This is a genomic window from Pseudoxanthobacter sp. M-2 (assembly GCF_046156265.1).
In the GTDB taxonomy this organism is placed as follows: Bacteria; Pseudomonadota; Alphaproteobacteria; order Rhizobiales; family Segnochrobactraceae; genus CAMDHY01.
Window position 1 is genome coordinate 169,043 of the sequence record NZ_JAWDIR010000033.1, and the last position, 55,548, is coordinate 224,590.

51 protein-coding genes (2 of these 51 only partly in view) are annotated in these 55,548 nt (G+C 71.5%); 14 read left to right on the top strand and 37 right to left on the bottom strand.

Annotated elements, in window-relative coordinates; all coding sequences use genetic code 11:
• The 3 genes from RUR49_RS15860 to ftsE form a co-directional block, all read right to left on the bottom strand.
• On the bottom strand, window positions 1-362 hold the 5' portion of the coding sequence (locus tag RUR49_RS15860; RefSeq protein ID WP_409147359.1) for a YdcF family protein. It extends 322 nt beyond the left edge of the window; the window shows 362 of its 684 coding nt (coding positions 1-362); the start codon lies at window positions 360-362; the stop codon falls past the left edge of the window.
• Between the two features lie 111 nt (window positions 363-473).
• Window positions 474-1,469, bottom strand: coding sequence for a cell division protein FtsX (locus RUR49_RS15865; protein WP_409147360.1), 996 nt, complete (start codon window positions 1,467-1,469; stop codon window positions 474-476).
• Entirely contained in the window at window positions 1,466-2,125 is a 660-nt protein-coding gene (gene ftsE, locus RUR49_RS15870) for a cell division ATP-binding protein FtsE (RefSeq protein WP_409147361.1), read from the bottom strand. The genes RUR49_RS15865 and ftsE overlap by 4 nt, the downstream gene beginning before the upstream one ends.
• A gap of 265 nt (window positions 2,126-2,390) precedes the next feature.
• Here ftsE and RUR49_RS15875 point away from each other — a divergent pair, with 265 nt between their 5' ends.
• Window positions 2,391-2,774 (top strand): response regulator, encoded by a 384-nt coding sequence (locus tag RUR49_RS15875; RefSeq protein WP_409147362.1) that lies wholly within the window; start codon window positions 2,391-2,393, stop codon window positions 2,772-2,774.
• Window positions 2,775-2,863: 89 nt separating this feature from the next.
• On the opposite strand, the gene RUR49_RS15880 is transcribed toward RUR49_RS15875, so the two are convergent.
• From RUR49_RS15880 to argH, 4 genes are all read right to left on the bottom strand, one after another.
• Window positions 2,864-5,506 carry a TIGR02302 family protein gene (locus RUR49_RS15880; protein WP_409147363.1) on the bottom strand — a complete coding sequence of 881 codons (2,643 nt, stop codon included), beginning with the start codon at window positions 5,504-5,506 and terminating at the stop codon, window positions 2,864-2,866.
• Window positions 5,507-5,656: 150 nt separating this feature from the next.
• The gene (lysA, locus tag RUR49_RS15885; RefSeq protein WP_409147364.1) at window positions 5,657-6,937 is read right to left on the bottom strand and encodes a diaminopimelate decarboxylase; all 1,281 of its coding nucleotides are present in this window, start codon (window positions 6,935-6,937) and stop codon (window positions 5,657-5,659) included.
• A gap of 27 nt (window positions 6,938-6,964) precedes the next feature.
• Entirely contained in the window at window positions 6,965-7,186 is a 222-nt protein-coding gene (locus tag RUR49_RS15890) for a lipoprotein (RefSeq protein WP_409147365.1), read from the bottom strand.
• Between the two features lie 74 nt (window positions 7,187-7,260).
• A complete protein-coding gene (argH, locus tag RUR49_RS15895) occupies window positions 7,261-8,694 on the bottom strand; it encodes an argininosuccinate lyase (RefSeq protein ID WP_409147366.1) in 1,434 nt (477 codons plus the stop codon).
• Between the two features lie 62 nt (window positions 8,695-8,756).
• Here argH and tlpA point away from each other — a divergent pair, with 62 nt between their 5' ends.
• Window positions 8,757-9,539, top strand: a complete 783-nt coding sequence (gene tlpA / locus RUR49_RS15900; protein WP_409147367.1) for a thiol:disulfide interchange protein TlpA — start codon at window positions 8,757-8,759, stop codon at window positions 9,537-9,539.
• Window positions 9,540-9,557: 18 nt separating this feature from the next.
• Here tlpA and RUR49_RS15905 read toward each other — a convergent pair whose 3' ends face one another.
• The 10 genes from RUR49_RS15905 to RUR49_RS15950 form a co-directional block, all read right to left on the bottom strand.
• A complete protein-coding gene (locus tag RUR49_RS15905) occupies window positions 9,558-10,535 on the bottom strand; it encodes a sulfotransferase family protein (RefSeq protein ID WP_409147368.1) in 978 nt (325 codons plus the stop codon).
• Window positions 10,532-11,413, bottom strand: coding sequence for a 3-hydroxybutyryl-CoA dehydrogenase (locus RUR49_RS15910; RefSeq protein ID WP_409147369.1), 882 nt, complete (start codon window positions 11,411-11,413; stop codon window positions 10,532-10,534). The genes RUR49_RS15905 and RUR49_RS15910 overlap by 4 nt, the downstream gene beginning before the upstream one ends.
• Before the next feature lie 141 nt (window positions 11,414-11,554).
• Window positions 11,555-12,502 (bottom strand): electron transfer flavoprotein subunit alpha/FixB family protein, encoded by a 948-nt coding sequence (locus RUR49_RS15915; protein WP_409147370.1) that lies wholly within the window; start codon window positions 12,500-12,502, stop codon window positions 11,555-11,557.
• A complete protein-coding gene (locus tag RUR49_RS15920; RefSeq protein WP_409147371.1) occupies window positions 12,502-13,251 on the bottom strand; it encodes an electron transfer flavoprotein subunit beta/FixA family protein in 750 nt (249 codons plus the stop codon). Before RUR49_RS15920 ends, RUR49_RS15915 begins: the two co-directional genes overlap by 1 nt.
• A 176-nt stretch (window positions 13,252-13,427) precedes the next feature.
• Window positions 13,428-14,120, bottom strand: a complete 693-nt coding sequence (locus tag RUR49_RS15925; protein ID WP_409147372.1) for a rhomboid family intramembrane serine protease — start codon at window positions 14,118-14,120, stop codon at window positions 13,428-13,430.
• A gap of 28 nt (window positions 14,121-14,148) precedes the next feature.
• Window positions 14,149-14,724, bottom strand: a complete 576-nt coding sequence (locus RUR49_RS15930; protein ID WP_409147373.1) for a cob(I)yrinic acid a,c-diamide adenosyltransferase — start codon at window positions 14,722-14,724, stop codon at window positions 14,149-14,151.
• Between the two features lie 26 nt (window positions 14,725-14,750).
• Window positions 14,751-14,942: a twin transmembrane helix small protein gene (locus RUR49_RS15935; RefSeq protein ID WP_409147374.1), complete on the bottom strand. Its 192-nt coding sequence runs from the start codon at window positions 14,940-14,942 to the stop codon at window positions 14,751-14,753.
• 141 nt (window positions 14,943-15,083) lie between these two features.
• Window positions 15,084-17,027, bottom strand: a complete 1,944-nt coding sequence (locus tag RUR49_RS15940) for a GSCFA domain-containing protein (protein WP_409147375.1) — start codon at window positions 17,025-17,027, stop codon at window positions 15,084-15,086.
• Window positions 17,028-17,204: 177 nt separating this feature from the next.
• The gene (locus RUR49_RS15945) at window positions 17,205-17,843 is read right to left on the bottom strand and encodes a sulfotransferase domain-containing protein (RefSeq protein ID WP_409147376.1); all 639 of its coding nucleotides are present in this window, start codon (window positions 17,841-17,843) and stop codon (window positions 17,205-17,207) included.
• A 527-nt stretch (window positions 17,844-18,370) separates the two neighbouring features.
• Complete coding sequence (locus RUR49_RS15950; protein WP_409147377.1) at window positions 18,371-19,636, bottom strand: ubiquinone biosynthesis hydroxylase; 1,266 nt, start codon at window positions 19,634-19,636, stop codon at window positions 18,371-18,373.
• Between the two features lie 186 nt (window positions 19,637-19,822).
• On the opposite strand from RUR49_RS15950, the gene tesB reads away from it, so the two are divergent.
• From tesB to RUR49_RS15985, 7 genes are all read left to right on the top strand, one after another.
• Window positions 19,823-20,683 (top strand): acyl-CoA thioesterase II, encoded by an 861-nt coding sequence (tesB, locus tag RUR49_RS15955; RefSeq protein WP_409147378.1) that lies wholly within the window; start codon window positions 19,823-19,825, stop codon window positions 20,681-20,683.
• A gap of 221 nt (window positions 20,684-20,904) precedes the next feature.
• A complete protein-coding gene (locus tag RUR49_RS15960) occupies window positions 20,905-21,243 on the top strand; it encodes a P-II family nitrogen regulator (protein ID WP_409147379.1) in 339 nt (112 codons plus the stop codon).
• A gap of 2 nt (window positions 21,244-21,245) precedes the next feature.
• A complete protein-coding gene (locus RUR49_RS15965) occupies window positions 21,246-21,446 on the top strand; it encodes a hypothetical protein (RefSeq protein WP_409147380.1) in 201 nt (66 codons plus the stop codon).
• 310 nt (window positions 21,447-21,756) lie between these two features.
• A complete protein-coding gene (locus tag RUR49_RS15970; protein ID WP_409147381.1) occupies window positions 21,757-22,095 on the top strand; it encodes a P-II family nitrogen regulator in 339 nt (112 codons plus the stop codon).
• A gap of 46 nt (window positions 22,096-22,141) precedes the next feature.
• A complete protein-coding gene (locus tag RUR49_RS15975; RefSeq protein ID WP_409147382.1) occupies window positions 22,142-23,524 on the top strand; it encodes an ammonium transporter in 1,383 nt (460 codons plus the stop codon).
• A 176-nt stretch (window positions 23,525-23,700) separates the two neighbouring features.
• Complete coding sequence (locus tag RUR49_RS15980; RefSeq protein ID WP_409147383.1) at window positions 23,701-24,738, top strand: HlyD family secretion protein; 1,038 nt, start codon at window positions 23,701-23,703, stop codon at window positions 24,736-24,738.
• A complete protein-coding gene (locus RUR49_RS15985; protein WP_409147384.1) occupies window positions 24,735-25,745 on the top strand; it encodes an FUSC family protein in 1,011 nt (336 codons plus the stop codon). The genes RUR49_RS15980 and RUR49_RS15985 overlap by 4 nt, the downstream gene beginning before the upstream one ends.
• A gap of 30 nt (window positions 25,746-25,775) precedes the next feature.
• Here RUR49_RS15985 and RUR49_RS15990 read toward each other — a convergent pair whose 3' ends face one another.
• From RUR49_RS15990 to RUR49_RS16005, 4 genes are all read right to left on the bottom strand, one after another.
• Entirely contained in the window at window positions 25,776-26,651 is an 876-nt protein-coding gene (locus tag RUR49_RS15990; protein WP_409147385.1) for a tellurite resistance TerB family protein, read from the bottom strand.
• A gap of 108 nt (window positions 26,652-26,759) precedes the next feature.
• Complete coding sequence (locus RUR49_RS15995; RefSeq protein WP_409147682.1) at window positions 26,760-28,130, bottom strand: ATP-binding protein; 1,371 nt, start codon at window positions 28,128-28,130, stop codon at window positions 26,760-26,762.
• A 41-nt stretch (window positions 28,131-28,171) separates the two neighbouring features.
• On the bottom strand, window positions 28,172-28,882 hold the full coding sequence (locus RUR49_RS16000) for a response regulator (protein ID WP_409147386.1): 711 nt from the start codon (window positions 28,880-28,882) through the stop codon (window positions 28,172-28,174).
• A complete protein-coding gene (locus tag RUR49_RS16005; RefSeq protein ID WP_409147387.1) occupies window positions 28,879-29,415 on the bottom strand; it encodes a MarR family winged helix-turn-helix transcriptional regulator in 537 nt (178 codons plus the stop codon). Before RUR49_RS16005 ends, RUR49_RS16000 begins: the two co-directional genes overlap by 4 nt.
• A 243-nt stretch (window positions 29,416-29,658) precedes the next feature.
• On the opposite strand from RUR49_RS16005, the gene RUR49_RS16010 reads away from it, so the two are divergent.
• The gene (locus tag RUR49_RS16010; protein WP_409147388.1) at window positions 29,659-30,552 is read left to right on the top strand and encodes a branched-chain amino acid aminotransferase; all 894 of its coding nucleotides are present in this window, start codon (window positions 29,659-29,661) and stop codon (window positions 30,550-30,552) included.
• Between the two features lie 281 nt (window positions 30,553-30,833).
• Entirely contained in the window at window positions 30,834-31,031 is a 198-nt protein-coding gene (locus tag RUR49_RS16015; protein WP_409147389.1) for a hypothetical protein, read from the top strand.
• A gap of 183 nt (window positions 31,032-31,214) precedes the next feature.
• Here RUR49_RS16015 and RUR49_RS16020 read toward each other — a convergent pair whose 3' ends face one another.
• From RUR49_RS16020 to RUR49_RS16045, 6 genes are all read right to left on the bottom strand, one after another.
• Complete coding sequence (locus RUR49_RS16020; RefSeq protein WP_409147390.1) at window positions 31,215-31,892, bottom strand: TerC family protein; 678 nt, start codon at window positions 31,890-31,892, stop codon at window positions 31,215-31,217.
• 273 nt (window positions 31,893-32,165) lie between these two features.
• Window positions 32,166-33,683, bottom strand: coding sequence for a tripartite tricarboxylate transporter permease (locus tag RUR49_RS16025; RefSeq protein WP_409147391.1), 1,518 nt, complete (start codon window positions 33,681-33,683; stop codon window positions 32,166-32,168).
• Window positions 33,684-33,716: 33 nt separating this feature from the next.
• A complete protein-coding gene (locus RUR49_RS16030) occupies window positions 33,717-34,202 on the bottom strand; it encodes a tripartite tricarboxylate transporter TctB family protein (RefSeq protein ID WP_409147392.1) in 486 nt (161 codons plus the stop codon).
• Window positions 34,199-35,149 carry a Bug family tripartite tricarboxylate transporter substrate binding protein gene (locus tag RUR49_RS16035; protein ID WP_409147683.1) on the bottom strand — a complete coding sequence of 317 codons (951 nt, stop codon included), beginning with the start codon at window positions 35,147-35,149 and terminating at the stop codon, window positions 34,199-34,201. Before RUR49_RS16035 ends, RUR49_RS16030 begins: the two co-directional genes overlap by 4 nt.
• A 459-nt stretch (window positions 35,150-35,608) precedes the next feature.
• Complete coding sequence (locus RUR49_RS16040) at window positions 35,609-38,107, bottom strand: extracellular solute-binding protein (RefSeq protein WP_409147393.1); 2,499 nt, start codon at window positions 38,105-38,107, stop codon at window positions 35,609-35,611.
• Window positions 38,094-38,795 carry a response regulator transcription factor gene (locus RUR49_RS16045; RefSeq protein WP_409147394.1) on the bottom strand — a complete coding sequence of 234 codons (702 nt, stop codon included), beginning with the start codon at window positions 38,793-38,795 and terminating at the stop codon, window positions 38,094-38,096. The genes RUR49_RS16040 and RUR49_RS16045 overlap by 14 nt, the downstream gene beginning before the upstream one ends.
• A gap of 266 nt (window positions 38,796-39,061) precedes the next feature.
• On the opposite strand from RUR49_RS16045, the gene RUR49_RS16050 reads away from it, so the two are divergent.
• Window positions 39,062-40,849, top strand: a complete 1,788-nt coding sequence (locus tag RUR49_RS16050) for an ABC transporter ATP-binding protein (RefSeq protein WP_409147395.1) — start codon at window positions 39,062-39,064, stop codon at window positions 40,847-40,849.
• Between the two features lie 35 nt (window positions 40,850-40,884).
• Here RUR49_RS16050 and RUR49_RS16055 read toward each other — a convergent pair whose 3' ends face one another.
• Window positions 40,885-41,664, bottom strand: coding sequence for a fused DSP-PTPase phosphatase/NAD kinase-like protein (locus RUR49_RS16055; protein WP_409147396.1), 780 nt, complete (start codon window positions 41,662-41,664; stop codon window positions 40,885-40,887).
• Window positions 41,665-41,875: 211 nt separating this feature from the next.
• On the opposite strand from RUR49_RS16055, the gene RUR49_RS16060 reads away from it, so the two are divergent.
• The gene (locus tag RUR49_RS16060; RefSeq protein WP_409147684.1) at window positions 41,876-42,799 is read left to right on the top strand and encodes a formylglycine-generating enzyme family protein; all 924 of its coding nucleotides are present in this window, start codon (window positions 41,876-41,878) and stop codon (window positions 42,797-42,799) included.
• A gap of 403 nt (window positions 42,800-43,202) precedes the next feature.
• Here the strand turns inward: RUR49_RS16060 and RUR49_RS16065 are convergent, their stop codons facing one another.
• The 7 genes from RUR49_RS16065 to mnmE form a co-directional block, all read right to left on the bottom strand.
• Window positions 43,203-43,994 carry an SDR family NAD(P)-dependent oxidoreductase gene (locus tag RUR49_RS16065; RefSeq protein ID WP_409147397.1) on the bottom strand — a complete coding sequence of 264 codons (792 nt, stop codon included), beginning with the start codon at window positions 43,992-43,994 and terminating at the stop codon, window positions 43,203-43,205.
• Window positions 43,995-44,165: 171 nt separating this feature from the next.
• A complete protein-coding gene (locus tag RUR49_RS16070; protein WP_409147398.1) occupies window positions 44,166-44,837 on the bottom strand; it encodes an MBL fold metallo-hydrolase in 672 nt (223 codons plus the stop codon).
• Window positions 44,834-45,718: a ParB/RepB/Spo0J family partition protein gene (locus tag RUR49_RS16075; RefSeq protein ID WP_409147399.1), complete on the bottom strand. Its 885-nt coding sequence runs from the start codon at window positions 45,716-45,718 to the stop codon at window positions 44,834-44,836. Before RUR49_RS16075 ends, RUR49_RS16070 begins: the two co-directional genes overlap by 4 nt.
• A 14-nt stretch (window positions 45,719-45,732) precedes the next feature.
• Window positions 45,733-46,563: a ParA family protein gene (locus tag RUR49_RS16080; protein WP_409147400.1), complete on the bottom strand. Its 831-nt coding sequence runs from the start codon at window positions 46,561-46,563 to the stop codon at window positions 45,733-45,735.
• A 29-nt stretch (window positions 46,564-46,592) separates the two neighbouring features.
• Window positions 46,593-47,249 carry a 16S rRNA (guanine(527)-N(7))-methyltransferase RsmG gene (rsmG, locus tag RUR49_RS16085; RefSeq protein WP_409147401.1) on the bottom strand — a complete coding sequence of 219 codons (657 nt, stop codon included), beginning with the start codon at window positions 47,247-47,249 and terminating at the stop codon, window positions 46,593-46,595.
• The gene (gene mnmG / locus RUR49_RS16090; RefSeq protein WP_409147402.1) at window positions 47,239-49,152 is read right to left on the bottom strand and encodes a tRNA uridine-5-carboxymethylaminomethyl(34) synthesis enzyme MnmG; all 1,914 of its coding nucleotides are present in this window, start codon (window positions 49,150-49,152) and stop codon (window positions 47,239-47,241) included. The genes rsmG and mnmG overlap by 11 nt, the downstream gene beginning before the upstream one ends.
• 199 nt (window positions 49,153-49,351) lie before the next feature.
• Window positions 49,352-50,674: a tRNA uridine-5-carboxymethylaminomethyl(34) synthesis GTPase MnmE gene (mnmE, locus tag RUR49_RS16095; RefSeq protein ID WP_409147403.1), complete on the bottom strand. Its 1,323-nt coding sequence runs from the start codon at window positions 50,672-50,674 to the stop codon at window positions 49,352-49,354.
• 113 nt (window positions 50,675-50,787) lie between these two features.
• Between mnmE and RUR49_RS16100 the strand changes: the two genes are divergently transcribed.
• Window positions 50,788-52,821 carry a thioredoxin domain-containing protein gene (locus RUR49_RS16100; protein WP_409147404.1) on the top strand — a complete coding sequence of 678 codons (2,034 nt, stop codon included), beginning with the start codon at window positions 50,788-50,790 and terminating at the stop codon, window positions 52,819-52,821.
• A gap of 486 nt (window positions 52,822-53,307) precedes the next feature.
• Here RUR49_RS16100 and rho read toward each other — a convergent pair whose 3' ends face one another.
• Complete coding sequence (gene rho, locus RUR49_RS16105; protein WP_409147405.1) at window positions 53,308-54,573, bottom strand: transcription termination factor Rho; 1,266 nt, start codon at window positions 54,571-54,573, stop codon at window positions 53,308-53,310.
• Between the two features lie 252 nt (window positions 54,574-54,825).
• On the bottom strand, window positions 54,826-55,548 hold the 3' portion of the coding sequence (gene pstS, locus RUR49_RS16110; protein ID WP_409147406.1) for a phosphate ABC transporter substrate-binding protein PstS. The gene runs 339 nt beyond the window's last position; 723 of the gene's 1,062 nt are visible here — the last part of the coding sequence; its start codon lies beyond the right edge, outside the window; the stop codon is at window positions 54,826-54,828.

Below are 55,548 nucleotides of genomic sequence, written 5' to 3' on the forward strand. Positions count from 1 at the left end.
CGCCCGAAATCGACGCAGCAGCCGTTGAAGGCGGCGAGCGAGGGCTTGTCCTTCGCCACCGCCGCTTCGCTCACCTGCGGATTGACGCCGGAGATCAGCATCCGCGAGCCGCGTCCGGCGGCCAGCAGCGCGATGCCGTTCGGGATGCGCTCGGCGCCACCGGTGAGCACGACGATGCCGTCGGCGCGGGCATCCGTGGGGGGTGCGGCGGTGGTCACCGTCCAGACGAAATGGGCGAAGTCGCCGCCGACGAGGACCACGGCGAGCCCGGCCACAGCGAGCATGGCACGCGGCACGCGGCCCCACGAGCGCACGCCCCGGACCGGCCGGTCGGCCGGAGGGGTGTCGCGTCGAGCGGGCACGTCTGGTGTCGTATCGGGCCAGCCGGTCACGGACATGACATCAAGCTAGCGCGGAAATGCGTCTGCGGCGAGGCACTTCCTGCGGCCCGGAGGCCCGGGTGGCGGGCCCGCTCAGGCGAGCGTCGCGAGGTGGCGCTGCACCGCCAGCCGCGACGTCGCGGTGGTGAGAACCGTCACCACCAGCACGATGGCGGCGACGCCGAGATAGCCGGTGAGGCTGATCGCGGTGGTGCCGAAGAGGTCGGCCGTCGGGTCGGTGCCCTCGACGCTGCCGGCGAGGCTGAGCAGCCCGAAGGTCGCCGCCGCTGCGACGGCCCCGGCGAGCGCGCCCTTCAGCCCGACAACGAGGAAGTGGCGGCCGAACTCGGCGGCGATGAAGCGGTCCTCGGCGCCGACGAAGTGCAGCACCTCGATCACCTGGCGGTTGGAGGCGATCGCCGCGCGGGTGGCGAAGACGACGGAAAGCGCCATCGCGGCCAGCACCAACGCGAGAATGGCGAGACCGCCCAGCACCGCCGTGGTGGCGAGGCCGGCGAGCCGGGCCGCCCAGGCGGTGTGGTCGTCGACGCTCGCGCCGGGGACGGCGGCGGCGAGGTCGGTCGCGAGCTTGGCGAGATCCGCCCGCTCGGCGTCGATGATCTCGACGGAGACGAGGCGGGGCACCGGCAGCGCCTCGAGGTCGACGCCGGTGCCGAGCCACGGCTCGACCAGGCCGCGCGTCTCCTCGGTCGTCAGGGCGTGCACCGTGCCGACCCCCGGCATGGCGCGCGCGAGCTCCACCGCCCGCTCCGTGGCCGCGGCAAGGTCGACGCCGTCGCGAGGGCGGACCTGGATGGTGACCTCGCGGGCGATGTCGGACTGCCAGGATGCGGCGGCGTCGGCGACCACCGAGACGGCGCCGACGGTGAGGCTGGCGAGATAGCCCATGATCGCGATGACGAGCACGAGCGCGCGGCTCGCCACTGCGCCCGGCGGCACGATCGGCGTCTGGCCGGCGTGGGCGCGCCGGTCGCTCCACGGCAGGAAGCGGGCGAGGCCCGGCGGAACGGCCGGGCGGCGGCCGGCCGCCGGCGTGCCGGCGCGGGCGAGAGGATCCGGTGCCGTCACCGCGTGATCTCGAGGCGGCCGTCGGTGATGACGAGCCGGCGGGCGTCGACCTGATCCATCAGGGCGATGTCGTGGGTGGCGATGATGACGGCGGTGCCGAGGCGGTTGAGCTCGATGAACAGGCGCAAGAGCCGGCGAGCGAGCGGCGGGTCGACGTTGCCGGTCGGCTCGTCGGCGAGCAGCATCTCCGGCTGGGTGATGAGGGCGCGGGCGATCGCCACGCGCTGCTTCTCGCCGCCCGACAGCACCGGCGGGAAGGCGTCGAGCCGCTCGCCGAGCCCGACCCAGCGCAGGAGCTCCTTGACATCGTGGCGGTAGTCGCTCTCGTCGCGCCCGAGCACGCGCAGCGGCAGCGCGACGTTCTCGTAGGTGGTCAGGTGGTCGAGCAGGCGGAAGTCCTGGAAGACGACGCCGATGCGCCGCCGCAGCGTCGGCAGCTCCGTCTTCGAGACCGTGGCGGTGTCGCGGCCGAAGACGCGGATCAGCCCCCGCGTCGGCCGCAGCGACAGGAACAGGAGGCGAATCAGCGAGGTCTTTCCGGCGCCGGACGGGCCGGTGAGGAACTGGAACGACCGTGCCGGGATGTGGAAGGAAAGGTCGCGCAGGACCTCCGGCCCCATGCCGTAGCGCAGTCCGACGTTCTCGAAGCGGATCACGCGGTGAGGACTCCCAGCGCGGGGACGGAAGGGGCAGTCACCGGCCGGTCGCCGGGGCCGCGCGCGTCGGCACCCGGCCATGACGGGCAATTGCGGCGAAAGCGGTGATCGCAGATTAACCGCGCCTTCCGCAACCCGGGAGCCCAAGGACCCGCAACCCTTCGTCTTTTCCGCTCGTTAACCGGCGGCGGCGGATGGTCCTCGTGTCGCCGCACGGGGGTCGGGTCCGGAAAGGGCTCGCACCGCGGGACGGGAGCAGTCTCTGATGGCACGCATCCTTCTGGCGGAGGACGACGAGGCGGTCCGGCGGTTCGTGCGCCGGGCGCTCGAACTCGACGGCCACGACATCGTCGAGACGGCCGACGGCTCGACGGCGCTCGAGGTGCTGGCCGGCTCGCGGGAGCCGTTCGACCTGCTCCTCAGCGACATCACCATGCCGGAGCTCGACGGCATCGCGCTCGCCCACGCCGCCCACGCTGCGAAGCCCGAACTGCCGATCGTGCTGATGACCGGCTATGCCGAGCGCCGCGAGGTGGCGGCCGGTCTCGCCTCGGTGGTGCGCGTCGTCGTGGCGAAGCCCTTCAGCCTCGTCGAGCTGCGCCGCCAGGTCGGCCGGGTGCTGGCGAGCTGCGGCAAGATCGCCGCCTGAGCAACAGCCACGCGGACGGGAGCTCCCGAGGGATGGGGAGCCCCGGCAGAGATTTGCCACGGGAGTGATGCGGCTCCGGCCGCCGCCGCTCAGTTGCGCGGCAGCAGACGATCCAGATAGTCGAGCTCGAGCTGCGGGCGGGTCGGGTCGCCGAGGCGGCGGCGCAGCTCGTCGAGGATGCGCCGGGCTCGCTGCACGTCGATCTCGTCGGGCACGCGCACGCTCGTGCCGAGGTCCGGCCCTTCGGTGCGCCGCATGCGGCCGAGCGGATCCTCGTTCATCGCCGACGGCGTCTGGCCGCCGGGGCCGGGACCCGGCTGGCCCTCGCCCATCATCTGCTCGGCCATCTGCTGGGCACCGCGGCGCAGCGCGTCGAGGGCGTCGCCCTGCGGGCCGATGGCGTTGCCGGCCTCGCCCTGGCCGAGAGCGTCACGCGCCCGGCCCATCGCCTCGCCGGCCTGGCCGAGCGAGCCGTTGCCCTGGCCTTGCCCCTGGCCTTGTCCCTGGCCCTGCGCCTGACCCTGGCCCTGTCCGGGCGACTGGCCCTCGCCCTGCTGGCCGTCCTGCCCCTGCTGGCCCTGGCCCTGCTGCTGGCCGTCACCCGGCTGCTGCCCCTGCTGCCCCATCTGGTCGAGCAGGCGCTGCAGCTGCTCGGCGAGCTGGCCCTGGCCTTCCTGCAGGCGACGCATCGCCTCGGCCATCTCCTCCGGCGTCATCGGCTGCTGCTGGCCGGGCTGCTGGCCGCGCTCGAGACCGTAGGTCTCGTCCATCAGTCGCTGCTGTTCCTGGATCATCCGGCCGAGCTCGTCGAGCGGACCCTCGCCCTGCTGGCCCTCGCCGGGCTGCATCGGGCGGGCCGCCTGCAGGTTCTCCAGCATCTGCTGGAGCTGCGAGAGCAACTGCTGCGCCGCCTCGGTGGAGCCCTGGCGCGCCAGCTCCTCGATGCGGTCGAGCATGCGGTCGAGGTCCTGCGGACGCAGCATCTGCGCGTTCGGGTTCATCGGCTGCGCCGCCTGCGGGTTCTGGCGCATCTGCTCGGCGAGCGAGGCGAGGAAGTTCTCCATCGCCCGGCGCAGGTCCTCGGTGAGCTTGGCGATCTCCTCCTCCGACGCGCCGTTCTCCAGCGCCCGCCGGAGCGCCTCCTGGGCGTCGCGCAGCTCACGGGCAGCGAGCGACAGGTCGCCGTCCTCGATGGCGAGCGCGAGGCTCCAGAGTTCGTCCAGAACCGCAGTCAGCTGCTCGTCGCTCTCGGCACGCACCAGGTGGCCGTAGGCGAGGCGCATGCCGACATAGGACGACGCGCTGTCGAACAGCCCTTCCGGTGAGATCATCAGCGCATCGAGCGCATCGATCACCCGCGTCTGCGCCTGCACGTCGAGGGCGAGGAAGCGGCGCTGCTCGACGACGGCGCGGGCGAGCGGCTTGCGGAAGGCGCGCTGCGGCAGCGTCACCGCGATCGTCTCGCTGCGGCCCTCCTGGCCGGCCTCGTCGCGCACCACCAGCGTGACGTCGACCTCGGCACCCGCCCACGGGTGGCTGGTGAGGTCCTGCATCGTCTTCGTCGAGCCCGAGCGGGCCCGGTGCGAGGGCAGCGCCAGGGCCGCCTGCGGCGCCTCGACGAGCGGCCGCACGCCGGCGGTGGTGGAATCCTTCGGCACGAACTCGGCGCGGCCGTCGACGACGCCGTAGTCGTCGCCGATCTCGTAGGTGAACTCGAGCGCGCCGCTCGCCTGGACCTTCGGCTCGCCCACCCAGGCGACCGTCGGCGGCCGGTCGGGCTCGACGGCGAAGGCCCAGCGCGCGAGCTCGGTATCGCCCCGCTGCACCGTCACGCCGCCGTCGGCATCGAGCGGCACGCGGTACTCGCGCACCGCCTGCGGGCCGGGGGTCGGAACGGTCCGGGTGGCGTCGGCACCGGCGGGCGCAGCGATCTCGACGGGGGTCGGACCCTCCGGCCCGTCGGCGATCACCACGGCGTCCTCGGCGCCGTGCAGGCGGACGACGACCTCGCTGCCCGCCGGCATGCGCAGCGGCGCGTTCGAGGCGACGCGGCCCTCGCCGGTCAGGAAGACCGGCGCGCGGCCGGTATAGGGCGGCGGCGACACCCAGGCGTCGAGGCGCATCGGCGGCTCGGCCGCGGGTACGCTCAGCGGCGCGAAGGCGGCGCCCATGCGGCCGAGATAGTCGCCGGCGCCGGCGAACAGGCCGACGAACAGCAGCGCGCCGACGACGGCGCGCGCCGCCCACGGGTCGCGGCGGAACAGCGCCGGGCGGGGCGTGCCCGCCTTCAGGCCAGTGAGCGCCGCCTCCATGCGGGCGCGGTGGGCGCGCCACAGCGCCGCCGTTGCGGGATCGTCGCCGGCGCTCGCCAGACCGTCTTCGACGGCGGTGAGCGGACGGTGGTCGGTGCCGGACACGGTCTCGATGCGGCGCACCGCCTCGTCGCGCCGCGGCGAGCGCACGCGCGCCAGCGCCACGAGCGGCACGAGCAGCATCGCGGCGAGCACGGCGAGCAGGCCGACGCGGAGCCAGCCCGGGACGACGGTCCAGACACCGAGGAAGGAGAGCGCCGCGAACAGCGCCACCACGCCAGCGACGCCGGCGACCGGCGGCCACAGACGCTCCCACCACAAGGCGAGGCCGGCGCGGCGGACGAGCCCATCGATGCGCCCGCCGGGCGCGGAAGCGGCCCTGGTCGGCGACGCGGAGCGGCGGAACGCGCGGTCGATCATCGTCAGGCAATCCCACGAAGGCCGCGTGGAGGTCCACGCGGCTGCCGTCCCCCATGCAACCCTGCAGCCAATATGCCGCGATTTTGGGGCACGACCACCCCTGCGACGATCGGTGTGTCGCAAGCGCCTCGCCGGAGCGCTCCGGGGCCGTCAGTCGGCGGGGGTCTGCAGCCAGTCGGGGACGTGGTCGAGGCCGATCAGCTCGTCGTAGGTCGGCCGCGGCCGCACCACGGCGAAGCGGTCGCCGTCGACCAGGACTTCGGGCACCAGCAGGCGGGTGTTGTAGGTGCCGGCCTGCACCGCCCCATAGGCGCCGGCGGAGAAGACCGCCAGCAGATCACCCGCGGCGACCGGCGTCATCGCCCGGGCGAGCGCCAGGAAGTCGCCGGATTCGCAGACCGGGCCGACCACGTCGACGCGCCGGAGCGGCGCGTGGCGGGCGGCCGCGCGCACCGGCCGCACCTCGTGGTGGGCGTCGTAGAGGGTCGGGCGGACGAGGTCGTTCATGCCGGCGTCGACGATGACGAAGGTCTTCGCCTCGCCCTCCTTCACGTAGACGATCTCGGTGACGAGGATGCCGGCATTGCCGGCGATCAGCCGCCCCGGCTCGAACAGCACGCGGCAGCCGAGGCGGTTGGCGTGCCTCTCAACCACCGCCGCATAGGCGGCCGGATCCGGCGGTGGCGACAGATCGTCGCGGTAGGGGATGCCGAGCCCGCCGCCGAGGTCGACGTGGTCGATGGCGTGCCCGTCGGCGCGCAGGGCGCTGATCAGTTCGCCGAGGCGCGAGAAGGCGTCGTCGAAGGGTTGCAGCTCGGTGATCTGCGAGCCGATGTGCATGTCGATGCCGTGGACGGCGAGCCCGGGGAGCGCCGCGGCGCGGGCGTAGGCGTGGCGCGCCTCCTGCCACGGGATGCCGAACTTGTTCTCCGACTTGCCGGTCGAGATCTTGGCGTGCGTACGGGCGTCGACGTCGGGGTTGATGCGCAGCGATACCGGCGCGGTGCGGCCGTGGGCCGTCGCCACCTGCGACAGCCGCTCGAGCTCGGGCAGCGATTCGACGTTGAAGCAGAAGATCTCCTCAGCCAGAGCGTACGCCATTTCGGCCGCGGTCTTGGCGACGCCGGAGAAGACGATGCGGCTGCCCGGCACGCCGGCGGCGCGCGCCCGCCGGAGCTCGCCCTCGGAGACGACGTCCATGCCGGCGCCGAGGCGGGCGAGCGTCTTCAGCACCGCCTGGTTGGAGTTCGCCTTCATGGCGTAGCAGACGAGCCCGTCGAGCCGCGCCACAGCCTTGGAGAACACCTGGTAGTGCCGGGTCAGGGTCGCCGTCGAGTAGATGTAGACGGGCGTGCCGACGGCGGCGGCGATCGCCGGCACCGGCACGTCCTCGGCGTGCAGCACGCCGTCGCGGTAGTCGAAGTGGTGCACAATACTGGCCCCGGGAGGTCGGCGGCGTCAGAGCAGCGGGTCGAGCACGAACGGCTCGAGCGGCGCGCGCGGGCCGCTCGGACGGTCGGGCCTGGCCGGCACGGTGTTCTCGCGCGGCTTCGAATCCGGCGGGAACTCGAGGCCGCCGCGGCGGCCGCAGCCGGCGGTCGACAGAAGGGCGGCGACGACGAGGCCGGTCGCGACGAGGCGCAGCGCGGTCGCGCCGGCGGTCGGTCGAAAAGTCGGCATGCCGGTGCGCGTCTCCGTCTCGGACGGCGCGATCATAGCGAAGCGGCGGCGCACCGGAAGGGGCGCGTTGGCGGTCACGGGGCCCGCCGGCCGCGACCGCGCGGCTTGCCCTCGGCTTTGAGCCGCCGTGTCCACGCGGCGGCCTGCCGGCGGACGTTCGCCGGCGCCGTGCCGCCGTAGCTGGTGCGGCTCTTCACCGAGGCGTCGACGGTGAGGACGGCGCGCACTTCCTCGCCGATGCGCGGCTCGATCGCCTGCATGTCGGACAGCGGCAGCCGGTCGAGCGACACGCCTTTCTCGGCGGCAGCCGCGACGATCGAGCCGGTGACGTGGTGGGCCTCGCGGAACGGCAGGCCGAGCACGCGCACCAGCCAGTCGGCGAGGTCGGTGGCGGTGGCGTAGGACGCGCCGGCGGCCTTGCGCATCGCCCGCGGGTCGGGCTCTAGGTCGCGCACCATGCCGGCGGTGGCGGCGAGCGCCAGCGACAGGTTGGTGAGCGCGTCGAAGGTCGGCTCCTTGTCTTCCTGCATGTCCTTCGAATAGGCGAGCGGCAGGCCCTTCATCACCACCGTGAGCGTGGTGAACGAGCCGAGGATGCGGCCGACCTTGGCGCGCACCAGCTCGGCAGCGTCCGGGTTGCGCTTCTGCGGCATGATCGACGAGCCGGTGGTGAAGCGGTCCGACAGCCGCACGAACGAGAACGGCGCCGAGCACCAGATGACGATCTCCTCGGCGAGCCGCGAGAGATGCACCGAGGCGATCGAGGCGGCGGCGAGCGATTCCAGCGCGAAGTCGCGGTCGGAGACGGCGTCGAGGGAGTTCGCCGTCGGCCGGTCGAAGCCGAGCGCCGCCGCTGTGGCGTGGCGGTCGATCGGGAAGGACGTGCCGGCGAGCGCGGCCGAGCCGAGCGGGCACTCGTTCAGCCGCTTGCGCGCGTCGGCGACGCGGCCGCGGTCGCGCGACAGCATCTCGACATAGGCGAGGAGGTGGTGGCCGAAGGTGACCGGCTGCGCCGTCTGCAGGTGGGTGAAGCCCGGCATGACGGTGCGGGCGTGTTCGGCCGCCTTCTCGACAAGCGCCGTCTGCACGTCCTTCATGCCGGCGTCGAGGGTGTCGAGGGCGTCGCGCACCCAGAGGCGGAAGTCGGTCGCCACCTGGTCGTTGCGCGAGCGCGCCGTGTGCAGGCGGCCGGCCGTCGGGCCGATCAGCTCGGCGAGGCGCGCCTCGACGTTCATGTGGATGTCTTCGAGCGCGCGGGAGAAGGCGAAATCGCCCGCCTCGATCTCGGCGAGGACGGCGTCGAGCCCGCGTGCAATCTCCAGGGCATCTTCCGCCGCGATGATGCCGCGATCGGCGAGCATGGCGACGTGCGCCTTCGAACCGGCGATGTCCTGGCGATAGAGCGCCTTGTCGAAGTCGATCGAGGCGTTGATCTCGGCCATGATGGCGTCGGGCGCGGCGGCGAAGCGCCCGCCCCACATGCGGTTGCGGCCGGCGGTCTCGGTCATCGGGCGTGGGCTCCGGGATAGCGGCGTGACGGGCGGAACGGACAGAGCGGAGACGAGTGGCGATGAGTGACGAAGACGACAGCGGCCCGGCCGAACCGACGGTGAAGCGCCGCCGCCGCCCGTCGCTCAAGGTGCTGGCGATCGCCGCCGTCGCCGGCATCGCCGCCGGGCTCGGCGCGGTATACGTGATCGGCGGCTTCGGAGGCAACGACGAGACGACCGTCGTCTCCTGCGAGGGCTCGGTGCCGACGGCGGCGGCGCTCAGGCCGGTGGCGCGCGGCGAGGTGGCCGCCTTCACGCCGGCGGAGAACCCGGTCTACGTCGGAGACCTCGCCTTCGTTCGCCCCGACGGCACGCCGGGGACGTTCGCCGACTTCGCCGGCAAGACCGTGCTCCTCAATCTCTGGGCGACCTGGTGCGCGCCGTGCCGGGAGGAGATGCCCGCCCTCGACGACCTGCAGGCCGCCCTGGGCAGCCCGGCCTTCGAGGTGGTCGCCATCAACGTCGACACCCGCGACGACGGTCGCGACGCGCGTTTCCTCGAGGAGACCGGCATCGTCAGCCTGGCGCGCTATGTCGACCGCTCGATGGCCGTCTTCAACACGCTGAAGGGGCGGGCGCTCGCGGTCGGCATGCCGACGACGCTGATCGTCGACGGTACGGGCTGCCAGCTCGGTGTGATGCACGGCCCGGCGGCGTGGGATTCGGCGGACGCGAAGGCGCTGATCGCCGTCGCCCTCGATCCGGCGCCCAAGGCCGAAGAAGAAGGCGAAGCCGCAACCGAAGACGCGGCGGAGGGCGAAGCGGAGGCCGAGGCGGCGGCGGAGAAGCCGGCGGGACATTGAAGGCCCGGCCCGGCCTCCTCAGTCCGGATAGCGGCTGGTGTCGAGCCAGCCGGAGACGTCGAGGCCGGTGAGGGCCTGGAACTCGGCGAGATCGTCGCGGAACACGTCGGCGAGGTGCACCGCGTCGGCCCGCGTTAGCACCGACGGATACTCGACGCGCTTCTTCTTGCTGTTGACGTGCAGCGCCTCGAGATCGTCGGGAAACGGTTCGACGCCGAGGAACGCCGTCACCTTGGCGAGTGCCGAGCGGTGGCTCTTGAACAGCTCCTCCGAGGTCAGCGGCAGGATCTGCTCGCGTGGATAGAGCGTGAGGAAGCGGCGCATCTGTGCGCCGTAGAAGCCCCGCTCGACATAGGAGTGGACGCGTTGCGAGTGGCCGGTGTCGCCGGCGTCGGCGACCCGCTGGCGGCCACCGCGGATCGCCTCCTCGAACAACAGACCGTCCTCGCCCCGCGCATAGGCCATCGCCCACTGCGAGAACGCCCGGTCGATCGGGTTGCGGAAGACGACGATGAAGCGGACGTCCGGGCTGTAGGCGTGGATGCGCCCGAGCGACGGTGGCCAGAAGAAATAGACCGGCGTGCATTCGCCGGCGATCGCCGCATCCGGATAGACGGGAAAGAGGCGGTGGTAGCGCCGATAGTCGGGCGCGTCCCAGTCCTGCGTCTCGTCGTCGAAGAAGTGCAGTTCCTTCGAGCCGCCGAGGCCGATCTGCCGATGCCGCTCGAGATAGGCGTGCAGGGTGGAGGTGCCGCCCTTCTGGACGCCGGCGACGAGGAAGCCGACCTTGAAATCCGGCTGCTCGTCGGCCCGCGGCAGGGCCTGCTTCTCGGCCTGCTTCTGCTTCTTGAACGCCCGCTTCTTGATCTGCTCGGGCGTCAGCTCGCCGCGCCGCTTTCGGCGCTCTTCCGGCGTCAGCTGCTGGCGCTGCTGCCGCCGTTCTTCCTTCCGAGCCTTCTTGGCGGCCTTGAGCGCCGCCTCGTCGCTGGCCGTCATCGCGTCGGCACAGCCTTTTCACCGCGGTAGTCGTAGAAGCCGCGCTGCGTCTTGCGGCCGAGCCAGCCGGCCTCGACATACTTCACGAGCAGCGGACAGGGCCGGTACTTGGTGTCGGCGAGGCCCTCATAGAGCACCTGCATGATCGACAGGCAGGTGTCGAGGCCGATGAAGTCGGCGAGCTGCAGGGGGCCCATCGGGTGGTTGGCGCCGAGCCGGAGCGCCGTGTCGATCGCCTCCACCGAGCCGACGCCCTCGTAGAGGGTGTAGATCGCCTCGTTGATCATCGGCAGCAGGATGCGGTTGACCATGAAGCCGGGGAAGTCCTCGGCCACCGCGATCGTCTTGCCGAGGCGGGCGCAGAACACCTTCGAGGTCTCGAAGGTCTCGTCCTCGGTGGCGATGCCGCGGACGAGCTCGATCAGCTCCATCAGCGGCACGGGGTTCATGAAGTGGATGCCGATGAAGCGCTCCGGCCGGTCCGTCGAGGCGGCGAGCCGGGTGATCGACAGCGACGAGGTGTTGGTGGCGAGGATCGCCTCGGGCTTCAGGAGCGGGCAGAGCTGGGCGAAGATCTTGCGCTTCACCTGCTCGTTCTCGGTCGCCGACTCGATGACGAGATCGGCCTCGCCGAGGTCGTCGAGGTTGTTGGCGGGGCCGATGGCGCCGAGCGCCGCGACCTTCGCCTCCTCGCTGATCAGGCCCTTGGCGTGCTGGCGCGTCAGGTTGCCGTTGATGGTGGCGAGGCCGGACTGGATGCGATCCGGCGAGACGTCGTTCAACAGCACGGTGTAACCGGCCAGCGCGCAGACGTGGGCGATGCCATTGCCCATCTGGCCGGCGCCGATCACGCCGATGGTCTTCAATTCGCCTGCCATGATGCCGTTCGATCCCGCCGCGGGCGCGTTCGCGCCTCTCCGTCCTGTCACGTCGTCCGTCTTTCGCGTCTTCATTCGGGGCTCATTGTCGATGGACGCGCGGCGGTCGGCAAGCCGCCGCGCGAACATCGCATCACACGACTAACGCTTCACCTTGGCGACTTCCGACGCGAATTCCGGCACCGCGGTGAACAGGTCGGCGACGAGGCCGTAGTCGGCGACCTGGAAGATCGGTGCCTCCTCGTCCTTGTTGATCGCCACGATCACCTTGGAATCCTTCATGCCGGCGAGATGCTGGATGGCGCCGGAGATGCCGCAGGCGACGTAGAGGTCGGGCGCCACCACCTTGCCGGTCTGGCCGACCTGCCAGTCGTTCGGGGCGTAGCCGGCGTCGACGGCGGCGCGGCTCGCGCCGATCGCCGCACCGAGCGCATCGGCGAGCGGCGCGATCACCGACTGGAACTTCTCCGACGAGCCGAGCGCCCGGCCGCCGGAGACGATGACCTTGGCCGAGGCGAGCTCGGGCCGGTCGGAGGCGGACAGCTCGGCCCCGACATAGCGCGACACGCCCGGGTCGGCTGCGGCGGAAACCGCTTCGACCGGAGCCGACGCGCCGCCCTCGCCGGTCGACTGGAACGAGGCGGTCCGCACGGTGACGACCTTCTTGGCGTCGGTGGCCGTCACCGTCTGGATGGCGTTGCCGGCATAGATCGGCCGCTTGAAGGTGTCGGGCGCGAGCACCGCGATCACCTCGGAGACCTGCATGACGTCGAGGAGGGCCGCGACGCGCGGCATGACGTTCTTCGCCGACGCGGTGGCCGGGGCGACGATCGCGTCATAGGCCGGCGCCAGCTGGACGATGAGGGCGGCGAGCGGCTCGGCAAGCGCATGGGCAAGAGCCGCGTCGTCGGCCAGCAGGACCTTGGTCACGCCGTCGAGCTTGGCGGCAGCGTCCGCTGCGGCCTGGCAGCCCTGGCCTGCGACCAGCACGTGGACGTCGCCGCCCATCGCCCTGGCGGCGGTCAGCGCCTTGCCGGTGGCGTCCTTCAGGGTGGCGCCGTCGTGCTCGGCGAGAAGCAGCGTCGTCATCAGAGAACTCCCGCCTCGTCCTTGAGCTTCGCTACGAGCTCGGCCACCGAGCCGACCTTGACGCCGGCCTTGCGGCCGCCCGGCTCCTCGGTCTTGACCACTTTCAGGCGCGGCGCCGGATCGACGCCGAAATCGGCCGGCGACTTCTCGTCGATCGGCTTCTTCTTCGCCTTCATGATGTTGGGCAGCGACGCGTAGCGTGGCTCGTTCAGGCGCAGGTCGGTGGTGACGATCGCCGGCATCGTCAGCGACACCGTCTCGAGGCCGCCGTCGATCTCACGGGTTACGTCGACCTTGCCGTCGCCGATCACCACCTTCGAGGCGAAGGTGCCCTGGGCCCAGCCGAGGAGGGCTGCGAGCATCTGGCCGGTCTGGTTGCTGTCGTCGTCGATCGCCTGCTTGCCGAGGATGACGAGGCCGGGAGCCTCGGCATCGACCACCGCCTTCAGGATCTTGGCGACCGCCAAGGGCTCCACCTCGACGTCGGTCTTCACGTGGATGCCGCGATCGGCACCCATCGCGAGTCCGGTGCGGATCGTCTCGGCCGCCTTGTCGGCGCCGATCGAGACGATCACCACCTCGGTCGCCTTGCCGGCTTCCTTCTGGCGCAGCGCCTCCTCGACGGCGATCTCGTCGAAGGGGTTCATCGACATCTTGACGTTGGCGAGGTCGACCCCGGAGCCGTCGGGCTTCACGCGGACCTTGACGTTGTAGTCGATAACCCGCTTCACGGGCACGAGGATCTTCATGTCCTGCTCAACCTTCTCCCAGGGAGGTCGCGGCCGGCGGGGCGGCCTGCGCCGCGGCGCCTGTGGCAGCCGGGGCGGATCGAAGCGGGCCGGACCCTACTGTTGCGGTGCAACGGGTGTCAACGCGGCGGGCTTGCGGAGACGCTGGATTCCCTTGCGCGATTCTCCGGCGCGACTCACTTCGGCACCGGTCGGTCGAGCAGCGGCACGCCGCGGCGGCGCAGCGGTACCACCAGCGCGGCGCCGGCAATGAATCCGCCGATGTGCGACCACCAGGCGACCGCCCCTTCCGTGTCGGTGGCGGCGTTCCAGACCTGGAATGCCGCCCAGGCGAGGATGAGCCAGGCGGCCGGCAGCCGGATCGGGATCGGCCCGAGCACCAGCACCCAGGCGCGGACGTGCGGGTGCAGCACGAGATAGGCGCCGACGATCCCCGCCACGGCCCCGGAGGCGCCGATCATCGGTGCCTGCGAGGCGGGGTCGACGAGCACGTGGGTCAGTCCCGCGGCCGCCGCGCAGGCGAGATAGAAGAGGGCGAAGCGGGCATGCCCGAGCGCGTCCTCGACATTGTCGGCGAACACCCAGACGAACGCCAGGTTGCCGAGGAGGTGCGCCCAGCCGGCGTGCAGGAAGGCGTAGGTGACGAGCGTCGCCCACGCCGGCACGATCTCGAGACCCGGCGCCAGCGCCGCGTCGCCGGTCAGCACCGCCGGCACCAGCCCGAGGGCGAGCACCGCGCGGTCGACGACCTCCGGGCTCGCCGCGAGCGTCGCCAGGAAGGCGATCACCGTCACCCCGAGGATGCCGTAGACGACCACCGGCGCGGCGATGTGGCGGTGCGGGTTGTCGTCGTGGATGGGGATGAACACCGGCGCCGACCCGTTTCGTCCGCCGCCCTCAGCGGTTCTGGCCGGGAACCCACAGCACGTCGTCGGCGCCGTCGGCATTGGCGACGCGGCCGGCGACGAACAGGAGATCCGACAGCCGGTTGAGGTAGCGCATCGCGGCCGGGTTGACCTCCTCCGCATCGGCGAGCGCCACCGCGAGGCGTTCGGCGCGGCGGACGACGGTGCGGCAGACGTGCAGTTCCGTGGCGAGCGCCGTGCCGCCCGGCAGCACGAACGAGCGCAGCGGCTGCAGGCGCGCGTTGAGGGCGTCGATCTCGGCCTCGAGCCGGTCCACCTGCGCCTCGACGATGCGCAGCGCCTCGTGGCGCGGCGGCGGGTCGTGCGGGGTCGCGAGGTCGGCGCCGAGGTCGAAGAGGTCGTTCTGGATGCGCGCCAGCAGGGCGTCGCAGGCGGTGTCGCCGGCGGCGACGGCGGCGATGCGGGCGCGGCCGAGGAAGGCGTTCGCCTCGTCGACGGTGCCGTAGGCCTCGACGCGCGGATCGGCCTTCGAGCGGCGCGGTCCGGAGGCGAGGCCGGTGGTGCCGTCGTCGCCGGTGCGGGTGTAGATGCGGTTGAGCGCGACCATCGGCCAGTTCCCCGTCGTCGTGTGCGTCAGCGGCTCGTGAGGTACACCGTCACCATGATGATGACGATGGCCACGAACTGCAGGATCACCCGCCAGCGCATCAGTTTCTGCGACAGGTCGGCGCTGCCGCCGCGCAGCATGTTGAAGAGGCCGAGCACCAGCACCACCGCGACGGCGGCGACCGCGAACGGCACGAGATTGTAGAAGAAGGTCGCCATCGCGGTCTCCTCGACTGCCCGGTTGCGGCTCCGGCCGCCCGGGCGTGCGAGGGTCGAGCATATAGCGCGGGTTGGCCGCGACTTCAGGGGCGCTCACGCCGCAGGGGCGAGAAAGCCGGCCGGCGGAGCCGCCGGACGGAGCTACGCGGCGACGTCGTCGCTTCGCGTCGTCTCGACGGGCTCCGCCGATGTCGCGGTGAGACCCTGCTTGCGCACCTTGCGCTCGACGGCATCGAGGTGGTCGACGGCTTCCTCGCTGTCCGGCCAGAGCGCCGCCGCCGCGGTCGCCGCAGCCACCGCCTCGGCGCGCCGGTCTTCCCGCCACAGCGCCTGCGCCAGCAACCGCCAGAGCGGGAAGAAGGCCGGATCGGGGCTGGTGCCGCTTGCCGACGCGCGGGCGGCGACCGCCTCGGCGAGGGCTTTGAGCCGTGGCGAGACGATCCCCTCGCGCGCCGCCCGCTTCGCCTGATGGGCGATCTCGACGACGGCTTCGGCCGTTGCACCGGCGTCGAGGGCGGCGCCGAGCGTCATGGCGATGGCGGCTGGGTCACCGCCTTCGAAGGCAGTGGCGAGGATGTCGAGCGGCGTCGGTGCGGCCACCACCGGCGACTTGACCTCGGCGGTCGGCGCATCCCGCAGGCCGGCGCGGCGGGCCCGCCGCTTCGCCATCGTGGCGAACTCGGCGAATCCCTCGTCGTCCGGCCAGCGCCGGCTGGCGTCGGCGATGGCGACGGTGGCCTCGGGGATGCGGTCCTCCCGCAGCAGCGCCTGGATCCAAAGCCGCCAGACGTCGGCGAGGGTGGGGGCCGCCGCGATGTCGCCGCCGGCCTCGGCCGCTCCCCGGGCGATCGCCCCGATGACCGCCGCGGGGTCCTCGATGTCGCGCTTGGCCGTCCGGGCGACGCGCGCGACGTGCTCGGGCTTCGGGCCGCCCTTGAGGTAGCGCGCCACCGCGAGGGTTAGCTCGTCGGGACGGGTCGTCAGGGCGTTCAGGTAGTGGACGAAGGCGCGCACGTCCTGCGGTGCCGCGTCCGAGAGCGCGCGCAGGGCGCCTGCGTCCGTGGCTTCTCCCGCCAGCGAGGCCATGTAGGCGGCGTGCGCGGCGCGGCGCTCGGCGGGCGCCTCGCGGAAATAGGTGTCGACGAGCCGCTGCACGATCTTGCCGACGAAGGCATCGGAGACGTGACGGCGGTCGCTCTGGAAGACCGACCAGTCCCGCGTCAGCATGACGCTCTCGTAGCTCGGGAAGTAGTCGACCCCCTCGTTCGCCGCGACGATCTCGCCGCAGACGGCGCGCAGCACCGACTTGCCGTACATCGTCGCGGTGATGACGTCCTCGTCGGTGAACGTGCGGTCGAGGGGCACCGGCGAAGTGGTGATCAGGAACGTCGCCGCCGGGTTGAGGGCGCGGACCGCGTCGATCGCCGCCTGCACGTCGGCGAGGCAGGTGGCGAAATCGAGCCGGCGGAACGTGAAGCGCGACAGCGCGCGCCGGAACGCCGCCTGCACCGGCGCCTGCTGGATGGCGAGGCCGCTGGTCTCGTCGACCCATGCCTCGACGAGGCCGAGGGTGAGCACGACGCAATCGGCCGTGAAGGCGTGGCGAAAGACGTCGAAGAGTTCCTGGCGCCGCGCCAGAAGGCGCTCCGGCGTCACCGGGCGGAACCCGCCGAGCTGCAGGTCGATCTGGCTGCCGTCGTTGCAGGTGTACGCGAGCGACGCGACGTCGTCCGCCGTGACGGTTCCGCCCGCCTCGAGGACCCGCCGGGTCCACTCGAACTCCTGCCGGATGGCGGCCGGCGTGTACTTGTTCAGCACCGCGTTGCCGCGCCCGGCCACCCGCTCGGCCTCCGGCGCCGCGAACGCCAGGGTCGGCACGTTGAAGCCGAGCCGGGCGACGTGTTCCTCGATGTTGCGGGCGAAGCACGAGCCGATGGTGAAGACCGTCCCGGACGCCGGAACGACGAAGCGCGGCGTGAACGCCGGCCAGGCCTGCGGAGCGAGCCGCGGCCCGGCGTCTGACCAGTCGGCGTTGGCGTTGGACTTGTCGCGGAGGCGGAGGGCGGCGGGTTCGGCAGGGGGCATCTGGGGGGCGATCACGCAGGGATTCTGTTGGTGACAGAGCACGCAGCAATTGAAGCCGCCGTTCACATTCCCGTGATAGGAGGCGCCTTCCCCCGCTCTTTCGAGGGGTTCCGCTCACGACCCCATTTGGAGACGACCGTTTGCTCGAGGCGGGTCCACCGGAGACCGGCCGGGGCCTCAGGCTTCCCGCGAGCCGTGGTTCTCGAGAGGGTATCCGAGACGGACCAGAACCTCGTCGCAGAAGGCGATGTCGTCGTCGCTGAGATGCTTGCGGAAGCCGCCGACGATCCCCTCGCGCACCTTGTAGGAGTTCGGGTCTTTGCTGTTGGCGGGGGCGAGGATGCGCCCGTAGCGCTCCGCCAACTCGCCGGAGCGCTCGCGGGCCTGCATCTTCTCGAACGAAGCCTCATCGACGGTCGTGACGATCTCCTGGGGGGTGCGCTCCGCCCCGACGAAGCCGACGATTGCCGTGAGCGCCCCCGCCGTGTCGGCCTTCAGGTCCTCGTAGGTGACGGCGTGGAACTTGCCGAGATCGGCGCCGCGCGCCAGCCACTCCATGTTGAAGCGGACGATCTTTTCGATGCCGTGACGCGGGTCGCGGATGAAGTCGGATATAGTGCCCTCGTATCCGCCGAGGCGCTTGGCGGTCTGGAAGTAGCCGGACACGACGGTATCCCGCGGGTCTCGGTAGAGGAAGACGATCGTCTTGCCGGCGAAGGCCTCGGATGCTGGCTGCAGCTCTTCCACGTGGCCAGTCTTCGAGTGGCCGCTGCCGTCGTGGGTGTATTTCGCGTCGAGCTTCAGGCCGTCGAGCATGACGCGCAGCCACGTCCGCCCGGACTTGGGAAACGAGACGACGTTGAATGTCCGGCCCGCCCGCCGGGCGGCCGCCTTGGCCGCCTGCTTCGCCTGGCGCTCCGCCGTTCGCCCGGCGAGTTCGCGCGCTGCCAGTCTCTTACCGGCGCGGCCCTTGCGATCCTGCTCATCTGATGGATCGCCTTTGCCAGTTGCAAAGTCCTTCCGACGGCGCGGAGGAGCCCCGCCTGCAGACCTGCGCGCGGCGCGCCTCTTCTGCCTCTCGGTGCGGAAAGGCGAGAGCAGGCGGTCGAACAGGCGACTGAACGTATTGGCCAAGGAAGCGTCCGTCGGGAGGATGCGCGGCCGGAACACCGGTGGGTGCGGGCCACCTGAGTCGGCGCGGCAAAGAGGCGATCATTCAAGCGCCCCAGATGGGCGAAGTTTGCTGCAGTGGCAACAGCAAATGTCCGCGATCGAAAACCGGTCTCAAGCAAGTGAAACCCAAGGTTGCGATGCGACGTACTTCAGCTGCAGCAAGCGTCGGTTCAGATCGCCTCGCCCTTCATCAGTCGCGGCAGCACGCCGCCGAGGCCGGCGGCTTCGCGGATGAAGGCGCCCTTGGCGGCGGGCAGCCGTTCGACGAGGCCGAGGCCGATGCCGCGGACGAAGCGCACGGGGTCGAAGCCGGTGCGGAACAGCGTGTTGAGCGCATCGGTGACGAGCCCCATCTGCACCGTGTCGAAGCGGCGCCAGCGCTCGTACTGCTCCAGCACGTCGAGCCCGCCCGGATCGAGCCCGAGCCGGCGCGCGTCGACGATCACTTCGGCGAGAGCGGCGGCGTCGCGGAAGCCGAGGTTGAGGCCCTGGCCGGCGATCGGGTGGATGCCGTGCGCCGCATCGCCGGCGAGCGCGAAGCGCGGCTTGACGAACGCGCGCGCCAGCACGAGCTGCAGCGGCCAGGCCCGGCGCGGCCCGACCGGCTCGAGCGCGCCGAGCTGGCGGCCGAAGCGGCGCTCGAGCTCGAGGGCGAAGGTGAAGTCGTCGAGGGCGATGATGCGCTCGGCCTCGTGGGTCGGCTCGGTCCAGACGAGCGACGAGCGGTTGCCGCGCAAAGGCAGGATGGCGAACGGCCCGCCCGGAAGGAAGTGCTCGACGGCCCGGCCCTCGTGCGGGCGCTCGTGCGCCACCGTCGTGACGATGCCGGACTGCTTGTAGTCGTGGCGCACCGTGCCGATGCCGGCAAGGTCGCGCAGCCGCGAGCGCACGCCGTCGGCGGCCACCAGCAGGCGGGCGTCGAGGCGCCGCCCGTCGGCGAGCGTCACCGCGACGCCCTCGGCCGAGACGGTGAAGTCGTCGACGCTCGCCGGCGCGAGCAGCGTCACGCCGGCCGCCTCCGCCGCCCCGGTCAGCGCGGCCGTCAGCGGCCCGTTCGGCACCATGTGGGCGAACGGCTCGCCGGGCTCGACCTCGCCGCCGAAGCCGAGCAGCACCGGCCGCACCACGTCGGCGAGGCGGCTGTCGGTGACGATCATCTCGCGGATCGGCTCGGCGTCGGCCGAGACCGCGCCCCAGACGCCGAGGCGGGTCAGCATCCGCCGCGCCGCCGCGGCGATCGCCGAGGCGCGGGTGTCGCCGCGGCCGCCGGGCGGCGTCGCGTCGACGATGGCGACGCGGGCGTGGCGGTCGGCGCGCGCCACGGCCAGTGCCAGCGACAGGCCGACCGTGCCGCCGCCGGCGATGACGACGTCGAACGGGCCGCTCTCTGCCCCGTCCGCTGCGCGGGGGAGACGGGCGAGGCTGGTGACGCTCACGGGACGAGACCTTCCTGCTGGCTGGACCGGGGTCCCGAGGAACCCCGGGCGAGAACCCCAGATATCTTTCCAACAGTCTAGGGCAGCGCCGCCGCCTTGACACCGGGCACGATGCCGCCGCATGCGGCAGCTCCCGCCCGCGGTCCGACCCCGGCCCGCCGGGTGGGTGTCCCCGGAGCGCCGCCGATGCCCGATGCCGTCGCCAACCTTCTGTCGATCCTCGATCTCGAGCGGCTGGAGCGCAATCTCTTCCGCGGCGTCAGCCCGAAGGACAACTGGCAGCGCGTCTTCGGCGGCCAGGTGATCGGCCAGGCGCTGGTCGCCGCCACCCGCACGGTGGACGGCCGCCAGGCGCACTCGCTGCACGGCTACTTCCTGCGCCCCGGTGACCCGAAGGTGCCGATCGTCTACGAGGTCGACCGCATCCGCGACGGCGGCAGCTTCACCACGCGGCGCGTCGTCGGCATCCAGCACGGCCACGCGATCTTCTCGATGTCGGCCTCCTTCCAGGTGGAGGAGCCCGGCCTCGACCACCAGATGGACGCCGAGCCGGTGCCCGACCCGGAGACGCTGCCGGCGGAGAAGGCGCTGGTCGACAGCCTGATCGACGGCATGGCGCCGGAGGTGCGCGCCTATTTCGAGCGCGAGCGGCTGATCGAGCTGCGCCCCGTCGACATCCGCCACTACACGTCCCGCGAGCCGCTGCCGGCGCGGCAGGTGGTGTGGGTGCGGGCGAGTGCCGAGCTGCCCGACGATCCGGCGATCCACCGCTGCGTGCTCGCCTACGTGTCGGACTACACGCTGCTCGACACGGCGCTGTTCCCGCACGGCCGCATTGTCTTCGACCCGGCGATGCAGGTGGCGAGCCTCGACCACGCCATGTGGTTCCACCGCCCGTTCCGCGCCGACGAGTGGCTGCTCTATGTGCAGGACTCGCCCTCGGCCAGCGGCGCGCGCGGCTTCAATCGCGGCTCGATCTACGACCGATCCGGCCGCCTGATCGCCTCGGTGGCGCAGGAAGGCCTCATCCGTGTGCGCACGCGCTGAGCGACGGAGAGCGTCGATCCAGATGCGCTGCCTGGAAAACACTCAATCGCCTACAGACTAGGCATTTCATGTTGCGCCGCACGCGGTTGGCGGCGCGATCGGGAGCCTGGGAGTCAAATCGACGGGTCGTGCGGCCTGCCGTGGCAAACTGGCACGGCGCTTGATTGTGGTGGAGGGACAGCCGCCGGCATCGTCCGGCCGGCCCAGACCGGGACCGCCGCATGAAGCTCGTCTCTGCCGTCATCCAGCCCTTCAAGCTCGAGGCCGTCCGCGATGCGCTGATCGGGCTCGGCGTGCACGGGCTGACGGTGTCGGAGGCGCGCGGTTTCGGTCGCCAGAAGGGCCACACCGAGATCTACCGCGGCACGGAATACACCGTCGCCTTCCTGCCGAAGCTGATGGTCGAGGTGGCCGTCGACACCGCCATCGTCGACGCGGTGGTGGCGGCGATCACCACCAGCGCGCGCAGCGGCGGCATCGGCGACGGCAAGATCTTCGTCCGCACGCTCGAGCAGGTGGTGCGCATCCGCACCGGCGAAACCGACGCGGAGGCGCTGTGACCATGCACATTCCGACCGTTCCACCGCTGCCGCTGCGCCACCCCGCCGCCGTCGGGCGGGTCGGTGCGATCGGCCGGCCGGCGACCATTCTGCCCGGCTCCCCACAGCAGGGCAGCGGAGGCCGTCGCTCCCTCCTTGCGGCAATTGCCGCGCTGGTCCGTCCGCTCCTGCGCCCGCTCGCGGCGCGCTCCGTTTCCGGGTGAGCCGCGACAGGCGCCCCACCCCCCGTTTCGGTCGCCGCACGCCGGCGACCCGTCCGTCTCCCGTCGCGACCGAACTGGCTCCGGTCGCACCTGGCCCGGGGAACTCAGGTTCCCCGGGCCTCTTTTTTTGGCGGAAAGGCGGCGGCCGCGAGTCGATTTCGCAGCACTGCCTTCCGGTTTGGCACGGTGTTTGATTCTGTTGCGGCGCGGAGCTCGTCGGGTAGGCCGGGACAGGGTCGGTCGGCAGAGCTTGTTCCCCGCCCGATCCCGGGTCCCGCCCCGGGTGAAGGCCAATGATACGGGCAGTCTCATGAAAATCGTGATGGCGATCATCAAGCCATTCAAGCTCGACGAGGTGCGTGACGCGCTCACGGGCATCGGCATCCAGGGCCTGACGGTGACGGAGGTGAAGGGCTACGGCCGACAGAAGGGGCACACCGAAATCTACCGCGGCACCGAATACGCCGTGAGCTTCCTGCCGAAGCTGAAGATCGAGATCGCCGTCTCCTCCGACGCCGTCGACAAGACGGTCGAGGCGATCGCCAGCGCGGCCAAGACCGGCCAGATCGGCGACGGCAAGATTTTCGTCTACTCGATCGACCAGGCCGTCCGCATCCGTACCGGCGAGACCGACGTCGATGCGCTCTGATCCCGCCGCTTCCACTCTCGCCGGCACGAATAGGGGAATTGCCACAATGACAACGAGTTCGATCCTCCGCCGAGCGGTGTCGACGGCGGCGTTTTCGCTGCTCGCCGCCGGCGCCGCCTTCGCCCAGGACACGGCCGCGCCCGCGGTGGAAGCCGTCGTCGAGGCCGTCGCCGTCACGCCGGTGCCCGACAAGGGCGACACCACCTGGATGATGGTCGCCACCATCATCGTGCTGCTGATGACCATCCCCGGCCTCGCCCTGTTCTACGGCGGCCTGGTCCGCGCCAAGAACATGCTGTCGGTGCTGATGCAGGTGTTCATGATCACCGCGGTCGTGATCATCATCTGGGTCACCTACGGCTACAGCCTGGCGCTGACCGACGGCGGCAGCCTCAACACCTACATCGGCGGCTTCTCCAAGCTGTTCCTCGCCGGTGTCACGACGGACTCGGTGTCGGCCACCTTCTCCGAAGGCGTCGTCATCCCCGAGTACGTGTTCATCTGCTTCCAGATGACGTTCGCGTGCATCACCCCCGCCCTGATCGTCGGCGCCTTCGCCGAGCGCATCAAGTTCTCGGCGGTGATGCTGTTCTCCATCCTGTGGGTGACGTTCGTCTACTTTCCGATCTGCCACATGGTGTGGTTCGGTGAGGGCGCGCTGATCTTCGACTGGGGCGCGCTCGACTTCGCCGGCGGCACGGTGGTGCACATCAACGCGGGCATCGCCGCCCTCGTCGGCTGCATCATGCTCGGCAAGCGCACGGGTCTCGGCAAGGACATGATGGCCCCGCACTCGATGACGCTGACGATGGTCGGCGCCGCCCTGCTGTGGGTCGGCTGGTTCGGCTTCAACGCCGGCTCCAACCTCGAGGCCAACGGCGGCACGACGCTCGCGATGATCAACACCTTCACCGCGACGGCGGGTGCCATCGTGGCGTGGTCGATCGTCGAGACCTTCGCCCGCGGCAAGGCGAGCATGCTCGGCGCGGTGTCGGGTGCGGTCGCCGGTCTCGTGGCGGTCACCCCGGCGGCCGGCATCGCCGGTCCGATGGCGGCGATCGTCCTCGGCGCGGTTGCCTCGCTCGGCTGCTACTTCTTCGTGGCGGTCGTGAAGAACGCGCTCGGCTATGACGACAGCCTCGATGTCTTCGGCATCCACGGCATCGGCGGCATCATCGGCGCCATCGGCACCGGCATCGTCGCCTCCGACTCGCTCGGCGGCATCGGCTATGCCGACGGCGTGACGATGGCCGCGCAGGTGTGGATCCAGATCAAGGCGGTGGTGTTCACCATCCTGTGGTGCGGCATCATCTCGGCGATCCTCTTCAAGATCGTCGACCTGATCGTCGGGCTGCGGGTCACGCCGGAGCAGGAGCGCGAGGGCCTCGACCTCGTCTCCCACGGCGAAGCCGCCTACCACAACGGCTGAGGGCGCGCCCGGCTCTGGCCGGGCGGCACTCGCCTTCGACGACGGCGCGGCCCGGGAGGCATCCTCCCGGGCCGTCGCGTTTTTAGGCTTCCCGGCCCGGCGGCGCTTGACGGCACGGGCCAGCCGGGGCTCCCTCGGCGGCCGGTGCGTCGGCTCGGAGTGACAGGGAGACGAGAGTGCGCGCGTTCTTCGCCAGGCATCCCGGTGCGTCGGTGTTCGGCCTGCTCGCGGCGCTGCTGCTCGTCTACGAGATCGTCTCCTCCTTCGTCGCCTACACCACCGATGCCTTCGTGGTCACCGACGTCGTCGTCGTCGCCCCGCAGGTGGCCGGGCCGGTCGCCGCCGTGGCGGTGGCGCGCAACCAGACGATCGCCGCCGGCGACCTCCTGTTCTCGATCGACCCGACGCCGTTCAGGTTCCGCGTCGAAGAGCTCAAGGCTGAGCTGACGCTCGCCCAGGCGAACCACGCCAAGGCCGTCGACCAGGCGTCCGCCGCCGCCTCCGTCGTCAAGTCGGCGCAGTCGACGCTCGACGACGCGCAGATGCGCTTCCAGCGCCTCGCCGCCATCCAGACCTCCGGCGCCGTCACGGTGCAGGCCGTCGACGACGCCAAGCGCGACTTCGACACCGCCGCCGCCCGCGTCGCCGAGCTCACCGCCCTCGAGCAGACGGCGCAGCAGGACATCGCCGTGCAGCTCGCCGCCATCGGCGCGGCGCAGGCGTCGCTGGCGAAGGCGGAGTACGACCTCGCCCAGACCCGCGTCGTCTCCTCGGTCGCCGGCTCGGTCGCCCCCTACGAGATCAAGGAGGGCGACTTCGTCAACATCGGCACGCCGGTGATGGCGGTCGTCGCCGACCGCGGCTGGCGGATCGTCGCCAACCTTCCGGACTACTATCTGGGCGCACTGACGGTCGGCCAGACGGTCTGGGTGCACGTCTCGTCGGACCCGTGGCGACTGCACCGCGCCACCATCCGCTCGATCCCGCGCGGCATCTCGCGCCAGCCCGATCCGCTCGGCGTGCTGCCCTACGTGTCGCCGACGACGGAGTGGATCCGCCTGCCGCGGCGCTTTCCCGTCGAGGTGGACATCGAGGGCTTCGTCGGCCGGGTGCCGCTGTTTTCCGGCGCCGACGCGCGCGTGCTGATGTGGGCGAACACCTTTGCCACCGACGCAGCGCCCGCGGCCGGCTCGCAGGAGCCGGCGACGCAATGATCGGCGGCGAGCGCCAGGCGCTGGTGGCGGCGGCGGGCTGCTGGCTCGCGGCGGTGCTGGCGTTCTGGACCGGCACGTCCGACCCGTGGTGGGCGTGCATCTCGGCCTGGGTCGTCGCCAACCCGAACCGCGATGCGCTGGTGCTGAAGTCGGGCATGCGCGTCGCCGGCACGCTGATCGCCTGCATCATCGGCTACAATCTCGCCCTCGTGCTCGAGGGCCAGCCGGTGGCCCAGGCGCTGGTGCTCGCCATGGTCTGCATGGTGGGCATCATCATGCGCTACCGCAGCCGCTTCGATTATGCGTGGCTGCTCGGCGCCATCACGATCGCGATGGCCCTCGTCGGCTCGATGACGGACCCGGCGACCCTCTACGAGTTCGTCGTCTACCGCGGCCTGGAAATCTGCATCGGCGTCTTCGCGGCGATGGTCGCCTCGCTCGTCCTCGGCGAGAGCCTGCCTGAGAAGCCGAAGGGCTTCGAGCCCGGCGCGGCGGAGGAGAGGCTCAAGGCGCTGCACGCCGCCATCATCGCCGGAGCGGCCCTGCTCACCGCCATGGCGCTGTGGTCCTGGTACGACCTGCCGAGCATCCTGCAGATCGTTGTCAGCATCCTCGCCGTGCTCGACCGCGACATCGCCGTGATGCGCGCGAAGAGCCTGCAGCGCGTCATGGGCTGCCTCGTCGGCGGCAGTGCCGGCCTCGTCATCACCGCGACCGGCGTGTCGTCGTTCTTCGTCTGGTCGATCCTGTTCGTCGGCGGGCTGATGGCGCTCGCCCACCTCTACCACGGCCGCGGCGGCTACTCGTATGTCGGCCTGCAGGGCGGCTTCGCCTTCATCCTGGCGATGGTGACGGGGCTCGGTCCGCCGGACACCATCGATCCGATCGTCGAGCGTGTCGCCGGCATGCTGATCGGCGTCGTCATCCTGCTCGCCGTCGTCGCGATCCTGCGGCCGGCCCTGACGGCGCACCGCGCTGCCGTTCTCGCGCCGTCGCCGCCCGGCTGAGCCGGACGGCGTGGGTCCGTGCGGTCAGGTTCAGCCGACGGTGGCCGCGGCGACCGCCTTCTCGAGCTCGATCTTCAGGCCCGGATCGAGCCCGAGGCGGGCGGCCAGCAGCTGCAGATAGGCCTGCTCCGCCGGATGGTCCGGCGTGATGACGAGCAGCGAGGCGGCGTAGATCTCGGCCGCCACCGCCGGCGTCGACGCCTCCCGCACCAGCCGGTCGATGTCGATCGGCGCGGCGAGTTCGGCCTCCAGGAAGTCGCGGTCCTCGGCCGACAGGCCGATGTCGTCGAGGCGGCCGACGATGCGGGCGCGCTCGTCGGCGTCGACGTGGCCGTCGGCCTTCGCCGCTGCGATCATCGCGTGCAGCAGCGTCAGTGCCAGCGTGCCCTCGCCACCGGGGGCGTGGGCGGGATGGAAGGGGGTCTCGGGCGGCGGCAGCGCCAGCGGCTGGCCGGGCTGCACGGGGGCGGGGGCCGGCTGGCCGGACTGCTGCGCCTGCCAGTTGCGATAGGCCGAATAGGCGAGCGCGCCGACGACCGCGAGGCCGCCATAGGTCAGAGCCTTGCCGCCGAGCTTGCGGGCACCCTTGGAGCCGAGCAGGACCGAGACGAGGCCACCGGCGAGGGCGCCACCGGCGAGCCCGCCCATGCCGCCGCCGAGGGCGCCGCCGAGGCCGCCGCCGCCGCCCTTGCCGCCACCGAGGACGCCGCCCAGCATGTCGCCGAGCCCGCCGAGCCCACCGGCCTGGCCGCCACCGGCTCCGGGCTGACCGCCACCCTGGGCGCCGGGGCGCCCGCCGCCGAGCATGCCGCCCAGCGCGCCACCCAATCCGCCGCCGAGTCCCCCGCCCTGCCCACCGGCACCGGCGCCGAGAAACTGGTCGAGGAGCTTTTTCGTGTCGATCATCGTGCGGGCCCTTCCCTCATGTCGCAGCGCAGGTATGGCGCCGCCCGAGGCGCCGCAAGGGCGACGCCTCCCGGACATGCGGGAATTCCGACGATCTCGGCGACGATCTCAGCCCGGGATGCGCGCCCTGGCCCGCAATCCGCCGAGCGGTGATTCCTCGAGGCTGATGTCGCCGCCGTGACCGCGCACGATGTCGCGGGCGATGGCGAGGCCGAGGCCGGTGCCGGCCTGATCCTGGTTGCGCGCCTCGTCGAGGCGGACGAACGGCTTGAACACCTCCTCGCGCATCTCCGGCGGCACCCCCGGCCCGTCGTCGTCGACGAGCACGGTGATCCAGCCGTCGGCGTGGCGGCCGGAGACCTCGACGGTTCCCGCATGGCGACAGGCGTTGCCGACGAGATTGACGATCACCCGCCGGAAGGCGCTCGCCTTGACGGTCACCTGCGGCTCGCCTTCGAAGCGGGCCGTCACCGCGCAGCCCTCGGACGCCTCCTTGGCGGCGATCTCGGACAGCATCGCCGAGAGGTCGACTGGCGCCGCCTGCTCGTCGCCGTCGCCGCGCACGAAGGCGATGTAGCCCTCGAGCATCGCCTGCATCTCGTCGACGTCCTTCTTGAGCTCCGCCACCTCCTCGCCGTCGCCGAGGAAGGCGAGCTCGAGGCGGAAGCGGGTGAGCATCGTGCGGAGGTCGTGCGAGACGCCGGCGAGCATCGTCGTGCGCTGCTCGATTTGGCGCTCGATGCGGCGGCGCATCTCGAGGAAGGCGTAGGCGGCCTGCCGCACCTCCAGCGCGCCGCGCGGCCGGAAGCCCTCCACCGGGCGACCACGGCCGAAGTCCTCGGCGGCGGCGGCGAGCGTCTGGATCGGCCGGATCTGGTTGCGCAGGAAGGGGATGGCGATGGCGAGCAGCACGAGCGCGGTGCCGACCATCCAGACGAGGAAGATGTGGGCGTTGGCGGCGTAGGTCTGGCTGCGGCGGGCATAGACCTTGAGCTGCCGGTCGCCGAGGTCGATGCGGATCTCGACGAAGTCGGAGCGGCCGACCGTGTCGATCCAGAACGGCTTGCCGATCGATTCGGAGATCAGCCGCGACAACGTGCGGTCGAGCAGCGAGAAGAACGGCTTCTCCGCCGGCGGCGGCAGCGGCTGCTTCGGCAGCACCTCGATCGAGAGCTTGAGGTCGTCGCGGGCGATGCGCTTCAGGGTCGCGTAGTCCGGGTCCTGCGGGTAGGACTGCAGCACGTTGATGACGGCGGTGATATCGCGCACGGTCGCTTCCGACAGCCGCCGCGTCACGAGCTCCCAATGCCGCTCTAGGAAGACGTAGGCGGCGACCGACTGCAGCAGAATCATCGGCAGCACGATGATCAGGAGCGAGCGCGGGAACAGCCTCTTCGGCAGCGTGCGGTGCAGGAAGCGGCCGAGGGTCGGCAACAGCAGGAAACGCCTGGCGCGGTCGCGGACGCGCGCCCAGTCCATTCCCGTGCCGGTCTCGGCCAAGGTCTGTTCGCTCCGTCTTCTCAGCTCGTCGCCAGCCGGTAGCCGATGCCGCGCACCGTCTGCAGGTGCACCGGATTGGCCGGATCGACCTCGAGCTTGCGGCGCAGGCGGTTGATCTGCACGTCCACCGTCCGTTCGCCGAGACTGCCCTCGCCCTCGACCAGGAGGTGACGGGCGATGGTGTCGCCCGGCCGCTCGGCGAAGGCCTTGAGCAGCCGCTTCTCGCGGTCGGTGAGCCGGACGGCGACGTCGCCGCGCATCAGCTCCATCTTCTGCAGGTGGAAGGTGAACGGCCCGAAGCGCACCTCCGCCGGCCCGGTCGAGCGCGGCGCGCGGCGGCGCAGGATGCTCTGGACGCGCAGCAGGAGTTCGCGCGGCTCGAAGGGCTTGGTCAGGTAGTCGTCGACGCCGGCTTCCAGGCCGGCAATGCGGTCGCCCGCCTCGGCGCGCGCCGTCAGCATCAGGATCGGCACGTCCGATTCCGTGCGCAGCGATGCGGCGAGATCGACGCCGCTCTCGCCCGGCATCATCACGTCGAGAATCAGCAGATCGAACTCGAGCTGCGCCATCGAGCGTCGGGCGGCGGCGGCGTCCTCGGCCATCGTCGCGCGGTAGCCGTTCTCGACGAGATAGCGGCGCAGCAGCGTGCGGATGCGCTGGTCGTCGTCGACGACGAGAAGATGCGGTGCGTCGTCCGGCAGGGCCGCGGGGACGGCGACGGCGGACTTCATCGCGGGCTCTCCTTGCGGGCGAGCGCCAGCACGGCGGGACGCTCCTCCTCGTTGACGACGAGGGCGAGGAAGCGCTTCGCCGCCTCGGTGCCGGCAGGGCCGAGGCCGGCGGCCGCCGCCTCGAGCCGCGCCGACTGCAATCGCGCCAGCCGGAGCGCCAGCGCCCGGCCCGCCTCCGTCGGATAGAGCAGGCGCTCGCGCCGGTCGGCGGCGCCGGTGCGGCTGTCGATGAAGCCGGTGTCGACCAGCTGCTTCAGCACCCGCGCCAGGCTCTGCTTGGTGATCTTCAGGATGTCCAGGAGGTCGGTGACGCGCATGCCGGGGTTGCGGTTGACGAAGTGCAGGACCCGGTGGTGCGCCCGCCCGAAATCATACTCGGCGAGGATGCGGTCGGGGCCGCCGACGAAGTCGCGATAGGCAAAGAACAGGAGCTCGATCAGCTCGTAGAGCGGCTCGGCCGCGGCGGCCGCGCTCCGGCCGGGCGGCTCGCGCACGGTCCGCTCCAGATCCTCACCCGAAATTACGTCAGCCATGTTGACTTATTCACGTACGATTGTTACTGAGATGGCCGTCCGGACGAAAGGATCGGACGTTCTCCCGGCCGGCGCGGCCGCGCGGGAGGATACCGGCAACTTTGCCGCGGCGCAAAAAAGGCGGGCGCGCGGACGAGCCGGAGCCGGTGGCTGCGAACCACGCCGCCGACATGCTAGACCGGACACGGACGGACCGAACGAGGCCGCCGGGGCCGGGCGCCGAGGACCGGGAGACAGAGAACAATGGCGGGACAATCCTTCGACAAACGCGACGGCGTCATCTGGATGGACGGCAAGTTCGTGCCGTGGTCGGAGGCGACCGTTCACGTGCTCACCCACGGGCTGCACTACGCCTCCTCGGTGTTCGAGGGCGAGCGGGCCTATGGCGGCGAGATCTTCAAGCTCGCCGAGCACACCGAGCGGCTCCTGTTCTCCGCCAAGGTGCTGGGCTTCACCATTCCCTACACCGCCGAGGAGATCAACGCGGCGAGCCGCGAGCTTCTGCGTCGCCAGAAGCTGACGGACGCCTATCTGCGCCCGGTCGCCTGGCGCGGCAGCGAGATGATGGGCGTCTCGGCGCAGCAGAACACCATCCACCTCGCCATCGCGGCGTGGGAGTGGCCGAGCTACTTCGCCCCCGAGCAGCGCCTGAAGGGCATCCGCCTCGACATGGCCGAGTGGCGTCGCCCGGATCCGCGGACGATCCCGTCGAAGGCGAAGGCGGCCGGCCTCTACATGATCTGCACGCTGTCGAAGCACGCTGCCGAGAACAAGGGCTACGCCGACGCGCTGATGCTCGACTACGAGGGCAACGTCGCCGAGGCGACGGGCGCCAACGTGTTCTTCGTCAAGGACGGCCGCATCCACACGCCGGAGCCGCACTGCTTCCTCGACGGCATCACCCGCCGTACCGTCATCGAGCTCGCGAAGCGCCGCGGCCTCGAGGTGATCGAGCGGCGGATCGCGCCGGAGGAGATGGCGGGCTTCGCGGAGTGCTTCCTCACCGGCACCGCCGCCGAGGTGACGCCGGTGTCCGAGATCGGCCCCTACACCTTCACGCCGGGCGAGATCACCCGCACGCTGATGGACGACTACGCCACCGCCGTGCAGCCGGCCAAGCTCGCCGCCGCCGGCTGAGAGGGCGAGGGCGCTCGCCCACACGGGCCACGGCCGCAAGGCTCCTTCGAAAGCCCGGTGCGGGAGACCGCGCCGGGCTTTCGCGTCTGCGACATCCCGGCGGCTTGTTGCGACGCACAATAAAGCAGTTCGGCAGCAGACGCGGCGGCCGTCAAGCAAGCCTCGGGAAAGCCTGGCGCCGGGCCTTGCATAGGGTGCATGGCGGAGCTGCGAATCCCGCACTTCTATTGCAGCGCAGCATGACCGATATGGGGTGCAACGGTTTCAGAGGAGATCACCCCATGAGCGCCACCCATTACACCGCCGGTCTCGAGGCGCGGCCGCGCAACAGCTTCTTCGGCGGCATCGGCACGATGTTCGCGATCCTCGGCGCTGCCCGCAACGCCTCCGCCGCCGCCCAGGCCGGCCGCCGGCCCGCCGCGTCCGATCTCCGCGTCCTCGGGATCGATCCGAAGTCCTTCGACGGCGTGCGCCTCTGAGACGCTCCGGGCGGGTCCTCCCCCCGCCCGTCGAGTGCTCGGTGCACCGTCGCGAAGCGGGCCCCGGTCGCAAGACCGGGGCCCGTTTTCATTGATACCTCTCGCTTCAAAGCGCACGTCGCTTCAGAGGCGACGTCACGTCACCCGGGCGGGGTCGCGGCCGCCGGAGCGGCCGCGCCGCGATCAGGTCCCCATGTAGGCCTGCACGTAGGGCCACACCTCGAGACTGCCGCGGTAGATCATCTCGAGCGACACGTAGAGGATGATCAGCAGGCCGACATAGGCGATCCAGCGGTAGCGGTGCAGCAGCTTGGCGATGAAGGTCGCCGCGAGGCCCATCAGCGCGATCGACACCGCGAGGCCGGTCACCAGCACCCACGGATGCTCGCGGGCCGCGCCCGCCACCGCCAGCACGTTGTCGAGCGACATCGACACGTCGGCGACGACGATCTGCCAGGCCGCCTGGGCGAAGGTCTTGCGCGGCGCACCGGCGGCGATCTTGTTGTCGCCGGTGAGATCCTCCTCGGTCAGCGCCTCCTGGCCTTCCGCCGCCTCGCGGGCCGAGATGCGCAGCTCGCGCCACATCTTCCACGACACCCACAACAGCAGGATGCCGCCGGCGAGAAGCAGGCCGATGATGGCGAGCAGCTGCGCGGTGATCGCCGCGAAGAAGATGCGCAGCACGGTCGCGGCGATGATGCCGATCAGGATCGCCTTGGCGCGCTGGTCCTTCGGCAGGCCGGCGGCGGCCAGGCCGATGACGATCGCGTTGTCGCCGGCCAGCACGATGTCGATCATGATCACCTGGCCGAGCGCGGTGAGCGCGTCGGGTGTCAGGTGCTCGGCGAAGAATTCCATCATGCGGGACTGTCTCCTTGCAGGGGGCAAGGGCGGAGCAGGACGAGAACGCGCGAAAGGCCGGCAATGTTGCCGCCGGCCGAGGTCTACCGCCGTAGGGCGGGCGCGCCCGTCTGCTGCGCCCGAGAGATCTCGGAAAAAATCCAGTCCGACATCGCAGTCCCGAAGGGCTGCCAGAGGGGCCCGGCCTGGTACCAGGGTGGGGAGAGGAGCTCGGGGTCTCCGAATGGATGGTCGCCGACCCGCCGGGGGAGGCCGGGCGGCATTCTCATGGCCTCAATCCTCGTTCGCCGCAAGGGCCGAGAGCACCTTGCCGCGACCGCGCCAGCGCAGCACCAGCGGCACGATCACGGCGGCGGCTGCGAGCGCCAGCAGCACGGCGGCGACCGGCGAGGTGACGAGCACCGTCGGGTCGCCCTGGCTGATGGCGAGCGCCCGCCGCAGCTGCTGCTCGGCGAGCGGCCCGAGGATCAGCCCGACCACCACCGGGGCGATCGGATAGCCGAACAGGCGGAGCAGGAAGCCGAGGATGCCGAAGGCGAGCAGCATGGCGAGCTCGGCCACCGACGGGTTGGCGCCGATGGTGCCGAGCGTCGCGAAGACGAGGATGCCGCCATAGAGCCACGGCCGCGGGATCGACAGGAGCTTCACCCACAGCCCGATCAGCGGCAGGTTCAGCACCAGCAGCATCAGGTTGGCGACGAGCAGGCTGGCGATCAGGCCCCAGACGAGGTCGGCGTTGTTGATGAACAACAGCGGCCCCGGCTGCAGCCCGAACTGCTGGAAGCCGGCGAGCATGATCGCCGCCGTCGCGGTCGTCGGCAGGCCGAGGGTGAGCAACGGCACCAGCGTGCCGGCGGCCGACGCGTTGTTGGCGGCCTCCGGCCCGGCGACGCCCTCGATGGCGCCGTGGCCGAACTCCTCCGGGTGCTTGGTCAGCCGCTTCTCGGCTGCATAGGACAGGAACGTGCCGATCTCGGCGCCGCCGGCCGGCATCGCCCCGATCGGAAAGCCGATGACGGTGCCGCGCAGCCACGGCTTCCACGAGCGCGCCCAGTCGAGCTTGCTCATCCACACCGAGCCGCGCACCGGCTCGATCGTCTCGGGCGTGCGCGAGCGCGAGGCCGCCACCGACAGCGCCTCGCCGACGGCGAACAGCGCGACGGCCACCGTCGTCACCTCGATGCCGTCGAGCAGGTCCGGCATGCCGAAGGTGAGGCGCGCCTGGCCGGTCTGCAGGTCGATGCCGACGAGGCCGATCGCGAGCCCGAGTGCGAGCGCGGTGAGGCCGCGCAGCGTCGAATCGCCGAAGGCGGCCGACACCGTCATGAAGGCGAGCACCATCAGCGCGAAATATTCCGCCGGCCCGAAGGCGAGCGCGAACTTCACCACCCACGGCGCAATCAGCGCCAGTCCGAGGGTGGCGATCAGTCCGGCGACGAAGGAGCCGATGGCGGCGGTGGCGAGCGCCGGTCCGCCGCGCCCGGCCCGCGCCATCTTGTTGCCCTCGAGCGCCGTGACGATCGAGGCGCTCTCGCCCGGCGTGTTGAGCAGGATCGACGTCGTCGAGCCGCCATACATGCCGCCGTAGTAGATGCCGGCGAACATGATCAGCGAGCCCGCCGGGTCGAGCTTGTATGTGACCGGCAGCAAGAGCGCGACGGTCAGCGCCGGCCCGATGCCCGGCAGCACGCCGACGGCGGTGCCGAGCGTCACGCCGATGAGCGCGTAGAGCAGGTTCATCGGCTCGAGGGCGACGAGCAGGCCCTGGCCGAGCAGCGCGAAGGTGTCCATGGATCGCCCCAGACAGCTCAGGTGATGTGAGGATCAGACGAAGAGGCGCTCGAACGGCCCCGCCGGCAGCGACAGCTGCAGGAGCTTCGTGAAGGTCAGCCAGACGAGGAAGCCGAAGACGGCCCCGCCCGGTATCGTCAGCCACAACGGCCCGCGGCCGAGCCCCTTCGCCGTGAAGGCGAACAGGACGCCCGTGGCGATCGAGAAGCCGGCATAGGGGAGCAGCGCCATCTGGCCGACGAGGCCGGCGACGATCCAGGCGACAGGCCCGAACTCGACGCTCTCGCGCTGCGGGAAGGCGCCGCGCCAGCCGGCGATCGCCGTCCAGATGGCGAGGCCGACGAGCGCGGCGGCCACCGTGTAGGGAAACGCTGCCGGCCCGACCCGCGCATAGGCGGCGGCGACCGCGAGGCGCTGGGTGTCCCAGACGATCACCGCGGCGAGCCCGGCGAGCAGCACCGCGATGACCAGCACCGCCCGGTCGGGGCGATGCTGCCGGGCGTCGAGGCCGTCGCTCATTTGACGAGCCCGATGTCCTTCAGGATCGCCGCGGTCGCCGCGGTGTCTTCGGCGAGCTGTGCCTTGAAGGCGTCACCGGCGAGGAAGGTGTTCTGCCAGCCCTTGGTCTTCAGCGTCTCCTGCCAGGTGGCGGAGTTCACCATCGTCTCGATGTCGGCGGTGATCGCCGCCGCCTGCTCGGGCGTGATGTCGGGAGCGGCCGCGACCATGCGCCAGTTCTGGATCTCCACGTCGACGCCGGCCTCCTTCAGCGTCGGGGCGTCGACACCCGGCAGTCGCTCGCCGCTCGACACCGCCAGGAGCCGGAGCGTGCCGGCCTGCACCTGGCTCTCGAATTCGCCGTAGCCGGAGATGCCGGCCGTCACCTGGCTGCCGAGGATCGCCGCGAGCGCCTCGCCACCGCCGGAAAAGGCGATGTAGTTGATCTTGGTCGGGTCGACGCCGACCGCCTTGGCGATCAGGCCCGCGGTGATGTGGTCGGTGCCGCCGGCCGAGCCGCCGCCCCACGACACCGCGCCCGGGTCGGCCTTCAGCGCCGCGACGAGGTCCTGCATCGTCTGGATCGGCGAGGAGGCCGGCACCACGACAGCCTCGTATTCGCCGGTGAGGCGCGCGATCGGCGTCACCTGCTCGAGCGTCACCGGCGCGTTGTTGGTCAGGATGGCGCCGACCATGACGTAGCCGCCGACGATCAGCGCCGACGGATCGCCCTTCGACTGGGTGGCGAACTGGGCGAGGCCGATGGTGCCGCCGGCGCCGGGAACGTTCAGCACCTGGACGCTGTCGGCGATCTTCTCGTCCTGCAGGGCCGCCTGCATGGAACGCGCGGTCTGGTCCCAGCCGCCGCCGGGGGCCGCCGGGGCCATGATCTTGTAGTCGGTGGCGGAGGCCGACAGCGGCGCGGCGATGAGGCCGGCGCAGAGCGCGGCGGCGAACAACGGCTTCAACATTGGGGACCTCCCGTGACGTCGCGCGGCGGTGCCTCGCCGCAGGCCTTCGCATGGGAGGAGAGCGCGCGGCCGAGGGCCGTCGCGGGATGCCGCATCCTCTCGACACCACGCCTCTGGCGAGACGCGGCTCCTCCCGGTTCTCCCGGGCTTGTCGTCGCCCGGCGGGCGCCACTGTAGCAAATGCGGCTGTCGAGAACCTGTCGTCTGCGCGGTGGTTTCGCCGCTTGGCGCAACGCCACCCTCCCCTTGAGGGGGAGGGTCGGCGACCGCAGGTCGCCGGGGTGGGGTGGCGCCGCCGGGAGGCGGCGGGAAAGAACTGCGACGCTTGCGGCGTGAGGGTCATGCGCGGGCTCCCGCCCGCGGTCACCCCGCCCCGCCGCGCTGCGCGCGTCGACCCGCCCCCTCGAGGGGCGGGTGGCTTGCCGTCTCTGATGGCCCCGAAGTCACGCGTAGACGCTACGGCTCTGTGACGAGCCGTCTCCACGTTTCCAGCCCGCGGGCCTTGCGCTGCTGGTCGAGCGCCACCAGCAACGCCGGGCCGAGCGCCACCGGGTGGACGACGCCGCGGGCGGCCCGTGCGATCCGTTCGCTGGTGAACTCGCCCGGCGTGCCGGGAATGACGGCACCGAGCGCCGACGGTCCGGCGGCGATCGCCTGGCCGCGCGGCGACAGCGCGTAGTCGATGAAGGCGCCGCCGAGCGCGATGTCGTCGGCGCTCTTCGGGATCAGCATCGTCCGCGTCAGCACCAGCGTGTAGTCCTCCGGCACGACGACGCCGAGCCGCCCGCCCTCGACAACGCGGCCGAAGGCGTAGGAACCGAGGACGTTGTAGCCGAGGGCGAGCTCTCCCTCCTCGACGAGGTCGAGGATCTGCGGGCTCGAATCGCCGAGCTCGGCGTCGACCCGGCCGAAGGCGCGGGCGAGCCGCCAGAAGTTCGAGGAGATCTGGGCGTCCTGCATGGCGAGCAGGTGGCCGACGCCCGACTGCGCGATGTCGTAGGTGCCGACGCGACCGCGGAAGCGCTCCGGCTCGCGCTCCAGAAGCTCCGTCAGGGCGAGGTGCGAGCGCGGCCGCTCCGCCTCCGGCACCAGCGCCGTGTTGTAGACGATGACGGCGGGCTCGTAGGTGAAGCCGAACACCTCCGAGCGCCAGCGCGCCCACGCCGGCAGGCGCCGGGTCGCCTCGCTCTCGTGGGCGCGGGCGAAGCCGTCGTTGGCGAGCTTCACCTGCAGGTCGGCGGCGGAGGAGACGATGACGTCCGTCGACGGCGGCAGCGTGCCGGCGACGACGGCGTCGTAGAGGCGGATCGTGTCCATCTCGACGTAGACCACCGTCACCTCCGGCCGCATCGCCTGGAAGTCGCGGATGAAGTGGGCGAAATGGCCGGTGTCGGTGGCGCCGGCGACGGTGAGCACGGGACCGCCGCGATCCACCCCCTCCGGTGCCGGGTAGGTGGTCTGGCGGGCCAGGCTGTCGCTCCCGGCGGCGAGCGACAGCAGCGCGGCGAGCACCAGCGTCGCCATGGCGGCGGTCGCCGACCGGGTCGCGGGCGTCGGCTCGCACGGCAGCTCGACGCGGGCGACGAGGCCGCCGCCGGGGCGGTCGAGGAGCATGATCTTGCCGCCGTGCGCCTCGGCGACGCTCTTGGCCACCGCCAGCCCGAGGCCGGTGCCGGGCGCGTCGGCGCCGGCGCGGCCGCGGCGGAAACGCTGCAGCACCAGCGCCTTCTCGTCGTCGGCGATGCCGTCGCCACGGTCGGCCACCGACACCGCCACCCGGCCGGAGCTGGCCAGCGTCACGTCGATCTCGACGTCGTCGTCGGAATAGGCGAGCGCGTTCTCGACGAGGTTGCGCAGCATCTCGCGCAGCGCCAGCCGGTCACCCCAGATCGTCACGCCGCGCGCCGCCGGCGCCACCGACACCGCCAGCCGCCCCTCGTCGTCGTCGTCCAGCCGCGCGCGCACCTCGTCGACGATGACGGCGGGCGTCAGCGGCGCCACCTCGCGCGTCTCCAGCCGGTGCGCCACGATCGCCTCCATCAGGAGCTGGTTGACGAGATCGCTGGTGGCGGTGGCGTTGCGGTGGATGCGGACGAGGCGCTCGCGCACCTTCGCCGGGTCGCGCTCCTCGAGCGCCACCTCGGCCTGGGCACGCAGCGCGGCGAGCGGCGTGCGCACCTGGTGGGCGGCGTCGGCGACGAGGCCGGAGAGCGTCTTCAGGGACGAATCGAGCCGGCGCATGAAGTCGTTCAGCGCCGAGACCAGCGCCATCACCTCGATCGGCACCGGCAGCCGCAGCGGCGACAGGTCGTCGGGTGCGCGCTCGCGCAGTTCCTGCTCGATGCCGGCGAGCGGCACGAAGGCCCGCCGCACGCCGAACCAAACCACCGCGAGCGCCACCAAGAGCAGCGCCACCAGCGGCAGCACGGCGCGCGCCAGGATCTCGTTCGCCAGCGCCTCGCGGCCGTGCCGCGTCTCGGCGACGCGGATCGAGACGAAGCCGGCGCCGCCACCGACCGATGAGAGCCGCCCGATGGTGGCGACGCGCACGCGCTCGCCGCGGTAGCTCAGGTCCTCGAAATTGGGCTCGGAGCGCGCCGCCCGCGGCCGGCCGGCGGCAAGGTCGGGGTAGCCGGTGACGAAGGCGCCGTCGGGCGCCTCGACGAGATAGAAGACGCGGTCGCCGCCGGCCCCCAGCATCGCCAGCGACGCGAGCGGCAGCTCCACCGTGACGCGGCCGTCCTCCACCTGCACGGCGCCGGCGATCGACAGCGCCGAGGCGGCGAGCAGGCGGTCGAAGGCGCGGTCGGCGGCGCGGTTGGCGTAGTCGCGCAGGAACACCGCGAACACCATCGCCGAGATCGCCAGCACCAGGAAGGCGAGGCCGAGCACGCGCCGGCGGATCGACAGCACCGCCCGCACCGGCGTGTCGGCGAAGGCCTCAGTCCGCCGCATCGGGCCGCCCCGCCGCATCCGGCGCCGCCGCGCGCATCAGGTAGCCGCTGCCGCGCACCGTGACGATCTCGACGCCGGCGCCTTCGAGCTTGCGCCTGAGCCGCGACACCAGCAGCTCGAGGGCGTTGATGCCGACGTCCTCCTCCGCCCCGAACACCTGCGACATCAGCCGCTCCTTCGCCACCACCTGGCCGAGGCGGGCGATCAGCACCTCCAGCACGCGGAATTCCCGCCGGCCGCAATCGACCGGCCGCTCGCCGATGACCACCGTCCGGCTCGCCGCGTCGACGCCGAGAGTGCCGACGCGCACCAGGCTCGCCCGCGCCGACGTGGGACGTCGCATCACGGCCCGCAGCCGCGCCTCGAACTCGCGGAGGTCGAAGGGCTTGACGATGTAGTCGTCGGCGCCGAGGTCGAGCAGGCTCACCTTGTCGTCGACCTCCGCGCGGGCCGTCACCACCAGCACCGGCGTCGTCACGCCGGCGCGGCGCAGCTCGGCGAGCACGGCGAAGCCGTCGCGGCCGGGCAGGTTGACGTCGAGGACGAGGGCATCGAACGGCTCCTCGCGGGCGCGCGCCGCGACATCGGTGCCGGAGCGGTGCCATTCGACGGCGTGGCCGGACGCGCGCAGCCGCGCCGCGACGGCGTCCCCCAGATCCTCGGCGTCCTCGGCGAGCAGAATGCGCAAACGGGCGGCCCGATCTCGGCGGGGCGGGCCGGCCCCCGGTGCCCCCCGAATCCTTCCCGCTTGTCGCGCGCGCCTCGCGCGCCCGTCAAGCAGGGGTGCCCGGCGGGGCCGTGGCCGGTGCGGCGACGCCGGCCGGGCGACCATCGCTCGCCTTGCAAAGGGCCGCCCTATCGGCCATACGCTCGCGGGTGCAGCCGCCCCGCGTGCGCCGGGTCGCCTCGCCCGCGCCATCCATCGGGCGCCACCCCCGGAGCGACCGCCGAGCGATGCTCTCCGACGACAGCAGCGAGCTCTCCCGCCGCCTCTGGCGCGGCTGGATCGCGCCGCACTGGCCGAAGATCCTGATGATCCTCGCGGTCATCGCGGTCTCCGCCGGCACCACCGGCCTCTATCCGATCCTCATCAACGAGGCCTACGACGCCTTCGGCGCCAAGGACGCCTCGATGATCGCGCTCCTGCCGGTGCTGGTGTTCGGCGTCGTCGTGGTCAAGGCGCTGACGCTCTACGCCCAGGTGACGATGACCAACCGTCTCGCCACCCGGATCGAGACCGACCTGCAGATCGCCCTCTACGACCACCTGGTCGACGCCGACGTGGCGCAGCTCGCCAACGAGACGCCGGCGGCGCTGACGCAGCGCTTCACCACCGACCTCGCCTACATCCGCGACGCGCTGACCCGCGCCACGACGAACCTCGTGCGCGACGCGCTGACGCTCGTCTCCGTCTTCGCCGCGATGGTCTGGCTCGACTGGTTCCTGTCCCTCTTCGCGATCGTCGTGCTGCCGCTCGCCGTCATCCCGATCAGCCGCATCGGCAAGCGCATCCGCCGCGTCTCCACCACCACCCAGGAACAGACGGGCGTGATGGCGCAGCTCGTCTCCGAGAGCTTCGGGGCGCTCCGCATCGTCAAGACCTACGGCCTCGAGGGCTACCTCAAGGGCCGGGCCGGGGCGGCGTTCGAGCGGGTGCGCGTGCTCAAGGTGAAGGCGGCCGACCAGCGCGGCCGCGTCGAGCCGACGCTCGAGCTCCTCGGCGGGCTCGCCGTCGTCGGCGTGCTGCTCGTCATCGGCTGGCGCATCTCGTCGGGGGCCTCGACCGTCGGCGAGTTCACCGGCTTCGTCTCGGCGCTCCTCATCGCCGCCCAGCCGCTCAGGGCGCTCGGCAGCCTCAACGCCGTGCTGCAGCAGGGCTTCTCGGCGCTCCGCCGCGTCTTCGACGTGCTCGACCGCCCGCCGACGGTCGCCGACAGCCCGGGCGCCCGCCCGCTCGTCGTCACCAACGGCGAGGTGCGCTTCGACGACGTCGTCTTCCGCTATGATTTCGCGGATGGCACGCGCGCCCTCGATGGCGTCGACTTCACCGCCCCCGGCGGCAAGGTGACGGCGATCGTCGGCCGCTCCGGCGCCGGCAAGTCGACGCTGTTCTCGCTGGTCGGGCGCCTGTTCGATCCGGAATCCGGCCGGGTGCTGATCGACGGCATCGACGTGCGCGACGTCACCCTCAAGAGCCTCCGCCGCCAGGTGGCGGTGGTGGCGCAGGAAGCGGTGCTGTTCAACGACACCATCCGCCAGAACATCCGCTTCGGCCGCCCGAACGCCAGCGACGACGAGATCGAGGCCGCCGCCCGCCAGGCGGCCGCCCACGGCTTCATCATGGCGATGCCGGAGGGCTACGACACCGTCGTCGGCGACCGCGGCGCCCGCCTGTCCGGCGGCGAGCGCCAGCGCGTCACGCTCGCCCGCGCGTTCCTCAAGGACGCGCCCATCCTGCTCCTCGACGAGGCGACGAGCGCGCTCGATTCGGAATCCGAGCACCTCATCCGCGAGGCGATCGCCCGGCTCGCTTCGGGCCGCACGACGCTCGTCATCGCCCACCGGCTGTCGACCATCCGCGCCGCCGACCGCATCGTGGTGATGGAGGCGGGCCGGGTCGTCGAGACCGGTACCCACGACGAGCTCATTGCCGCCGGCGGGCTCTATGCGCGCTTCTACCGGCTGCAGTTCCAGGAGGTTTTCACGCCGGAGCCAGAGGACGGCGGCGTCCGCCCGGCCTGACGGCGGGCTCGCAGCGGGGCGTCAGACGAACGACCTCACTCGCGGCGGAGAATCTTGTCGACCAGCAGGTCCGTCCACAGCGACGAGCGGTAGGACGCCTTCAGCTCCGCCGGATCGTAGACGGTGTCGACCCAGTCGAGGAAGCCGAGCCCCTTCGCCGCGCCCTCGTCGCGGTACTTCTGCAGGAAGACGTCGAGGATGCCGGTCTTCGCCGAGCGCACATGGCCGTAGCGCAGGTGCAGCTGGTCGATCGCCTCCTCGACGGGGGCGTTCTTGTGCAGGAGCAGGTAGAGAGCGCTCGCCAGCCCCGCCCGGTCGGCGCCCGACTTGCAGTGCATCAGCGCCGGATACTCGATCGAATCGAACACCCGCTTCGCCAGGTGCACCGCCTCGCGGGTCGGCGCGGCGCGCGAATAGAGCGGCAGCTCGACGAGCGCCAGCCCCTCCGCCTCGCAGGCCTCGCGCTGCAGCGGCCAGCCGCCGTGGGCGCGGCCGGCGCGCAGCGTCACGATGGTGCGGACGCCGTTGCGCTTCGCCCAGGCGATGTCGTGCGGCGTCGGCTGCGCCGAGCGCCAGAGCTTGCCGTCGACGCGGTGGCGGTTGCCGTAGAGGAGGCGGAAGATGCCGTGGTCGGCGATCAGCATGTGCGACCACGCCGCCAGCCGCTTCCCCGGCCCACCGATCGGCGCCGACCAGTAGGCGATCGCCTTGGCGCGCTTCAGCGGCCGGCCCTTGGCGTCCACGAGCACGGCCGCGCCCGGCGCGGTGCCGGCGGGCTTGGAAGCGGTCAGGTCCTTGAGGTCGTCGAGTGACATGCGCGGGTCTATACCGGGTGCGTTCGCCAGGAGGCAACTAGCGGCGCGGACGAGGATTTCGCCGCACGCTCGCGTAGAGTAGCGAGGAGCCGGGCGTTCGTCGGGCAGGAATGCGGTGCTTTTTCGGCGCCGCGGGAGGAGACGCGTGAGTTCGGGCAAGCGCAACCGGGCGGCCGCCGCGGCGGTCGCAGTCGAGGAGCCGGTCCGGGAGATGGTCTGGATCCCCGGCGGCAGCTTCCGCATGGGCTCCGACGACCATTATCCCGAGGAGAAGCCGACCCACACCGTCACCGTCGACGGCTTCTTCATCGACCCCACCCCGGTGACCAACCGCCAGTTCCGCGCCTTCGTCGAGGCGACCGGCTACGTCACCGTGGCCGAGACCCCGCCGGACCCGAAGATGTATCCGGGCGCCCAGCCGCACATGCTGAAGGCCGGCTCCCTCGTCTTCACGCCGCCCGACCACCCCGTCGACACGCGCGACTGGAGCCAGTGGTGGCGCTTCGTCTTCCGCGCCTGCTGGCGCCGGCCGCTCGGCCCGGGCAGCTCCACCAAGGGCCTCGACGACCACCCCGTCGTCCACGTCGCCTATGCCGACGCCGAGGCCTACGCCGCCTGGGCCGGCAAGGCGCTGCCGACCGAGGCCGAGTGGGAGTTCGCCGCCCGCGGTGGCCTCGAGGGTGCCGAATATGCCTGGGGCGACGAACTGGTGCCGGACGGCGTCCACCGCGCCAACACCTGGCAGGGCGTGTTCCCGGCCGAGAACCTCCTGGAGGACGGCTACGAGCGCACCTCGCCGGTGACGGCGTTCCCGCCGAACCCCTACGGCGTCTTCGACATGATCGGCAACACCTGGGAGTGGACGACCGACTTCTGGTCGACCCGCCACCCGGCCGACGCGCCGAAGGCGTGCTGCGTGCCGGTCAACCCGCGCGGCGGCCCGGAGGCAGCGAGCTTCGACCCGCGCCAGCCGGAGATCCGCATCCCCCGCAAGGTGCTGAAGGGCGGCTCGCACCTTTGCGCGCCGAGCTACTGCCGCCGCTACCGCCCCGCCGCCCGCCACGCCGAACCGGTCGACACCTCGACCAGCCACGTCGGGTTTCGGTGTGTGCGGCGGGTGGCGGTGGCGGGATGACGGGGGGGACGACCTCTCCTCCCCCCGTGCCCTTGCGCTTCGCCGCACCCTCTCCGTAGTCATTCCCGGGCTTGTCCCGGGAACCCATGCAACGGTGCCGCAAGGGAGAGTGCGCGTGGGGCGTTTTGCTCGCGGCGAGGGGTAGGTTCCCGGCACAAGGCCGGGAAGGACCCCAATGGGTTTTGTGGGCGTCAAGAGAGAACGGTCGCCGCTCTGCTCCCCCTCCGTCGTCATTCCCGGGCTTGTCTCGGGAACCCATTCGCTTCAGCAACCGCCAGCCTTGAGATCGGCGGGACGGTTGCATGGGTTCCCGGGACAAGCCCGGGAATGACGACGGAGGGGTGGAGACCAACGAAGAATGGTCGCCGACCCTCACGCACCCCCCGCCTCGCTTCCCTCGACCTCACGCGATCGTCGTGACGAGCCCGCCTTCCACCCGCAGCGCGGCGCCGTTCGTCGCCGCCGACAGCGGGCTTGCGAGATAGGCGACGAGGCTCGCGATCTCTTTGGGCTCGATCATCCGCTGCAAGAGCGACGCCGCGCGCGACTTCGCGAAGAACTCCGCCTCGATCTCGGCGAGCGGCGCGTCCGGGTCGCTCGCCTGGCCGCGCAGGAAGCTCTCGATCCCGTCGGCGCGGGTCGGCCCCGGCAGCACGGAGTTGACGGTGACCTTCGTCCCCTTGGTCAGCTCCGCGAGCCCCCGCGCGATCGTCAGCTGGGCAGTCTTGGTGACGGCGTAGTGGATCATGTCCTTCGGGATCGACAGCGCCGATTCGCTCGAGACGAAGATGATCCGCCCGCGATCGCGCTCCAGCATCCCCGGGAACACCGCGCGTGCGAGCCGCGCCCCGCTCACCACGTTGACCTCGAAGAAGCGCATCCAGTCGGCGTCGGTGATGTCAGTGAAGGCCTTGCTCTCGTAGATGCCGAGGTTGTTGACCAGGATGTCCACCTGACCCACCGCCGACAGCAGGGCGTCGGCGCCATCGGCCGTCGTCACGTCCGCTACGACGCCCCGGACGGAGCCGCCGCCCGCGTCCTTGATCCTGGCCACCGCCGCATCGACCTTCTCCTGCCCCCGCCCGGAGACGACGACGCTCGCGCCTTCCGTCGCCAGCCGGTGCGCGATCGCGAAGCCGATGCCGGCGGTTGAGCCGGTGACGAGGGCCGTCTGGCCGTCCAGTTTCAGGTCCATGGGCATTCTCCGCATCGGCCGCCGCGGTGCCGTGAGGAGCAGCCTCAGGGGAACGCTCGGCGCGCGATCACAGATGGGGATGCCGGCCGGCCGCGCAACCGCGGGCGCTGGCGGGATGCCCCTTCCTCCGCCGCTCCGACGGGTCGCTGACCGGGACTCCGGCCCGCACCCCTACCCCTGCAAGAACGGGTTCTTCGCCTTCTCGCGGGCGATGGTCGTCGCCGGGCCGTGGCCGGGCAGCACGGTGAAGTCGTCGCCGAGCGGCAGCAGCTTCGCCACGATGCCCGCGATGAGCAGTTCGCCGTCGCCGTAGCTCATGTCGGTGCGGCCGACCGAGCCCGCGAACAGCGTGTCGCCGGCGATGACCAGCCGCGCGCCGTCGTGGACGAAGACGACGTGGCCGGGCGAGTGGCCGGGCACGTCGAGCACGCGGAAGACCTGTTCGCCGACCGTCACGGTGTCGCCCTCGGCGAGCCAGCGGTCGGGCGTCAGCGGGTCGGCGGGAAAGCCGTATTCGCGGCCCTTCTCCGACAGTTCGGCGAGCAGGAAGGCGTCGGCCTCGCCGGGGCCCTCTACGGGCACGCCCAGCCGGAGCGCGAGTTCTGCAGCACCCGCGGCGTGGTCGACGTGGCCATGGGTGATCAGGATCTTCTCGACCGTCACGCCGGCCTGGTCGATCACCTCGAGAATGCGGTCGAGGTCGCCGCCGGGATCGACCACGGCGGCGCGGCCGGTCTTGGCGCAGGCGACGAGCGAGGCGTTCTGCTGGAAGGGCGTGACGCGGACGACGGCGACCTTGATCGGCGGCGAGGCGGCGGTTTCGGCTTGGTTTGCGAGGCTCACGGCTCACCCAGTTTGCGACAGAGGTCGTCGAGTTGCTCGAGCGTGGAATAGGAAATCGTGATGGCGCCGCCGCCGTCGGGGCGGTGGGCGATGTCGACCGCGAGCCCGATCCGGTCGGCGACGAGCTTTTCCAGCGCCCGGGTGTCGGCATCCTTCGCCGGCGCCGCGGCGGCCGCCTTGGCGCGGGCCTTCACCGCCGCGGCGACGGGCTCGGCGGCCAGCCGCTCGGCGTCGCGGACGGTGAGGCCCTCGGTGATGATGCGGGCGGCGAGCCCCTCCGGGTCGGCGGCGCCGAGCAGCGCGCGGGCGTGGCCGGCGCTGAGCCGGCCCTCGGCGACGTGCGCCTGGACGCCCTCCGGCAGCTTCAGGAGGCGGACGGTGTTGGCGACATGGCTGCGGCTCTTGCCGATCGCCACCGCGATCTCGGCATGGCTGTGGCCGTGCTCGGTCGCGAGCAGCTCGTAACCGGCGGCCTCGTCGATCGGGTTGAGGTCGGCGCGCTGGACGTTCTCGATGATGGCGATCTCGAGCGCCTCGCGGTCGTCGACCTCGCGCACCACCACCGGCAGCTCGTGCAGGCCGGCGAGCTGGGCCGCCCGCCAGCGCCGCTCGCCGGCGACGATCTCGTAGGCGTCCGCCCCGGTCTCGCGCACGAGCAGCGGCTGCACCAGCCCGTGCGACTTCAGGGAGACCGCGAGCTGGGCGAGTTCGCCGCTGTCGAAGTGGCGGCGCGGATTGCGCGGATTGCGGTGGATCGAGCCCGTCGGCACGCGGCGGAAGCCGCGCGGCGGCTCGCGGCCGGCGGGCTGCTCGCTCGGGATGTCGCCGATCAGCGCCGCCAGCCCGCGACCGAGCCGGCGACGGGCGCCCTCGTCGGCCATGCCGCCCTCCCCGCTCACGCCGCCGCGGCGGCGAGACGCCGCTCGCGCTGGATCACCTCGGAGGCGAGCCGGATATAGGCCTGGCTGCCCGAGCAGCGGACGTCGTAGAGCAGTGCCGGCTTGCCGTGCGACGGCGCCTCCGACAGGCGGACATTGCGCGGGATCACCGTCTCGTAGACGGCCTCGCCCATCGTCTCGCGGACGTCGGCGACGACCTGGGCGGCGAGGTTGTTGCGGCCGTCATACATGGTCAGCACGATGCCATGGATGCGCAACTCAGGATTGAGCGAACGCTTCACCTGATCGACCGTGGAGAGCAGCTGGCTGAGGCCTTCGAGCGCGAAGAACTCGCACTGCAGCGGCACCAGGATCGCCTGCGCGGCGACCAAGGCATTGATCGTCAACAGGTTCAGCGACGGCGGGCAGTCGATCAGGATGTAGGAATAGGCGCCGGCCGGCAGCGCCGCGATCGCCGCGCGCAGCCGGTGCACCCGGTCTGCCTCGCCGGCGATCTCGAGCTCGACTCCGAGCAGGTCCATCGTCGACGGCGCCACCGCGAGGCCCGGCACGGCGGTGGCCATCACGACATCGGCAAGCGGGCGCTCGCCGGTCATCACGTCGTAGGTGGAGAGATCGCGCTTGCGGCGGTCGATGCCGAGGCCGGTCGAGGCGTTGCCCTGCGGATCGAGATCGATGACGAGCACGCGCTCGCCGATCGCCGCCAGCGCGGTGGCGAGGTTGATCGCCGTCGTCGTCTTGCCGACGCCGCCCTTCTGGTTGGCGACCGTCAGCACCCGCGGCCCGCCGTGGCCGCCCGGCCGCGCGAGGCCGTTCCTGTCGCTCATCGTTCCGTCCCGATCCGCGCGCTGGTGGGTCATCCGAGCCGGCGCAGTCCGCGGATGTCCACGAGCCGTCCGGCCGGGTCCGTCCGCGAGGGATGTTCTACCAGATCGAAGCCCCAATGGTCTCGCGCCGCAGCAATCTCCTCGCCGAGCTCGCGCCCTTTGTGGAAAAGCCCGGTGGCGCCCTTCGACAGAAGCGGCTCAGAAAGCCTCAGCAGCTGATCGAGCGGCGCCAGCGCGCGGGCGGTGACGAGGTCGGGGGTGAGCGTGCGCGCCAGCACCGGCACCACCTCCTCGATGCGGCCGATGTGGACGGTGGCGGGCGCGCCGGTCTCTCGCGCGACGGTGCGCAGGAACGAGCCCTTGCGGGCGTTCGCCTCGACGAGGTGGACGGCCGCCCCCGGCGTCCCGGCCAGCATCACCGCCACGACCATGCCGGGGAAGCCGGCACCGGAACCGAGGTCGACCACCGTGCGGGCCTCCGGCGCAATGTCGAGGATCGCGGCGCTGTCCAGCATGTGGCGCGTCCAGACGTGCTCCAGCGTGCCCGGCCCGACGAGATTCTTGATCTTCTGCCAGCGCCCGAGGAGCTCGACATAGCGGGCGAGCTTCGCCCGTGTTTCACGTGAAACAGGCCGGGCCAGCGCATTCAGCGCGCCGGGACCCTCCACGAGGGCTTCAGGCGGCATCGGCGGTGCGCTCGCGACGGCTGCCCCTGGCGCGCGCCAGCACCAGCGTCAGTGCCGCCGGTGTCATCCCTTCGAGGCGGGAGGCCTGGCCGAGGGTCGCCGGCCGGACGGCGGCGAGCTTCTGGCGCAGCTCCATCGAGAGCCCCGGCAAGGCGAGGTAATCGAGGTCGGCCGGCAGGGCCACGCCCTCGTCGCGCTTCAGCGCGGCGACGTCGCTCGCCTGGCGGTCGAGATAGACGGCGTAGCGGGCATCGGTCTCGACCGTCTCGCGCAAGCCCGGCGGGATCGCCGCGAGCTGCGGCCACACCGCCGTCAGCCGGTCGAGGTCGAGCTCGGGCCGCGACAGCAGATCGAAGGCGGTGCGGCGGACGCCGTCGCGGTTGAGCGCGATGCCGTGGCGGTCCGCCTCGCTCGGCGACAGCGCCACCGCGTGCAGCAGCGCCCGCGCCGCCTCCAGCGCCGCGCGGCGGCGGGCGAAGGCGGCGCTGCGGGTGGAGCCGACAAGACCGAGGGTCTCGCCGAGAGGCGTCAGGCGTTCGTCGGCGTTGTCGGCGCGCAGCGACAGCCGGAACTCGGCGCGCGAGGTGAACATCCGGTAGGGCTCGCTGACGCCGCGGGTGACGAGGTCGTCGACCATGACGCCGAGATAGGCGGCGTCGCGCCCGATCGTCACCGGCTCCGCCCCGCCGGCGCGGCGCGCCGCGTTGAGGCCGGCGAGCAGCCCCTGCCCCGCCGCCTCCTCGTAGCCGGTGGTGCCGTTGATCTGGCCGGCGAGGAACAGGCCGCGCGCAGCCTTCACCTCCAGCGTCGGGGCGAGCTCTGTCGGGTCGACGTGGTCGTACTCGATGGCGTAGCCCGGCCGCAGGATCGCCACCCGCTCGAGGCCGGGGATGGTGCGCAGAAGCGCCTGCTGAACGTCCTCCGGCAGAGAGGTGGAGAGGCCATTCGGATAGATGGTCGGGTCGTCGAGGCCCTCCGGCTCCAGGAAGATCTGGTGGCCGTCGCGCTCGCCGAAGCGGACGATCTTGTCCTCGATCGACGGGCAGTAGCGCGGGCCGCGGCTGCCGATCTCGCCGGAATACATCGCCGATCGATGCAGGTTGTCGCGGACGACGCGGTGCGTCGCCTCGGTCGTGCGGGTGATGTGGCAGGCGACCTGGGGCGTCGTGATCGCCGTGGTCAGCGCCGAGAAAGGCTGCGGCGGGTCGTCGCCCGGCTGGGCGTCGAGGCCGGAGAAGTCGATGGTGCGGCCGTCGAGGCGCGCAGGCGTGCCGGTCTTGAGCCGCCCCATCCGCAGGCCTAGGGCCTTGAGGCTGTCGGCGAGACCCACCGACGGTGCCTCCCCGGCGCGACCGGCCGGGATCTTGCGCTCGCCGATGTGGATCAGGCCGTTGAGGAAGGTGCCGGTGGTGAGCACGACCGCGCCGGCGGTGAGGCGACGGCCATCGGCGAGCGTGACGCCGCCGATGCGGCGCGGCTGCGGATCGTCGGCAGCGGCGTCGAGGATCAGCGACGCCGCCTCGCCCTCGACGATCGTCAGGCCGTCGACCGCGGCGAGCGCCGCCTGCATCGCCGCCTTGTAGAGGGCGCGGTCGGCCTGGGCGCGCGGGCCCTGCACGGCGGGGCCCTTGCGGCGATTGAGGACGCGGAACTGGATGCCGGCGGCATCGGCGACTCGCGCCATCAGGCCATCGAGCGCATCGATCTCGCGGACGAGATGGCCCTTGCCGAGCCCGCCGATCGCCGGATTGCACGACATCGTGCCGATGGTGTCGGCGCGGTGGGTCAGCAGCGCCGTGCGCGCGCCGGCGCGCGCGGCGGCCGCCGCGGCCTCGCAGCCGGCGTGCCCGCCCCCGACGACGACGACGTCGTAGTGCGCATTCGTGTCCGCAACCCGATCCATGCCGTTGCTGTAGCGGAGGCCGATCGGGTCGTCAAAAATCGTGGGGCAGCGACGGGTGTTTCTCGTGAAACATCCCCCTGAAGCCCGGGAGTACGTGTTTCACGTGAAACAGGCCCGGGCGCGGGGCGGGACGTGTTTCACGTGAAACACATCGGTGCCCAGGGGCAGTCGAGCGTGGCCGGCAACTCGGCGCCGTCGCTCACTTGCCGATGCAGAAAGCCGAGAAGATCTGGCCGAGCACGTCTTCCACGCCGACGGCGCCGACGATCCGCCCGAGTGCCTCGCTGGCGAGCCGCAGGTCCTCGGCGACGAGCTCCGGCGAGACTCCGGGGACCAACGCCCGCTCGAGCGCCCCGAGCGCCACCTCCGCCGCCTCGCGGTGACGCGCCCGCACCAGCACCGCCGCCTCCCCACCTTGGAGGCACGCCGCAGCCCGATGGGAGATGAAGGCGACAAGTTCGGCGAGGCCCGCACCGGTGTGGGTGGAGATCGAGAAGGGTGCGGAGCGCGCGGAGAGATCCGCCTTGGTCCATACGACCTGCAGCGGCGCCTCCGACAGGTCGGCAGGTGGCGGGGTGGGCGCATCCGCCGGCGAAAGCCACAAGACCAGATCGGCGTCCTCAGCCCGCGCCCGCGCGCGGCGGATGCCTTCGGCTTCGACCAGGCCCGCGGCCTCGCGCAGGCCGGCGGTGTCGGTGACGATCGCCGGAAAGCCGCCGAGGTCGAGGTGGACCTCGATGAGGTCGCGCGTCGTGCCGGCCTCCGCGGTGACGATCGCCACCTCGCGGCGGGCGAGCGCGTTGACGAGGCTCGACTTGCCGGCGTTCGGCGGGCCGAGCACGACGACGCGGAAGCCCTCGCGCAGGCGCTCGCCGCCTCTGCTCTTGTCCAGCGCCGCGGCGATCTCCTCGCGCAGCGCCGCAGCGCCCGCCCTCGCCTGCTCCAGCGCGTCGGCGGCGACGTCGTCCTCGTCGGCGAAGTCGAGGCTTGCCTCGGCGAGCGCCCGCGCCTCGAGAATCTGGCTCCGCCAGAGCGCGACGCGCGCGCCGAGCACGCCGCTCGCCTGGGCCAGAGCCTGCCGGCGCTGGGCGTCGGTGTCGGCGGCGACGAGGTCGGCGAGGCCCTCGACGGCGGCGAGGTCCATGCGGCCGGCGAAAAAGGCGCGGCGGGTGAACTCGCCCGACTCTGCCAGCCGCACGCCCGGCAGTGCCGTCAGCGCGTCGAGCATGGCGGCGACGACGGCGCGGCCGCCGTGCACGTGAAACTCGGCGACGTCCTCGCCGGTCGGCGAGCCCGGACCCGGCAGGTACAGCGCCAGCCCCTCGTCGATGACCTCGCTGCTGCGCGGGTCGCGGAAGCGGGCGAGGCTGGCGCGTCGCGGCGGCGGCAGGCGGCCGCAGAGCGCCCGGACCGTCTCCGCCGCGCGCGAGCCCGAGAGCCGGATCACCGCAATCGCCGCCGGCGGACGACCGCTGGCGAGCGCCACGATGGTGTCGATCTGCGCCTCCGGCCGGTCGATCATGGCGATGTCCGGGTGGGCACCGCCGGCCCCGATGGACTCGCAACGGGACGGTTGCAATGACCTTCCTGGCTTCCGTGCGTTAAGGTCGAGACCGTCGACACGGGAGCGCAAAGATGCAGAGACATGAGGCCTCCGGGGCCGCCGGCGGGCGCAACCGCCTCGCCGAAGAGACCAGCCCCTATCTGCTGCAGCATGCCGGCAATCCCGTCGATTGGTGGCCCTGGGGGGCCGCTGCCTTCGCCGAGGCGCGCGCCCGCAATGTGCCGGTGCTGCTCTCGGTCGGCTACGCCGCGTGCCACTGGTGCCACGTGATGGCGCACGAGAGCTTCGAGAACCCCGCCATCGCGGCGGTGATGAACCGGCTGTTCGTCAACATCAAGGTCGATCGCGAGGAGCGGCCGGACGTCGACCAGATCTACATGGCGGCACTGCATGCGCTCGGCGAACAGGGTGGCTGGCCGCTGACGATGTTCCTGACGCCCGACGGCGCGCCGTTCTGGGGCGGCACCTACTTCCCGCCCGAGCCGCGCTATGGCCGGCCGGGCTTCGTGCAGATGCTGGAGGCGGTGGCCGAGACCTTCCACAACAAGGGCGAGGCGGTGGCGCAGAACACCGGCGCCCTGCTCGCGGTGCTCAGGCAGCGGCGGCGCGGCGACCCGGTGGCGCTCGATGCGGGCGTGCTCGACCAGGCGTCGGAGCGGCTGTTCACCGTCATGGACCCGCGAAATGGTGGCCTGCAGGGGGCGCCGAAGTTTCCGAATGCCTCGGTGATGGAGCTGCTCTGGCGGGCGGCGCGGCGCACCGGGCGGAGCGACTACCGGGCGATCGTCGTCTCCTCGCTGGAGCGCATCTCCAACGGCGGCATCTACGACCACCTCGGCGGCGGCTATGCGCGCTACGCGGTCGACCACCGCTGGCTCGTGCCCCACTTCGAGAAGATGCTCTACGACAACGCCCAGCTCGTCTCGCTGCTGACGCTCGCCTTCATCGCCATCGGCGAGGACGGCTTCCGCCGCCGCATCGAGGAGACGATCGGCTGGCTGGTGCGCGAGATGATCGCCGAGGACGGAGCGTTCGCCGCCAGCCTGGATGCCGATTCCGAGGGCGAGGAAGGCAAGTTCTACGTCTGGACGCCAGCCGAGATCGCCGAGGTGTTGGGAGACGACGACGCGGCCCTGCTGTGCGCGGCCTATGACGTCACCGAGGGCGGTAATTTCGAGGGCCGGTCGATCCTCAACCGGCTGGCGACGGGCTTCCCGAGTGCTGCCGAGGAGGCCGCGCTGGCGCCGCTGAGGGCGCGCCTGCTCGCGGCCCGGGCCGAGCGCGTGCCGCCGGGCCGCGATGACAAGGTGCTCGCCGACTGGAACGGTCTGATGATCGCGGCGCTGGCCGAGGCCGGCGCGGCGCTCGACCGGCCGGACTGGATTGCGCTGGCGGAGCGGGCGTTTGGGCGCATCGTCGCGCTGCTCGGTCGCGGTGACCGCCTCGGCCACGCGGCACGGGCCGGCCGCAGCACGTTTCCGGGGCTCTCGACCGACTATGGCGCGATGATCCGGGCCGCCCTGGCGCTCCGCCAGGCGACCGGCGATGAGAGCTATCTCACGAAGGCAACCGCGTGGATGGCGGCGCTGGAGGCCCATCACTGGGTGGAGGCCGAGGGCTCCTATGCGCTGGCGGCGGATGATGCCGACGACCTCATCGTCCGCATGGCGACGGCCGTCGACGAGGCGACGCCGAGCGGCAATGCACTCGCCGCCGACGCGCTGGTGCGGCTGTGGCTGATCACCGGCGACGACGCCTACCGGGCCCGCGTCGACCAGCTGTTCGCCGGCTTTGCATCGGAGGTGATGGGCAACGCCTTCGGTCACGCGGCACTGATGAACGCACTGGACGGCCGACTGGCGGCCGAGCAGATCGTCGTAGTGGCGCCGACCCACGAGGCCGCCGCGCCGCTCGCCGACGTCGTGCGTCATGTCCCCTTCCCCGGTCGCGTCCTCACCGTCACCGACGGCCGTGACCTGCCGGAGGGTCACCCCGCGGCGGGCAAGACGACGGTCGAGGGACGCGCCGCGGCGTATGTGTGCCGTGGGGCGACGTGCTCGCTGCCGATTCTGGATGCGGAAGAGCTTATCGAAGCGCTTCGATGACGCTCAGGACGGAAAGCGCACGAAGTGCAGTTCCTTCACGCTGGAAAGGAAGCCGGGAGGCGTGATAGCCCCGTAAATCGAATAGGAGACTCGCTGGCGCGCGTTCTCGCCGGAAGGTCCGGACATAGCGGCGGGTCGCGAAATCGCGATCCTGAGTCATTTGTAGGGGTCGCGTTTTGCGCGTCTGGCAGCTCAGTTGCAACCAAAGGGCGTCACTCGCGGCCGCTCTGGGAGTGAGGCGCGGGAGCGCCCGCCCATCCGGCCGCGACGTCATCCCGGACGCGAAGCAACGCGGAGCGATCCGGGACCCAGCGCAAGAATGGTCGCGCGGGACGCGCGACGCTCTAGCCGCGCCTCCGGCGCGAAATCTTCCGCTGGGTCCCGGCTCAGCGCTCGGCTGCGCCTCGCTTGGCCGGGATGACGCGGATGGGGATGTGGTCCCGGCGGACGACCAGCGGCGCGTCCGCTCGCCGACCGTCCTGACCGTCAGGTGTTCATCGAGTCGAAGAAGTCCTGGTTGGTCTTCGTCTGGCGCAGCTTGTCGAGGAGGAACTCGATCGCGTCGACGACGCCCATCGGGTTGAGGATGCGGCGCAGGACGTAGGTCTTCTTGAGCTGGTCCGGCGGAACGAGCAGCTCTTCCTTGCGGGTGCCGGAGCGCTGGATGTCGATCGCGGGAAAGACGCGCTTGTCGGAAACCTTGCGGTCGAGAATGATCTCCGAGTTGCCGGTGCCCTTGAACTCCTCGAAGATCACCTCGTCCATGCGGCTGCCGGTGTCGACCAGCGCGGTCGCGATGATCGTCAGCGAGCCGCCCTCCTCGATGTTGCGCGCCGCGCCGAAGAAGCGCTTCGGGCGCTGCAGGGCGTTGGCGTCCACACCGCCGGTCAGCACCTTGCCCGACGATGGCACGACGGTGTTGTAGGCGCGGCCGAGGCGGGTGATCGAATCGAGCAGGATGACGACGTCGCGGCCGTGCTCGACGAGGCGCTTGGCCTTCTCGATGACCATCTCGGCGACCTGCACGTGGCGCGTCGCCGGCTCGTCGAAGGTCGAGGAGATCACCTCGCCGCGCACAGAGCGCTGCATGTCGGTGACTTCTTCCGGCCGCTCGTCGATCAGGAGTACGATCAGGTAGCACTCGGGGTGGTTGCCCGTGATCGAGTGGGCGATGTTCTGCATCAGCACCGTCTTGCCGGTGCGCGGCGGCGCGACGATCAAGGCGCGCTGGCCCTTGCCGAGCGGCGAGACGAGATCGATGATGCGCGCCGACATGTCCTTCTTGCTGCCGTCCTCGAGCTCCATCTTGAAGCGCTCGTCGGGATAGAGCGGCGTCAGATTGTCGAAGTGGACCTTGTGGCGCGCCTTGTCGGGGTCCTCGAAGTTGATCGTGTTGACCTTGAGGAGAGCGAAGTAGCGCTCGCCCTCCTTCGGGCTGCGGATCATGCCCTCGACGGTGTCGCCGGTCCGGAGCGAGAAGCGGCGGATCTGCGACGGCGAGACGTAGATGTCGTCCGGCCCGGGCAGGTAGTTGGCGTCCGGCGAGCGCAGGAAGCCGAAACCGTCCTGCAGCACCTCGACGACGCCCTCGCCGATGATCTCGACTTCCTGGGCCGCGAGGTTCTTCAGGATGGCGAACATCAGCTCCTGTTTGCGCATGGTCGAAGCGTTCTCGACCGCGAGCTCCTCGGCAACAGCGAGCAGCTCGGTCGGCGTCTTCGCCTTGAGCTCCTGGAGCTTCATCTCCCGCATGGAAAAGTCCTTGGGTGGGGACCGGCCGCGGATGGGCAGCCGGGACTTGGAAGGGATGGGATGTCTGCGACTCTTGGCGGGGACGACGTCACGCCCCGCACGGCGGCACCACGTTCACCGGACTTGTTACCGATCCGGTCCGCGGGCGCCCGTTCGCCTTTGGTGAGATAGTCGGAAGATAGAGGCTTCGCGCCGGATCGGCAAGGCCGCCCGGCGCGTCGGCGCGCCGCAGTGCGCCGAAATCCGGATCGTTCAGCGCGGCGGCCAGAGCGGGTCGTTGTCGCCGCCGAGGAAGGTCGCCGACCACGGCGCCTCGATCTTCTCCACGACGTCCGCCGGCGGGGCCACGTAGCCGAGCGCCTCGGCGTCGGCGGCGCCGGCCTTCAGGCCGTAGTCGAGGAAGCGCAGTGCCGCCACCGTCGGGCGATTGTCGTCGGGCACTTTCGCCATGGCGGCATAGGTGACGGTCGGGATCGGCCAGGCGCCGGGGGGCGGCGCGGCGGCAAGCGCCGCTTCCATCGCGCCGACGTCGGGGACGGCCTGGAAGGCGGAGGTGAGCGCGGCCTGCAGGGCGGGCGCGTCGGCGGCGATCGGCCGGGTGCCGCCGACGACGAGCCGCGGCACCGCCAGTTTGGCGATGCGGGCGTCGGCGAGCGCCGCGTAGCCGATGGCGCCGGGCGTCGCCGCGACGGCACCGGCGACGCCCTCGCTGCCACGGTAGCCTTTGCCGACTTGCCAGGCGACCTGCTCGCCATGGCCGAGGGCGGCGGCGAAGTCGGGGCTCTCGCGCTCGAGAAAGCGGGTGAAGCGCAGCGTCGCGCCGGAGGGGTCCGAGCGCGTGACGATGGTGACGGCGGTTGCCGGCAGCTTCGCCTCGGGGTTGAGGATCGCGATCGACGGATCAGACCAGGTGGTGATCTGACCGCGGAAGAGGCCCGAGAGGATCGCCGCATCGAGGACGAGGCTGTCGACGCC

Excerpts from the sequence above, each read along its gene's own strand:
- RUR49_RS15875 (WP_409147362.1), top strand. The coding sequence starts at position 2,391 with ATGGCACGCATCCTTCTGGCGGAGGACGACGAGGCGGTCCGGCGGTTC.
- RUR49_RS15880 (WP_409147363.1), bottom strand. The coding sequence starts at position 5,506 with ATGATCGACCGCGCGTTCCGCCGCTCCGCGTCGCCGACCAGGGCCGCT.
- RUR49_RS15890 (WP_409147365.1), bottom strand. The coding sequence starts at position 7,186 with ATGCCGACTTTTCGACCGACCGCCGGCGCGACCGCGCTGCGCCTCGTC.
- argH (WP_409147366.1), bottom strand. The coding sequence starts at position 8,694 with ATGACCGAGACCGCCGGCCGCAACCGCATGTGGGGCGGGCGCTTCGCC.
- tlpA (WP_409147367.1), top strand. The coding sequence starts at position 8,757 with ATGAGTGACGAAGACGACAGCGGCCCGGCCGAACCGACGGTGAAGCGC.
- RUR49_RS15905 (WP_409147368.1), bottom strand. The coding sequence starts at position 10,535 with ATGACGGCCAGCGACGAGGCGGCGCTCAAGGCCGCCAAGAAGGCTCGG.
- RUR49_RS15910 (WP_409147369.1), bottom strand. The coding sequence starts at position 11,413 with ATGGCAGGCGAATTGAAGACCATCGGCGTGATCGGCGCCGGCCAGATG.
- RUR49_RS15915 (WP_409147370.1), bottom strand. The coding sequence starts at position 12,502 with ATGACGACGCTGCTTCTCGCCGAGCACGACGGCGCCACCCTGAAGGAC.
- RUR49_RS15920 (WP_409147371.1), bottom strand. The coding sequence starts at position 13,251 with ATGAAGATCCTCGTGCCCGTGAAGCGGGTTATCGACTACAACGTCAAG.
- RUR49_RS15930 (WP_409147373.1), bottom strand. The coding sequence starts at position 14,724 with ATGGTCGCGCTCAACCGCATCTACACCCGCACCGGCGACGACGGCACC.
- RUR49_RS15935 (WP_409147374.1), bottom strand. The coding sequence starts at position 14,942 with ATGGCGACCTTCTTCTACAATCTCGTGCCGTTCGCGGTCGCCGCCGTC.
- RUR49_RS15940 (WP_409147375.1), bottom strand. The coding sequence starts at position 17,027 with ATGCCCCCTGCCGAACCCGCCGCCCTCCGCCTCCGCGACAAGTCCAAC.
- RUR49_RS15945 (WP_409147376.1), bottom strand. The coding sequence starts at position 17,843 with ATGCTCGACGGCCTGAAGCTCGACGCGAAATACACCCACGACGGCAGC.
- tesB (WP_409147378.1), top strand. The coding sequence starts at position 19,823 with ATGCCCGATGCCGTCGCCAACCTTCTGTCGATCCTCGATCTCGAGCGG.
- RUR49_RS15960 (WP_409147379.1), top strand. The coding sequence starts at position 20,905 with ATGAAGCTCGTCTCTGCCGTCATCCAGCCCTTCAAGCTCGAGGCCGTC.
- RUR49_RS15965 (WP_409147380.1), top strand. The coding sequence starts at position 21,246 with ATGCACATTCCGACCGTTCCACCGCTGCCGCTGCGCCACCCCGCCGCC.
- RUR49_RS15970 (WP_409147381.1), top strand. The coding sequence starts at position 21,757 with ATGAAAATCGTGATGGCGATCATCAAGCCATTCAAGCTCGACGAGGTG.
- RUR49_RS15975 (WP_409147382.1), top strand. The coding sequence starts at position 22,142 with ATGACAACGAGTTCGATCCTCCGCCGAGCGGTGTCGACGGCGGCGTTT.
- RUR49_RS15985 (WP_409147384.1), top strand. The coding sequence starts at position 24,735 with ATGATCGGCGGCGAGCGCCAGGCGCTGGTGGCGGCGGCGGGCTGCTGG.
- RUR49_RS15990 (WP_409147385.1), bottom strand. The coding sequence starts at position 26,651 with ATGATCGACACGAAAAAGCTCCTCGACCAGTTTCTCGGCGCCGGTGCC.
- RUR49_RS15995 (WP_409147682.1), bottom strand. The coding sequence starts at position 28,130 with ATGGACTGGGCGCGCGTCCGCGACCGCGCCAGGCGTTTCCTGCTGTTG.
- RUR49_RS16000 (WP_409147386.1), bottom strand. The coding sequence starts at position 28,882 with ATGAAGTCCGCCGTCGCCGTCCCCGCGGCCCTGCCGGACGACGCACCG.
- RUR49_RS16005 (WP_409147387.1), bottom strand. The coding sequence starts at position 29,415 with ATGGCTGACGTAATTTCGGGTGAGGATCTGGAGCGGACCGTGCGCGAG.
- RUR49_RS16010 (WP_409147388.1), top strand. The coding sequence starts at position 29,659 with ATGGCGGGACAATCCTTCGACAAACGCGACGGCGTCATCTGGATGGAC.
- RUR49_RS16015 (WP_409147389.1), top strand. The coding sequence starts at position 30,834 with ATGAGCGCCACCCATTACACCGCCGGTCTCGAGGCGCGGCCGCGCAAC.
- RUR49_RS16020 (WP_409147390.1), bottom strand. The coding sequence starts at position 31,892 with ATGATGGAATTCTTCGCCGAGCACCTGACACCCGACGCGCTCACCGCG.
- RUR49_RS16025 (WP_409147391.1), bottom strand. The coding sequence starts at position 33,683 with ATGGACACCTTCGCGCTGCTCGGCCAGGGCCTGCTCGTCGCCCTCGAG.
- RUR49_RS16030 (WP_409147392.1), bottom strand. The coding sequence starts at position 34,202 with ATGAGCGACGGCCTCGACGCCCGGCAGCATCGCCCCGACCGGGCGGTG.
- RUR49_RS16040 (WP_409147393.1), bottom strand. The coding sequence starts at position 38,107 with ATGCGGCGGACTGAGGCCTTCGCCGACACGCCGGTGCGGGCGGTGCTG.
- RUR49_RS16050 (WP_409147395.1), top strand. The coding sequence starts at position 39,062 with ATGCTCTCCGACGACAGCAGCGAGCTCTCCCGCCGCCTCTGGCGCGGC.
- RUR49_RS16055 (WP_409147396.1), bottom strand. The coding sequence starts at position 41,664 with ATGTCACTCGACGACCTCAAGGACCTGACCGCTTCCAAGCCCGCCGGC.
- RUR49_RS16060 (WP_409147684.1), top strand. The coding sequence starts at position 41,876 with ATGGTCTGGATCCCCGGCGGCAGCTTCCGCATGGGCTCCGACGACCAT.
- RUR49_RS16065 (WP_409147397.1), bottom strand. The coding sequence starts at position 43,994 with ATGGACCTGAAACTGGACGGCCAGACGGCCCTCGTCACCGGCTCAACC.
- RUR49_RS16075 (WP_409147399.1), bottom strand. The coding sequence starts at position 45,718 with ATGGCCGACGAGGGCGCCCGTCGCCGGCTCGGTCGCGGGCTGGCGGCG.
- RUR49_RS16080 (WP_409147400.1), bottom strand. The coding sequence starts at position 46,563 with ATGAGCGACAGGAACGGCCTCGCGCGGCCGGGCGGCCACGGCGGGCCG.
- rsmG (WP_409147401.1), bottom strand. The coding sequence starts at position 47,249 with ATGCCGCCTGAAGCCCTCGTGGAGGGTCCCGGCGCGCTGAATGCGCTG.
- mnmG (WP_409147402.1), bottom strand. The coding sequence starts at position 49,152 with ATGGATCGGGTTGCGGACACGAATGCGCACTACGACGTCGTCGTCGTC.
- mnmE (WP_409147403.1), bottom strand. The coding sequence starts at position 50,674 with ATGATCGACCGGCCGGAGGCGCAGATCGACACCATCGTGGCGCTCGCC.
- RUR49_RS16100 (WP_409147404.1), top strand. The coding sequence starts at position 50,788 with ATGCAGAGACATGAGGCCTCCGGGGCCGCCGGCGGGCGCAACCGCCTC.
- rho (WP_409147405.1), bottom strand. The coding sequence starts at position 54,573 with ATGCGGGAGATGAAGCTCCAGGAGCTCAAGGCGAAGACGCCGACCGAG.